We start from the raw sequence: 57671 nt of genomic DNA, 5'->3' as shown, positions 1-57671 counted from the left end.
CAGCTGTCGACCATGTCTTCGTCAACTTCGGCAAACCTGATCAAAAGGCGTTGGAAACAACGACTGTCGCTGACATGCAGCAGTACATTAGCGAAGACCAATTCGCTCCGGGCAGTATGCTGCCAAAAGTCGAAGCGGCGATCGACTTCGCTGAATCAAAAGCAGGCCGTCAAGCCATCATCGCTTCTTTAGAACAAGCGTCAGAAGCCGTGAAAGGCAACAGCGGAACGAAAGTACAGATGTAAACTCAAAATCCCGATTTCTTGGTATATTTTCCAAGGAATCGGGATTTTTTGCGTGTGTTTGCACGGTACAATAAAAGAAAAGGGAGTGAGAGGAGCCATGAAAAATCAAACAGTCGATAAATTATGGAATGTGATGATTTGTATAGGATTAGGCGGTTTGGTCGTATTTTTTTCGGCGATGTTCTCCATGTTTTTAGTGATCGCCCAAAGAAACAACGATCATAGTTTTACGACAATTGATAGTTTTGCACTCTGTCTGTTTTGCTTATTTGCCTCATTTATACTCCTACGGCTTTCTCAAAGTTTAGATTTGTTCTTTTTTGATTTGAAATTTTTGACCAAGAGAAATATTCAAATCATTTTAACAGCCACGATTTCTCTACTTATTCTCTCCGTGTTGGAATCCGTCCTTATTGATCACAAAGTCATTATTGAAAAAGCGTTAAATCCATTAGACACGCAGGTTCTATCTACAGTTCCGCTAGTGATCATTGTACTTTTTACGTTCGTCCTTAGTCCAATTATGGAAGAAGTTGTTTTCCGAGGAGGGATTATTGGGTTGGTTTTCAAGGATCACGCGTTTTTAGGTGTATGGGTATCGAGTATCTTGTACAGCATTTTATTGCAGCCAGAAACCTTCATCTGCGGACTCTTATATTTACTAGTGAATGGTATTCTAGGTCTCGCTTACGTGAAGACAGGAAGGCTGATTGTTCCGCTGCTTATCAAAATAAGTGCATGTCTGATAGTATTTTTTCTCATATAGTGAATGGGATGGCGGCTGCTTTAAAGGAGTGAATATCCGCAACTTGTCTATCTTATGTCACTAAACTAAAAAACAGCCGCCGAATCGGCGACTGTTTTTTTAGTCTTTTTCTGCTTGCTCGACTTGTTTTTTCAAATCATTGATTCGTTTGTCTAAGTCTTTACTTTGGTTCTTTGTGTCTTGAATTTGGTCTTTGACCGTATTCAGTTCAGAGTCTCGCGCAGCTTTTTCATGGGCGTACTCTGCTTCTTTGTTGCGGTAGACATTGGTATATTGGTCCGAAAGAGAACCGCCCGATGGCTCAACCTGTTGGACCAGAGCAAAGACTTGTTGTGCATACTGATCGAAGGTCTGCCAATTGTCCTGACTGTCTGTGACGATGATCTCGAATTGACTCAACGTATCGATTCGTTCAGAAATCAATTGATTGCTGAAGGTTGAAGCTTCTTCAACCATTGGCGTATTCAACTTCGCCGCCGTTAATTCGTTGGCTTTTTGTTTCGCCAAGGTATCGATGTTCGCTGTCGAAGTCTGCAACGCATTCTTACGTGTTGCTAAGACTTGCTTGGTTTGACTGGAACGAGTCACCAATTGGTTGCCGACTTTTTGCACGGAAGAAGGCATTTGGAAATCAACGTCTTCTTTGCCATTATTTAAAAGATCCATCGTTTGTTTGAAAATTTCCTTCGTTGCCTGTCCCACGCTGCTGTTGTCCTGTGGTTGCGGCGTGTCATCGCCGGCCCAAACAGCTACGGTGTAATACGGGGTGGCGCCGACTGTCCATAAATCCTTTGCTTCATCTGTCGTCCCGGTCTTGACCGCCCAATTTTGATTGTGGGCCAAGGCCAGCCCGTTTGCCGTACCATCAGGGTCTTGATGGACAGCTTTCATCGTATCGATGGTCAAATAGGCAGCATCGTCACTGTATACCTTTTGTTGCGCAAGATCGTTTTGCGCGAAGATCTCTTGTCCATTGTCTTTTCGCTTGATCGTTTGGATGTTTAATGGTGCGCGGTAATTCCCTTGATTAACTAAAGTAGCGATTCCGCTCGCCATTTCCTGTGTGGTGGCACCATAGGTCATCCCGCCGACAGCGATGATCGGGTTATCGTCTTGGACATCAAGTCCGGTAAATTGCATTTGCGCTAATGGCTGATAGACAGGCTCTTTTAATTCCGCCCGATTTTCTTCCGCTAATTTGTACGCAACGACGTTTGAAGATATCGCTAAGGCATTTCTTAAGGTCAAGTTTCCCTTAGAGCCATTGTAAATATTGTTTGGATACGTGTCGTTTGGTCGATCATCTGAAACGGCATTTGTCTCAAGCAAACCGCGCTCATACGCAGGCGCGTAAGAGACTAATGGCTTGATCGCTGATCCAGGTTGTCGGAAAGAGAGAAAGGCCCGATTGTAGTGGTTGCCCTCTTCGCCGCGCCCGCCGATACTTGCGACGACATCGCCTGTCTGATTGTCAATGACTGTCATCGCCGCCTGCTTCGTAAAGAAGTCATTTTCTCCACGGTCTTGCCAAGCGTTCATGACGTTGCTGACGATTCCTTGCAGTTGATCATGAAGCCCCGTATCAATGTTCGTGCTGATTTGATAGCCTCCGGAAAGGATTCGCTGATACACTTTGTTATACGCTGTCTTGTATTCTTCGTTGTAGCGATCTTCTTCTTCCTTTGAGTCAAATTGATACTGGAAGCGGAAGTCCTGTTGCCCCATTAGAATCTTCGTCGCTGAATCGACGGCTAAAGCCACTTCATTATTGTCTAGCTGATTGTTCAGGGCGTTACTATGAATCTTCGCGGAGATATCGTCTGATTTCGCTTTTTCATATTGTTCTTTCGTGATATAACCCTGCGCGTTCATCTGTTTTAAAATCAGCTTGGCCCGTTTTAAGGCATTTTCCTTATTGGTCGTAGGGTCAAAAATCCCCGGATTGTTCGTAATACCTACCAGTGTTGCCTTTTCTAAAAGACTGGTGTCATTGATGGACTTTCCGAAATAGACCTTCGCCGCCGCGTTGATCCCGTAGGCACCGTGACCAAAGTACACGTTGTTTAAGTAATATTCTAAGATTTGGTGTTTTGTAAATCTTTTTTCCAGGGCTTGAGCCATGACCATTTCTTCGATTTTTCGAGAAATAGACACTTCAGGAGTCAAATAAATATTTTTGACCAATTGCTGGGTAATCGTAGAAGCCCCACGGACGCCGCGACCTGTAGCAGCATTCAACGCGATCGTCAGAAGCCCTTGCGTATCGACACCATGATGTTCGTAGAAGCGCTTGTCTTCAATCGACATCAATGCTTGGGAAACAAGGGGGTCCATTTCCTTATACGTTAAATAGTCCCGCTCCTGCGTTTTTAGCTCTTTGATGACTTGCCCGTTTTTCTCGAGAATCGTGGTTGGGTGGTATTGCTTAAAATCGCTTTCCTGAATTTTCGCTGCGTGCTCTTCACCAGCGTCAATCGCTGCGGTCACTTCCTTGCCATACTTTTGGAAAAAGAAAACCGTACCTGCGAGGAGCATTAAAAGTATCACGGTAAGTATGCCTAATGAAATCTTAGTAGATTTCGCCAGCTTGATCCGTGAAGGCTTGTTTCGTGTGGGTTTCTTTTTGAGCTCTTGTTTTTTTTGATGCCGTTCTTGTCTGTTTGCCATATCCGCCTATCCTTATAAATCATTTCTTCTAGTGTAATAGAAATTGACGAGAATAACTATCATAATCCTATTTTTGCAAGGGAAATTTTAGATAATTTCATAAAAATAGGCAGTTATTCACTAGAAATACTTGACGCTTTTGCGATTAGTCGCCACAATAAGGAGGAGACGAGGTGACCTATGAACACAGCAAAAAAATGGTTGATCTTTTGGGGTGTCCTAGCAGCGTTGTTTGTCGGCATTTTTGGTATCGTATTAAGCGGAAATTTCCCACAATTCACGATTCCCTTCAGCGTGTTCGCAAGCGACGACAAAGCACAGAAAAAAGAAGAATTGCCAAAACTTAAAACTCTGGCATTAAAAGATATCAATGATCAAACGTTAGTAGAAGAACAAACAAAAAAAGTGGATGCACTGAATACAGCCTTTGAGGATGCAAGCAGCTTCTCTAGTTCACAGGCAATGGCAAGCACGATCGAAAAAATTTACGGGTCGGCGAAGGATGGCAAAAACATCTTTGATCTTTACCGCAAGATTTATCCGATGGTAAGCTCTGAAGAGAGCGGCTTTGTGAGTGTCAGTTTGATTGGCTTTGGTCAACGACTGATCGATGACCAGCCCATGATGACCCAGCGGCAGGTTTGGAGCTTTACCGATACAAACGGGACGCGCCATGATTATACGGTGAGACTGCGTTTCAATGATAAAGAACTGTCGGAGTTGACCGCAGAAGACGGCAGTGATATGAAGTCTGTCATCACAAAGGATGACACGTACCTTGATAAATCCGCAGACTTTGAGACAGCATGGACGGAAATAGTCCGTAAGGGAACAGATACGCAGTTGTATCGACAAATGCAAAAAGCAGGAATGAACAAGGACCAAATAGAATTTAAGGCATTAGAGAAAAGTATCTCTGTGAATGATCCAAGCGGCTTCTTTGAACTATTCAAGGATACCCGTGGGGACCTTACACACGCCTACCTTTCCGGTTTTTACCATACAAACACGCCAACAGACGGCCAATCGGATTATTACTTCCGAGTACCGATGTCCGAGAAAAAAGTTTCCGAGTTCGTTGTTGTCTACGATCGCTTGCAGCAAAAGATCGTTTCGATCAATCGAAAAGAATAGGAAGAATTCTTTTAGTTTTACAAGATATACTTAATTAAAAATAATAATTATATGAGAAAGGCCATCAATTTTTTTGAGGGTCTTTTTTTGTAGCGATCGACTGTTCTTAAAAGACAAATTTTTCAAAAAAGCGAGATACTCTCAGTAATTGAACGCCCTCAGCCAACCAATTAATTAAATATATTATTAAATATATGGGATGTAGGAAAAACTTTTCATCATAATTCAAAGAATATTTTTGATTTTTGAGGGATTATAGAAATATATTACAATAATTGTTATATTTATGTCAAGAGGAAAATACCCCGAAGAATCACATTCTTAGAGGCGGGGAAAGTTGAGAGAGGAATCCTCTAACCTAAACATACGTGGTGGTATGTTTACTTGATGGGGGGTGGTACATGGGATTCTACTTCTGTTTTTGGCCAAAAACAATCTCTTAAAAAATAGACTGCTGCTTTTCTAAGGTAGTAGTCACTATAGTTAGGGTAGGGTTATTTGTTGTGCACTTTTTGCACTTGGGTAAGAGCAGAAAAGGAGAGCGAAATGAAAAAGAAGAGACTAATGAAAAAGTTTAAAGGGATCATGTCGTTGGTAACGTTACTGATCATGACGGTATCTTCATTGGGGATACCAGCGGAAGTTTTTGCGGCAGATAGCGACAAGCCGGAAAATCTGACGGTCAAATACAACAATGAACAAAATTGGACTACCATTGAGTTTGATAAGGTCGTGGATGCAGAAAGCTACAACGTCTATCGTGGGGAAGAACAAGACGGTGAATTTGAAAAGATTGCTTCATTGAAAAGTGATAAGACCTTTACCGTAGACGATTATATGACGTTGAAGGTAGCAGGCACGATCAAATCGGATTATCTTTACTACTATAAAGTAGCAGCGGTCGTTGATGGGAAAGAAGCAGATGCTGCTGGACCAATCGCCAACCAGGACGTTGCTAAAAAAGAAAATGAAGAGGGAATCGATGCTGCTGCGGAAGCACCGCAAGTTGAGATCGCCGAATCTGAAGAAGCAGAAGAAGACGCTAGCAGCCGTATCTTTGGATCGTTCAAGCATAAAACAGGATGCGATACAAAGCATAGTGGAAGTGGCTGCAACAGTTATAACAAGCATGATTCACATTGTGATAGAAACCATAGTAAATACCGCAAATGCAATTCAAACAACTGGAAACATGGCGATCACTGCGACAAAAATCACGGCGGGAAAAACTGTAACGAAAACAATTGGAAACACAAACCCGATTGCGACAAAAACCACAGCGGGAAAAACTGTAACGAAAACAACTGGAAACACAAACCTGACTGCGACAAAAATCACAGTGGGAAAGAGTGCAACACGAACAATTGGAAACACAAACCTGATTGTGACGAAAAGCATAGCGGCAAAGACTGCAACCATAATTGGAAGCATGGCGAGCACTGTGACAAAAACCACAGCGGGAAACACTGTAATGAAAACAACTACAAAGAAAAATGGGATGCAGTTAAAAATGTTTGTGTGACTGAAACACAGCATCATTGGCTGAAACTTAGCTGGGAATCAAAAGGCAGCGATGCGGAATACAAGATCTATCGGGCAGTCAACAAGTGTAACGATTACAACTCTGGAAACTTCAAAGAGATCGCTACAGTAAAAGGACAAACGACCTATAATGATATCAAATTAGACCACAACACAACTTATTGCTACAAAGTCATGGTAAGACGTCCGAAGACATGTCCGTATACGATCGAAACAGTGTCTAGCTCAAACATCGGTAAATTCACCGTTTGCGGAAAGACACTGAATCCAAGTATCAAAGCTTCTGCTGTCTCTGAGAGAGCGATCAAAGTAACTTGGACAAATACGAAGAGTGACAATGGGTCTACTCGCTATGCAACAAGCTATACACTGTATCGCAGTACAACGAACAATATCAACAATGCAACAGCGATCACAGTGAATGGCAAGCAAGACGGTTCAGAAATGTCTTACCTAGACGATTGCTTGAACCAATGCACGACCTATTACTACTGGGTGAAAGCAAACTACGGTCAATGGAGCAGTTGGGTAAGTCCTCAATGGGGCCCAAGCTGTGCAACCACATTGAAGAAAAAGGAAATCGGTACTGGATTAAAAGGCTGCATCAAAAATTATTTAGTGTGCGGCTGTATTCCAACACGCTATTATGGCGCACAGATTTTCTTAGGTACGCAAAATCCTAGTACGTTAGATTATTCGAAAGTTCGCGTTTATCGAAGAACCGCTAGCGGAGGATATGGCTCTGCTTACACGACCATCGATGTTCGCTATGCCAAATATATGAATGGCGCTTTTGGAAAAGGTTATTACTTGGATTACACATTGAGCAAGGTCTGCTTATCTAGAGGGACTTACTACTTCGCAATTCAAGCCGTCGGCACAGATTGCGGAAAAGAGATCACTGGTCCGATGAAAGAAATCGGCTGTGTGACTGTAAGATGTTAAGCACCTCGCACGTGTGATCCATTAGGGTCGGGGGAAAAAAGTGTTTTAAAAAAAGGAAAGAAACCGTTTTTTGAGTGGCTTTCTCAAAAAATCGTCCAAAAAAAGTGTTAGGAGAGGGGTCTCCTAACACTTTTTTAATTGATAAAAATAGCTTCGTGACCTGTGTAAGGCAAGAATTTATCAAACACATCGGTCATTCGAAGTTTCATATAATTTGTAACAGAGCCAGAACTGCAGGCGTACCATTCCCGTTCAGAGACCGATTGATCGAACACTAATTGAATCTCATGATCGGGATCTTTAAGAAGTCCAAAGATCGTCGCCGCACCAGGAATCACACCTAAGCGTTCCTTCAACAAATCAGCAGAGGCAAAGGAAACGCGAGGAATCTCCATTTTTTTGCCAAAGTCCTTGGTGACAAATTTGAAATCAGCCGGCGTGATGTATAGGTAAAATTTCGTTTTCTTTTGATTGCATAAAAAAATCGTCTTTACCACTTCAACACCTAAACGATCATCGATGTCAATGCAGTCCTCCATCGTCAAAGCTTCTCCAGTAGCGACTTGGTAAAAAGGAATCTCCAACTTTGCTAATGTGTCATAGGTTTTTTCTTCTAATTCCGAACCAAATTCAGTCGGCGGGGTAGTATGCATCTCACTAACGTAAACCATAGCGGCCTCCTCTTTCTTTGTGATAAATACTACAATACCTGTTTTTGGTCAGCTTCACAAGCTAATTTAATTTAATTTGATTGTTTTCCAGATCCTTTTTAACGAGAGAATCAAAAATCTGCTCAATATCATGGTAATCTGCTGGTGAAACGTTTGATCGAATCACGACAGATTTTTGATTTTCCAACAAGAAATTGTTGCAGGTAGGAGAAGTCCCGATGATTAACTGGGCCTCTTGAGGCGTTTCAACAAAATCTAAATGGTATTGATTTTTAAAATGCAGATCGATCTTTTGCTGGATAAAGCTGGCAAAAAGTTCACTCAGCTCTGAAAAGACATAGACCGATATTTTCGGCAGACAATTTTCAAGCGGGTACAGGGTCATACAAGTAAGGATCGTGTACATTTGCAACTGTGGGCGGTCGTATTCTGGCATTTTTCGAGTGAAGTCTTGCCAAAACGCTTGGAAGCGACGGTAATAATAAGGAAATTGTGTTTCCACACGGGTCAGTCCCACATTGATACTAAGCTGTGTAACGAGAGGAAGGTTCAGCCTGAAAAAAGAGAAGGCTGAATAATGCTGTCTCAGCTTTCGTCCGACACTTTTTTGCTCCTTCAAGTTCAACGAACGGAAATGCGTAGAGAAGGCATCGATCCAGCAGGCTGTCGCCTCAGTGAAAAATCGTTCTTTGGAAGCGTTCTTCGGTTGCAACTCGAAATCATTCAACAGAGAACTATAAATCGCATATAAAAAGAAGCGCCACTCGTCATTGTCCCACATCTTTAAAAAATCAGGTTTTTTCGGGTATTTGAAGCGATTCAATTGCTCTACCTCAGCAGCATTGAAGACAAGCGGGCTTTTTTTAATGAGGGATTGATTTGTGATCAATAACCAAAAACTGATCATTTCCAAGTTCGTCGGATTATTTTTAATCTTTAGGTAGTCTTCGATTTGATCGGCCAATTGTAAATAGCTGTCCGTATTGATCCCTGCAACTTGCGTAAATTGATGATAAAGTCCTCGAACGAAAACATAATAAAAACGACGGATATCGACTTCCCGTCCCTTGAGACTGATTTTCGCAGAACAAGAGATATAAAGGTCCGAGTCCTTCAATTCTTGATTGATTTCTTTTATTTTTCGTCTCAGCTTGGATTCACTGATATTTTTGTCCATACAAAATTGAATAGCTGAGATTTTTCGTTTAACCAGTATCGTACGAATGATCTCACATGCAAGATCATGCTGGTAAAGATAACTCGTCAATGTTTGGAGATTCGTCGAGGAGCGATCCAGTTGGATACCGCGCCCATTGTTCATGCGAAGTTTTAACGAATAGTCTTCCTCCGTATAAAGCTGATCAATGATCATCTGCAGCTCTTTGCAGTTCATACGAATCGTACCAAGACTTGCGTATCCGATCTTCTCCTGTAGCTCTTTTAGAGAAATCGGCGCTTGGAGACCGTCTAATATCTCAATGATCTGAATCTTTAATAAAGTATTTCTATCCATCCCCAGCATGAAAAAACGCCTCCATTTCCATTTGTTAAAAATTAAGCTCACTTCTTTATATGATAAATTAAAATATCATATAGTACAAATAATAACCTAATAAAAGACAAAAAATAAAGTTTTAACCTAAAAAAATCTTTAAAAATACTTTGCAAAAAAGAACGCCAGTTATATTTTCTTCTTATTTGAAAGAGAAGAAGTATTAAAAATGAGCGGATAAAAAAGTTTGAAAAAAAATAAAAACCTGTTTAAAGAGAAGTGCAGCGAGCAAAAAAATACGAGGATTTTATAAATTATGATTCCAATGATACCGCAAATAAAAATCTTCGCAGCACTTTTTTATGAAAGCGGTCGTTTCCGCTTACATTCTAAGGTATAATATATCTAAAAGGAGTAAGCAATGAGAATCTCAGAAATGAAAAATATTGGTGTGGTAAATGAAGAAAAATTAGCACAAGTAGGGATCGTTGAACCGGAGCAGTTGCGGGATTTGGGAACAGAGGGTGCGTTTCTGAAGATCCGTCATTTGGTAGATGACGGTGCGTGTTTACATCTGTTGTACGGATTAGAAGGTGCCATCCAAGATATTCCCAAACGTGAGCTGAGTGAACGACGAAAAGCGGAATTACGAGATTTCTTCAAACAATTAAATTAGATTTCTTTGACTTCGCTTGCTGGTGTAATTGTTTCACGGTACACTACAATTAAAAAGGGAAGTGGCTTTTTGTATCTAACAGCATTAGTAATCTTCATCATTTTAGTAGGTGCGTATAATATTTTTCTTAGCCTCGCAAAGCGCAAGAAGAAAAACATCTCTTCATTGATGGTAAACATTCAAGTAACGCTGAATATCGTATTAGTAGTTGCAGGATTGCTCTACTTGATTTTCGGATAAGAAAAAGAGGAAGACTGCGGTCTCCTCTTTTTATATTATTCGATTTTAGCAACGTTCGGTCAGCGAGCTGGAACAATCTCGGCACCGAATGGCAGCAGTGCCAACCGTGCGAGCTTCACAGATTGTATAGCAAACGGGATGCCGACGATCGTGAGGCATAGAAAGAAAGCGCTGGCCAGATGGCCTAATGCCAAAGGGACCCCGGAAACAATCAGCCAAATAATATTGACGAACAAATTTAACCCTGTCGTATGGTACACAATGTCTTTGCCAAAAGGCGCAAAACTCAAAGACGCAAATTTGAAACATTGCAGTCCGATCGGAATACCGATGATCGTGAGGCACCATAAAACACCCGCGAGGCACCAAAGCAGCCCGCCAACCAAGCCGCCAAAAATAAACCAGATGATATTACCTAAGCAAGACATATTCTATCCCTCCATTTTAGTAATAGTGTATCATTTATTTAGAAAAGTACCTCCAACTTGAGATGGATTTATGACGTGAAAATTTGCGAATAAATTAAAACGATGTATAGAAGAAGGGAGTCTCTTATGTTAGAAACCGTTGAATTGCTTTCTGTTGATGAAACCACCCGGCTGCAAGGCTATCATTGGTCCTGTGATGAGCCGTGGGCGGTCTTACAGGTCACACACGGCATGGCCGAGCATTTATTGCGCTATGAAGCTTTGGCCGAATACTTGAATGAACAGGGAATCGTTGTGATCGGTCATGATCATCTAGGCCACGGATCATCCATCCAGGAAGACCCGAAAGGCTATTTTCATGACGAAACGATCAAGCACGGATTGGTCCAAGATTTGTATGAAGTGACCCGGTGGGGAAAGAAGCAATATCCGAAGCTGCCTTTTTTTATTTTAGGCCACAGCATGGGTTCCTTTGTTTTGCGCAATTATATTTACGACTATGGAGAAGAGATCCAAGGCGCGATCTTAGTCGGAACGGGGCAGCAGCCTGTTTGGTTGACGCGAATGGGTCAGAAATCGGCGAAGCTGTTGAGCAAGATTCAAGGGGAAAAGCATCCTAGTAAGCTGATCGATCGCCTGGCATTTGGTACGATGAATCGCAAAATAGAAGCTCCAAGAACGGACAAAGACTGGCTGGTCAGTCTGCCGGAGGAAGTCGACGCGTACCTTGCAGATCCTAACTGCGGGTTTTTATTCACATTAAGCGGGTACCACGAATTGTTTACATTGATTATTCGTGCGCAAAACGCGGAGTTAGTCCACAAGGTACCTAAAAATTTACCGATTCTTTTATTGTCTGGAAAAGAAGACCCTGTCGGAGAGTATGGAAAAGGTGCAATGAAAGCGGCCCGCGCGTATCGAGCTGCTGGCGTACAACAAGTGACCGTCCATCTCTACGAAAAAGCACGCCATGAACTGCTAAATGAAACCCAAAAACTTTCAGTTTTCAATGATATTTGCATATGGATGGAAAAAAATTCTGGAAAATGATATTATTGTAAAAATTTTAAGGTAATTGAGGTATCCTATGAAAGCAGAATTTTTAATTGATTATTGCCACCAGGGAGATTGGCATCCGCAAGGCGGTCAGACCCAATCACCGATCGACATCCAAACGAGCATGACTGAAACCTACGAGGCGCTTGCCCCAGTGCAAGTGAACTTTTCTGATACGACCGCCACTTTTTTTAATAATGGACAAAACCTGCAGCTTTTAGGTGCGGGGCAGGCGCTCATCAACCATCGCAGGTTTGATTTTGTCCAAGTGCATTTTCACGCGGATTCAGAACATCGCTTAAATGGCGAGATTTTTCCATTGGAAGGTCATTTTCTCTTCCAATCGCCTAACGGTCAAACAGCCGTTTTGGGTGTTTTTTACCAAGTTGGAGAGCACAACCCAGATTTTGAACATGTATTGGATCAATACGACAAGCAGCAATGCTTCGGCGAATTTTCTGTAGACGGATTGATTCCTGAAAATAAAAGCTATTATCACTATATCGGCTCATTAACCACACCACCATTGACTGAAGGCATCGAGTGGTATCTGATGCAGACCATTATGGAAGTCTCAGCAGAACAGATCCTGCGCTTCATGGCGATCCACGGAAGAAACAACCGCACGTGTCAATCATTGAATGGTCGTAAAGTGTTGAGCTACAATGAATAAAGAGGCTGCCGATTTCGGCAGCCTCTTTATTTGTGTAGTGGGAGGGTTAGTCGAGGTAATCCTTTAATGCAAACGCGACACCGGACTGATCGTTGGAGCGAGTCATCTTGTGGACTATTTTTTTTACAGCAGGGGCTGCGTTAGCCATCGCCACGCTCGTTCCGCTCATTTTCAACATCTCCAGATCATTCTCTTGATCACCGATCGCCAGAATATCCTTTGCTTCAATGTCTAGGTGGGCAGCTAAAAAGTTCAATGCGGCACCCTTATTGACACCATCTGCCATCACTTCGAGCCAGTAGGTATCAGAATAGGAGCTGTTGATCTCGTGTTTTTCTAATTGCGCACGGAGTTTGACCAGCTTGCGTGTGTCTTTATCTGTAAAGGCCAATTTGAAATAACGGATCTCATTTTCCTCGATTTCCTTCCATAAATTCTCAACTTTTGACTCTTTCAAATTGAATTGTGCATAGTAGGGGCTGTTCTTTTCATTCTTATCCTGTGCAAAGGACAGGCGGTCGTCTTGGGTCGCTCTGCTGGCTACGACCGTCACTTCCGCTTTCATCGCAAGTGTGAGGGCCGTTTTCACTGTATCAGAATCAATGGTATAGTTTTTCAGAACATCGGCGATTTCGCCATCTTCAATGCGTGCCACATAGGCACCATTCGAAGCCAAAGTATACCCCTGTATCCCCAAGTGGGCGAATACTTCTTTTGCGGAGTGTATCGAGCGTCCCGTAGCTAACGCGATGACTCCGCCTTGTTCGTCAAATTTCTTTAGTGCGGAGGCGTTCGCTTCAGTGACAAGACCGTCTCTATTTAGCAAGGTGCCGTCAAGATCTACTGCAACTAATTTCATCTATATCCGTCCTTTTTTGTACTTTATCTATCTTAAGGGTAGTCTAATAAAGAGAAAATGAACAATTAAACGCTCATGTGAATAATATTCAATTAAATTACAATAAAATAAATAAAAACTTTAGGAAAAATTAATAATTAATACAAAACAGCCAAATACGGGCACTTTTAGTCTGTTTTTTGAGTAAATGGAAGAGGTGTCAAGGCAGTAATTTTGCTTAATTGTTCGGAGGGGGCTACTCTGGATTTTGTAGAGGAATGTTATTAATAGCTACGAAAAATTCAGATAGGAGTGAAGCTTTTATGTTCTCGAAAATTGAGGAAATCCCTGTAGTCACAGCTGTTGATGAAAATTATGCTCCTTATCTTAGTGTAATGATCTCAACTTTATTGAAACAAACGTCGAGGAATACACCCATTCGCTTCGTTATTATCGACGACGATCTTTCAGTCGCAAGTAAAGAAAAATTGATCCAGACGGCGCGTAATCATTCAAATGCCGCTATTATTCAATTTGTGAAGGTTGATGAAAGTGTGTATGAAGACTTTTTAGTGAGTGATCATATTACGACGACCGCTTATTTTAGAATCTCGATGCCAAAGATTTTGGCAAAAAAACAATATAAGAAAATTTTGTATATCGATGCAGATACGCTTATTTTGGATGATATCCAAAAACTTTATCAACAGGATCTAGAAGGAAAAACGATCGGAGCGATCATTGATCCAGGCCAAACGAAGGCACTAGAACGACTCGGCGTAGATTCAGAAGACTACTATTTTAACTCCGGCGTGATGGTGATCGATGTTGATCAATGGAACCAGCAAGAAATTACAGAGAAAACGATCAGTTACTTGAAAAAGCACGGGGATAAAATCATTTATCACGATCAAGATGCCTTGAATGCGGTGTTGTATGAGCAGTGGCATCCGTTCCATCCTCGTTGGAATATGCAGGCGTCATTGGTTTCGGACAAACATCCAGCACCGACTGAACCCTACAAAAAAGCATACAAGGAAGGACGGGAGAATCCGGCGATTATCCATTTTACAGGACACGACAAGCCTTGGAATACGCTAGAAGACCATCCTTTCCAAGAGAAATATATGGAACTGCTAAACGAAAGTATCTTTATGAAGACGGTGAATGTAAAATGAAAAATGAAAAAATGACAGTGGTTTCAAGCAGTAATGACGGCTTTGCGGAGCACGTTTCGGCACTATTTGTTTCCATTTTAGAGAACACGAAACAACCACCATCAATGATCGATTTTTATGTGATCGATGATAAGATCAGTATCGGAAATAAACGATTGATGAGAGAAACGCTTAAGGAGTACGACGAAAAATTGCATTTCCTAACGATCGATAAGAATTATTTTTCGGATGCTGTAGAAAGTGATCGAATCCCTGAAACGGCGTATTATCGAATCGCGATCCCTGAACTTTTTAAAGATAAAAATGTAGAGAAAATTCTTTATTTGGATTGTGACATGATTGCGCTGGCCGATATTTCAGAGCTTTGGGAGATTGATCTTGGCGCATACACATTAGCAGCTGTTGAGGACGCAGGCTTCCATAATCGCCTCGAAAAAATGGACATCGCTTGTGGATCGACAACGTACTTCAATTCTGGCTTTATGCTGATTAATGTGGAAAAATGGCTGAGTGAGAATGTAACGAAGCGTGTGTTGCGCTTTATCCATGACAATCCTGAAAAGCTTAAATTTCATGATCAAGACGCGTTGAATGCCATTTTACATGACCAATGGCTGCAACTGCATCCTAAGTGGAATGCCCAAAGCTATATTATGAAACGTGAAGTGGAGCATCCAGACCCAGAAGGCGAAAAAGAATATTTTCAAGCACGGCGAGACCCAAAAATTATCCATTACTCGGGCCATGTAAAACCGTGGGACCCAGAGTTCACCTCTTCGTTGAAAAAATATTATGAAGAGTACGAAGATTTGACCGCTTTTGAAGACGCAATTGAGACAGAAACGACGCCAACGAAACGACCACCGACAAGAAAATTAGGGTAAAATAGGAGGAATTTAGAATATGAAAAATCTATTAAGACACGGCGGCCAGCAAAAAAATCATTTCCATCACAAACAATCAGGAAAAAATCAAAGCAAGCAACAGGACAGCGCGATAAAATCATTGATGTTCAAAATTTTATCTGTCTTTGTTATTGGTTTTTTAACAAAGAAAATAAGAAACCGAAAAAAATAAGCAGACGGACGTATTTCAATCACGAAATACGTCTTTTTTCTGCTTAAAAATAATTCTATAGTATAGAAGAAACACGTCACGGACGCCCGAAACGATTCCGGGGTTTGTGCTTGACCTGCGGTTCCAATTCGTGGATCAGCTTAGTCAAGATATGATCAAATTGTTCCTTTTCCTCAGGGGTTAGGACGTCAAGTACCACCGGTTGAAAATCGTCGCTCTGCTGTGCGGCGATTTTTCCGCGTGCAGTCAAATGAATAGTCATTACCCGTTTGTCTTCTTGCGATCTCTCTCTCGTGATGTATTCTTTCTTTTCAAGCTTGCGGATCATCTCGGAGGCTGATTGTGGGCGCATATCCAGCCGTTGTACTAGCTCTTTTTGAGAGATACTTCCGTGTTCCCGGACGATGCTCAGTATTTGCCCTTGACCACGGTTGCGATTTTCAAATTTGAAGGGGCCGCGAGAATTTTCACGGAAAAATTGCATGAATAAGCTGCTCAATTCAAAATACTTATGGGTAACGGTTATGTTTAATTCTTTTTCATCCATTGAGTGCTTCCTCCTGTTCCAATAGATTCTTACACAAAGAGTATTTTATCAGGTTACCGAAATAAATCAAAGACTTCTTATGATACCCACACGCCAACGATGCAACTACTCAGATTCACCATCTGGGTTTTGGTTTGATACTGGCCGTTAGAAGTGGCGGAGGATCACTTTTTTAGTCAATAAGCCGGCTCAGAATAATAATAATCTGAAAATTGGAAACATACTAATGGACAAATGGATAAATCATCTAATAGTGATAGAATTCGGTTTTTGTGATGAATATAAAGAATAATATCATCTATTTTTGTAATGATAAATGATACTTATTGTCAAATAATCATATTTTTACTTCGCGTGGAAATAATTGAGTCATTTCACAGCTGCTAATTTCCTTCTGTTATTGAAATTGGCGTAAATTCATTTATACAAAGGTTTTACGGTCGTTAATCTAGTTCGAAATTAGTTATAAAATGACGATTTTTAGTCTAAAATAAGCTGCGGATTTAAGGGAGCTTTTTAGAATTAGGTTAACAACAGCGAATCGGTGCTGTATCGTAATAGGTGTAGATAACAGGCGTATTTAAAAATGATTTTTTTAGAAAGGTGAGTTAAATATGATTAAATTATATGGGTCAGCCAGTTGCAATTCATGCAGAAAAGCGAAGGCATGGTTAGAAAAACAAGGATTGGATTTTGAGGAAAGAAATATCATTTCTGAACCACTTACGAAAAGAGAGCTGAAAGAAATTCTTTCATTAACGGAAACCGGAACAGATGAGATTATCGCGACACGTTCGAAGGTTTATCAAAAATTTTCTTTTGATTTTAACGAGTTATCCTTCAATGAATTGGTTGCTGTAATTGAAGAAAATCCGAGCTTGTTAAAACGCCCGATCATTATGAATGAAACCAAATTGCAGATCGGGTACAGCGAAGAGGACATTCATCAGTTTGTTCCTAGAAAAGTACGAAGAGTCTATTCAAAGAAGATGACGGAAGCTCTTTTCTATTTAGAATTGGAAAAACAAAAAGTCGTATAGCTGACTCCTTCTAATAGCGCATAATCAGTTTTTTTAAAATAGAGTAGTCACCAACTATTCACCTGAGAGGACTAACGGTTGTGAGGGTATCGTCTTTTTCGTCAAGGAACAAAGAGAAGAATGCCAGGACGAAGGTTGAAAGGGGCTTACAATGACTGAAGATTTTGAAAAGAGTGCACTGGATCGCATGCTGGGGGCAGGAATCAGTAGAGAGCACATCCAGCTTCAAAAGAAGATCATTTTTCAGGGAACACATCGAGAGTATTACTATGACAAAGTGGAAAATAGTGAAGAGTCCTGTGAGACCATTCCTGTGGAGAAAATCCTTGCGATGAAAGACGTAGAGGCTGCCGAGGGCACGTCTGTTTATGATCTTTTTGTAAAGATCGGAAATGCTGAAAAAACTGCCAAGATAATTGAGGAGCAATTAGACTCTTTAGAGAAAAACGGGCTGTTGTCCCAACAGACTTCTTATTCAGGAAAAATCAATATAGAAGGGCCGTCGCCTCTGTTGATTAATTATTATAAGGACGAGGATTGCTTCATTACTCAAACGGATACGCGTTACCAGACCGTCGCTGCTAAAATGTTTGATGCCCCTTTTTTATCAGGAATCCTGACGACCTATCAATTAAACGCGGAAAAAAAGAAACTGTATGATGAATACGAATCTTTGCGAGACCTGCTGCGATTAACAGATCTCAGAGGGCTTACCATGGATATCTTTCAAAACAAAAAAAACACGTAGCCGATCGACAACTGCGTGAGTAATAAAAGGAATACAAAGAAGGGCAGTAAGACCACTTTTTTAAAGAAGGGTCTTACTGCCTTTTGGATTATCCTAGACGGGACGTGTCCATTTTCTCAAGAACGGTTTTGATTTTTCTTCTAGAAATGGGGCAAAAATGATTTTTGTCAAAATAAATAATGCCTTCGTTTCGCTTGATCTCCGTGATGTTGCTTAGATTGACAACAAATGCACGATGGACCTTATAAAAACGATCATCCAGCTTCTTTATTTCTTCTAGGGTCGCATAGAAATTGACCAATCGAGACTTGCAAATAAGTCGGACTTTATGAGAAATTTCCGTCGTTTCAAAATAAAGAATATCGGAAAAAGGAACTTGAAAACTGGTATTTTGATTACGAAAGACAAATAACTCTTCGCCGTGCTGAGTCGTGTTCATTGATCGCAAATGGGAAAGGCCTTCAAAAATGTGTTCCTGAATGTCATCGATCGAGCTGTCTTTGTCTATAAAATCAAAGGCGGAAACCTTGTAAGCATAAGTGATCGGCGCAAATTCAGAGTGGGTCGTAATGAAAATAATGATCCCGTATTTATCGTATTTTCGAATTTCTTTGGCGACGTCCAATCCTTTTCTTTTCTCACCATGTAATTCAATATCTAAAAAATAAATATTTTGATCAACAGTTTCTCGTACCTTCTCAAGCAGAAAATCTGGCCGAGAGGTCGCGATAATAGACTTAGCGATCCAGTGATTTTTTGCTAGAATTTCACGAATCACTAATTCTAAACGCTGCTGCTGCAGAATGTCGTCTTCCAATAGAAAAATATTCAAAGTTGAATCACCTCTCTGATTACAAAAGTTTGTCGAAATACACCTGCTTGAAATTCCGTTTGCAGGGAAAGATTTTGATAGTTTTGTAAAACCGCTTGAACCGTGGCTAATCCTAATCCCCGGTTCGTTCCTTTTGTTGAGTACCCTTTTTGAAAGATTTTTACGATGTTTAAGGAGTTCTCCGAGCAGGAATTTTCTATGACCAATTGAATCTCCCTCTCAGAATCGTTCTTAAAAAAGGCGATGTTCAAAAACGGATGCGCATCTTTTTCAGCAGCCTCAATAGCATTATCCAGTAAGTTAGATACCACCCGCACATAATCTAAGATATCAATACTTTCATTTTCGATAACATCCTCGACCTCTAAGCGCACAGGAATATTTTTCTGCCACGCCTGAATGACATGCGCTGAAATCACACCCTTTATAGGTAATGTCCTCAAGTTATTCAACCTAGTCAAAGAATAGTGTTCTTTATCAATAACAAGATCTTCGTGATTCAGAATTTTATTATAGGTATCCTCAATCAGTGAAATATCTTTAGACTTGATACTCTCGCTCAAGCTGATCAGCATGTTATGGTAATCGTGTCGAAAGCTGCGCAACTCGCCATAAATCGCCTCGATTTGATGAACATACGAGCTGAGGTCAGCCAATTGCGTGTCCTTGAGTTGTTGGATACGTTCTGCATCCATTTTTTTTGTCTTTAAATTTAGATAGAGAACTAGTAAAAGAATTATTGAAATGAAAAGAAGAATCAGATATTTTCTAATGCCAGTTCCATCCTTTAAGAGGTATCGTTCTATCCAATAATAGCTGAATTGCAATACGCAGCACAGGGTCAATAAAACGTTAATAAAGAAAAGAAAATAATGATTTGCATTATCAAGATTTCTTTTTAAAAAGGTCAGGCTGGGCCGTATCAAATGTAACAACAGCAAATTACAAACAACAGAAAAAAAGGGAGAAAACACGATATTAATCAAATACATGTATTGATCAAAAAGCGTTTCTCCCAAGATAAAGAGCAGTGTTGAGTTCATTAGATAAGCAAATACAGAATAGGAAAATGTCGTGTAGACACCGTAAAACCATATCATGTTAGTGCTAGAATCCTTGCTGACTCGTTTTCCGACAAACAAAAAGTAGAGCAATATGACGATCAAGATCCAATAATGAAAGAACATATAAACAATTGTGGAAATTATCGGGAGTATCAATTTCATTCCAAAGGGTATCTTTTTATTTATCAACTTTGTGTAAATAAAAAGCTGTGAAAAATTTTCTACAACCATCGCTAAAACGATGATCAAGAATTGGAACGTGTTCATTTCCGTTTTAATTGTTTAAGTTTTGGATTCTCAGGTTCATAACCCCAAATGAAGCAAGGATAGCTTAACAAAACAGCCGAAAAAGCAAGGATAATGGTAGAGATTTTTTTCTGCATTGAGTTAGAGTTCAGTTTGATAGTTTTCATAATTTTTATAACTCCTTTTAGTTATTTTATAAAAAAATGGGTGAATCAAGAGTGATTCAATGACTAAACCTGTTATTAGCAATGTACTTGTTTTAGCAGCCACAAAAAATAGGGAGAGGCAAATCACCACGAAGGCGCTGAATAGTGCCTTCCTTTTTTTCTTTTTTCGTTCACTAATGCTGACAAGAGGGTTTTTCTCTGTATCTGAAGGTGCGTAGAGAAAAACGATCAGCAGAACGACGGAGGATAGAAGAAGCAACCAGTTAAATGAAAAGGTGAACAGACTGTATTTTAAAAATACTGGAATCCCGACAAAAACGACCAAGCCGAAAATAGAGCAGTTACGGGAAGATTTTGCATGCCAGCCGCCAGCAGGTATTCTTAGAAAAACGTATGCCAGATTCATGAGAAATGTTTCAAATAAAACACCAAAAACAAATGCGACAGCGTATACTTGAACACTTTTAAACAAATTGATAAGTAGGATCTCTAGAGCATAAGTCGTATTTTCATAATCTATTTCGGACATATAACGTTGCGCTTGTATTTTTCTTAACAAATACAGTGTGAGGCTATGAGTCAAAAATTTCCCTCCTTCCAACATCTAAACTTGAACGCTTTTAAAGTTTAATCTATTTATCCTCCAGCTACAACATAAATTCCCGAATTTTTCTTTTATTCATAGGAAAATCATGGATCAAGTCAGGAGATATTCCTTCAAAGATTCTCTCAGCGGCAAATATTTTCTTCTTGAAAAAGGACAGGTATTGTTTCCTTCATCGTTTGAAAAATAAACACACCGGTCATATTTGTTAATTTCTTTGATATTAAGCAAATTCACTACGACGGAGCGATGGCAACGAAAGAACCAGCGCCATTCTTTTCCTTCAAAATCATTGAGCGTTCCGCGGCCGTAATACTTCTTATCTCTTGTGGTGAAGCATAAAAAATGATCCCTTGTGGTATCAACAGCGATATAAAGCAGATCCTCCACCGACAAGACTTCTACACTTTTGTCTGTTTCTACATAAATTGATGTTCGCACTAGTACAATCCCCCTTGAGTGTAATTGTAAAGGAAAAGTACTAATTGTTAAGAGGGATATCGTGAACGGTATTATTTCAACCGTCAGTGGTCGACCAAGATCACCTAAATTAGCATTTTAAAGAATTTTCTTGTCTATATTCTTTTATAAATAGAAAAAAATGTATTTTAGCTAAAAATTGGAAGAGGCAGGTGAAGGCTTACATGTATCCTTCAGCTTCTTTTCGCGTCAGCCAAAAATGAATACCACCAGTAGAATCTGCCCAGCGATTGGGATTAAAATTTTCTGCAACGACCCATTTACCGACTCGATAAATAAAGTCTCCATCAACATAAGAAATCGCTTCTTCATAGGCTTCATTCGTGTACATATCTTTGATCGTCAGCACCTTCGCCTTGTCACAACGGCAGCAGGAGTTTGTTGCGGAAGTCCTGCGAGCATTCGCTGGGATCAATAATTGGACGATTCGGTGATCAAAGCACTTTTTGTAGCCGATAAATGCTCCTTCCGCGGGACAATAAAGATCAAAAAACTTCGTCTGGGCATCATGGATGATACCTGTCAAATCCGCGTGTTCCAGCATGGAGAAAAAGAGATTCGCACCGGAGATATCTGCGCCACACAAGCGGGACCACTGAAAATCCGTTCCTTGTAACGAAGCATTTACCAAACGCGCATCTGAAAAATCACAATCCACACATAAACAATTATCAAAATTCGCACCAGTTAAATCCGCATGAGAAAAATCAACCTGCTCAAAAATCCTATCATGAAAATCAGAGTGCCTCAGATTGGCATACGAGTAGTCCTTGTTTTTAAGAGGCGTATTCATTTTCCGCACATCCTTTCAATGAAGTATCGTTACTCTTATTATAGTAGGGTTTTGATGGATTTAACATAACAGATGAAAACAATCCACTCGCTAGATCTCTTTTTTTATAGGACACAGCTAGAGAAAAGAATGTTTCGTGATGAATTTGTTATTTAAATCAACACTAAAAATGATTCGAATGATTGATAAATTAATAGTAAATGATAAGTTTGCTTAAAAAACATTTTTTGTTCATTTTTTAGTCCGACGATTATTGGTAAAATTCAATTCAAATAGGGTGTTTTGGGGTGGGTAAATGAAAAGGGCGCATTCAGGAAAGAATCGTAAAAAAAGACTAATGGTTATCCTTATCGTAATGGTCATAGCGATAAGTGTGATGGCAAATCAAGCAAAGGAAAATGGGGTCGAGAGTATGCGGTCTGTCGTAAAAGACCCGATTGGCGCAGTGAATAAAGCCATCTCTGTACCAAAGAAATGGGTATCTGATCGTAAATACTCTGTGACAAATTTATTTGATACCTATGAGGAAAACAGAAAACTGGAAGAAGAAGTTGCTCACTATGATGAAATGAAGCGGAAGGTAACGAGCCAATCACAAGAAATCGAGCGTCTGGAAGAAGAAGTCCAATTAAAAAAACGGTTGACGAGCTATCGAACGCTGGCAGCAACAGTGATTGCCCGATCTCCGAATGCGTGGCAAAATACATTGATGGTAGACAAGGGCAGCCAGGATGGCGTTACAAAAAACATGGCGGTGATGTCTCAAAAGGGCTTGATTGGCCGAGTAAGAAAAGTAAAAGAACAGTCCTGCGAAATTGAGCTGGTCACTTCTGATAATAGAAGCAGCAATCATTTTCCGATAAAAATAAGTGCCGAAGATGGAGAATCTTTTGGTATTTTAACCATGTACGATGAAAAAAAGAAGCAACTGATCGCCACGCAAATTACTAAAGAAAAAAATATCAAAAAAGGAGATGTCGTCCGTACTTCCGGTCTAGGCAGAAATTCGCCCGCAGGTATTCCGATCGGAACGATCGTTCAAGTCAAGCCTAGCAGAAACGGGATCGATCTAGAAGTGTACATCGCGCCTTATGCGCAGATGGCGGATGTCTCCTTTGTGACGATAATTCAAGATATGCCAGATAAAGACTAAAAAATTGCAGACAAAAGTGCCGTGCTCAAAATGAGAGAGCGGCACTTTTTTAATGTGTTCAAGCGTATTTAAAAAAGCTTCTTAGTTGTATAAAATAAAGTAAACGAATCTATTTTTGAAATGGAAGCAGGGATACCATGGTAGCATTCGCATTACTATTTAGAAGTTTGTGGCATATTTTACGAATTCTTTTTCGACAAGAAGAACAAAAAGCACTTATGCTAGCCGTTCTATTCATTCTATCGATCGGAACGATTTTCTATCACAATATTGAAGGGATGACTTATTTAGATGCGCTGTATTTTTCCGTGATGACACTCGCAACAGTGGGCTACGGGGATCTGTCTCCCCAGACAGCATTTGGCAAACTTTTTTCAATCCTTTATGTGTTTGTGGGAGTTGGTATCTTGACTGCATTGATCGCAAATTTCAATCGAGCATTGGCAGAGTATCATAAAAAGAAACGGCATAATGAGAGAGACAGGGAGACTTCCAATAACGGATGATTTTCAAGATGATCGAGAAATAAAAACCTGCGCAATCCTAGGGATCACACAGGTTTTTAAGCTTATGCGATTAATAAACGCGCGGATTCACGCTTGCTGGTTTAAAACGATTGGTTCCCCAAGCAATCAACTTCATTAAATAACCAAAAACGACGAAGAAAATCAATAAAACAATAACGTTTAGGAACACCCGCGGCCACCCTAAATCGATCGCATCAATAAAAAAGTAAGGATAATAGCTGTCGAAACCGGCGATGGGCTCGCCAATTTGCGCACGAATAATCGTAAAAACCCAATAAAGCAATGGCAGGACCGCCCAAGTCCACGGCTTGATTTTTTTCAGAGGTCTTGTATCTGCAAAGAGCAGCCAGTCAACGAACACCATGACCGGGGTATAGGTATGGACAAGAAAATCGGACAGGCTATTGACTGCATATTCCGAAGTACTTGGAATAGAAGGAACTAAAATAAAATTGTAAATCAATCCAGTGATAACAATGATCAGCGTCAACGCTCCCATGACGTTCGGCGAAAAATCAAACGCTACGTTCCTTTTGGTTGATACAGATGCTACAAGACTTTTCGCAATCAAATATAAATAGCAAAAAAAGATGAGTAGGTTGCTTTGGATCGTGTAGAAAATCAATTGATTTGCTTCAAAACGCCCCTCAAAAATGCCTAACAATAAAGCCAACCCGATCCCGCAGCCAATCACTAATAGAAAACGAAACCCGTTTTTTAAAATCGTATACATAAATGCCCTCTTTCTTATAAGACTCGTGTCTCTTTTATTTGATTTTACCCTATTATGAGGGCGCTTGAAAAGCATCATCGAATGAATAATAAAACACGTCCTCCAAGTTAAAGAAACTTAGAAGACGTGGGGTTACATCTGTGTCTCATAAAGAACGACTGCGATATAGGGGCCGTTATTGTTGGGTGGAGTAAAGGCAAGAACAACATTTTTGTTATTGTTCAAGTAGGCAAAAACCTTCGTATCGTTGTTGTTAAAGTTAAGAAAGAATGCTAGGTCAGGTTTACTGCTGTCACTTTCAGAAAGCTTCAATTCTGTCGAGACAGTAACGTTTTTTGTGACGCCATTTTCATTGACAGGGATCGTTGTCATTGGAATGTCCGTCGGGTAAAAGCCAGCCACGCTGCTCATGTGAGCACCTGGAGTATAATTTCCTTTGGGACTATAAGAGACGGCGAGTTTGTCACTCTGCGGATAGGTTGTTACAGAAAATCCGAAGATAGTTGTCTCTCCCATTAAAACGGCACCTTTAGGAAAAGTGACGCCATAAGAGCCCTGTTCAACAGTTTCAGCGGGAGTACTCTCCGTCGTGGACGTACTCGCAGCCGATGTACTTTCGGTAGATCTGCTGCTTGATGAAGATGTGCTCTCCGAAGACTGTATAGTACTGCTCGATGCAGCCGATGCAGGTGCTTTTGATTCGGGTGTCGGCGCTTTTGATTCTGCCAACTTCTCGCCAGTGATAAACGCAAGAAAGAGAGCGATGAGGATTACTAAAAAAAGAATCAGTGTCGTTACGGTGGTGTTTTTTCCTTTTATACTGTTGTTATTGTCTTTCATAAATGATACCTCTGTGATTTTTTAATAGCTTCAGTATAACGAACAATAATTGCAGCAAAAGGAAATTTCCATAAAAATAAAGTGGATGAAAGATTGGGTTTCTGTGATTTTTATATATTCATTTAGTTATTTTAAATAGCTGGAAACGTGGGGGAAGAACGGAGTAAATCGTTAAAATTTAATTCTCAAAAAAGCCTAAAAATAAATAAACGCCCGACACAGCATTAAAGCCCATTGCTGCTAGCACACTGAAGCGTTCGGGAATACCGAAGTATCGGGCAGGCACAACGTTGACACCGATGGCTCCGGTAAGCATCAGCAGCAGCGCCAGGGTGGCCCAAACTGCCAATGATCGGTACTGCTTCGAATGAAATCCGCCGATCAGTATAAGCAGAAGCGAAGCGATAGACAGGCTAACAACTAAGACAGTCATTCCAATGTGCATGAAATCTTGAAAGGATCTTCCGCCAAAGCCGCTCTCACTAAGAAAGAATAGCGTGTATCCCACCGCTGATGCCCAGAGCATCGCAGCAAAAAGATAGATGCCTAAGCGTATAGATTTCGTTAATTTGCCTTGGATAAAAACACAGACCATCATGATGCACACCACACTGCCGACACCAGACAAGGCGGAAAGCTGATTCCACAAGACTCTGGCAGGAGAGGTATCTGCGCTCAGATCACTCACTGCTTGTGTCATCCAGTTATATCCAGGATAGGCCAATGGGCTGAAAAGAACAGCAGAAATATAAGAAAGAAAGCTGACGATACCGAATAAACCACACCACTGGATCAGATCTCTTTTTCTACTCATGGGCATCCGTTCCTTTCTGATAAAGAGTATAAAACTGACGAATATGCTGCTCTAGTGTCCGCAAGGCTTCGGGTTCTCTTTCTGGCTGGCGGTCGCAAAGGGTCAATAGTAATTGAATCGGGGCATAAAAATGCAAGGCCATGATCTTTGGATCACATTCACGCAGCACATCAGCTTCTATCAACAGGGTAAACAACTTTTCCTGATACGCCAGTGGTTTGTCTGTGTATTGTTGCGTAAATAATGCTGCCAATCTCGGATTCTGAAACTGCTCGATCGTCAGCAGTTTCCGAAAATTCGATGCGTAGTCATCATGTAAAAAGAACATAAAAAACTGTATACCAATAACAAAAAGCTGCTCTTCCGTCTTCTCCGCAAACAGCGGAGCATCAGCTTCGCCCTCATAGCCGTCCATCTGAAAGGCTGACATAGTTGCTTCATAACGGCTGTTCATTTCCGCCACAACAGCATCGAATAATTCCTGCTTGTTCCGATAATGCTTATACAAAGAGGGAGCCTTGATGCCTACAGCTTGAGCGATTGCCTCGACATTCATAGCTTCATAGCCTTTTTTGGCGAAAAGACGGGAGGCTTCTTCCACGATCCGTTCCTTTGTAGTGCCTTTCTTCATAGGGCGCATCCTTTCTGGCTAATAACCATTCGCTTTTATATGGTCATTTTAGCTAATGGTTATTAGCTTGTCAAACAAAGAAACGACCAAAAGATGTTATTCTTTTGGTCGCTAACATGTTCTCTTTAGTTGAAATCTAGTAATTGCTGCAGCTTTTCAGGACCCACGACTTTGATCAGTAATGGGATGCGTGGTCCGTGATCTTGGTTCAAGGTCAGTTGATAAACGGCAGAAAAGAGTTCTTTTTGTTCTGCGCGTTTTTCTTTTTTATCCGTGGCATCTGTCAGGTCGTAGATGGCCTGCATCAAGTCTCCCTCGTTCAAATCACCGCTCGTCGCTAATAGGTCTTTAAATTTAGCGACTTGAGCTTTGACTGGAGTGGTCAATTGGTCGTAAACGTCACGATTCGGCGTTTGGTTGATCGTGACCAGCCGTGAGGTCGCGTCATTTTCGATCCAGTAGCTGGCCCGCGGCAAAATATGATCGATCGCGTCTTCTCTATAGGCCTGCTCATTGATAAGCAGTTCTTTGGCGATTTCTGTGTTGTTCGCGGTCAGGGACAAGATGCTGACGACATGGTTGAAGCTTGGGTACACCTGATCCAAGTCGACACCGGTCAATTGCAGCAATTGCTGATTCGTTTCATCCAGTTCTGTGTTTTTGGCCTTTTGAACCAATCGTTCGAATTCAGAATAGTTCCTTAGTACATCATCGTCGAGTCCTAAATCAAATTGCGCTTTTGGCTGGTATTTGGCATACAAATACAGTACCAATTCAGGGGTGTAGATCGAAAGCAAGTCTGGCAATGTCAAAATATTTCCAGTTGAGCTGGACATTTTCATAGTTTGTCCTTTGATGTTGACGAAATCATAAGGCTGATACAGTGGTGCCTTCCAGTCAAAGATTTCCTTAGCGATCGCTTTTGCAACATCGAAGCTCCCGTTTTTCGATGAGTGGTCCTTGCCGCCAGGTTCAAAGGCGACTTTTTCATAGCGCCAGCGCATCGGCCAATCGATCTTCCAATGAAGCTTGATGTGCTGGTGTTTTCCAATAGTCTGAGTTCCTTCGTGCCCGCAATTTTTGCACGTATAGCTCAGTGTCTGAGTGGCTTCGTCGTAATTGGTCACCGTCGTGCTGTCATGCCCGCACTGATCACAGTACAAGGAGATAGGATAGTAAGCTTCCCGTTCCTCCTCGTTAGCGGCTTCTGTCCGAAAGCGGCTTAAAATATCATAAATCTCTTTCCGCTTGGCTAAAACCAATGCCAGTTCCTCGTTATAAGCCCCGCCCTCATAACGTTTCGTTTCAAAAATGAACTCTGGCCGAATGTTCAATTTTGCCAGATCGCCGATAAACATCTCTTCAAAATAATCGCCATATGACGCTGCGCCTGTATCCGCATCCGCCGGGGGTGCTACCTTGGTATACGGCAATCCGATGTTTTCTTCGGAGACGCCGCTGACGTTTTTCGGAATTTTCCGCAATCGATCGTAATCATCCCAAGATAAAATATAGCGCGGTGCTGCGCCTAGATGTTTAAGTGCCTGTGTCACAAAATATGTGGTAGCGATCTCGCGAAAATTCCCCACATGGACATATCCCGAAGGACTGACCCCTGACGCGCAGGTGATGGGTGTCTGGTCCTCCGTGTGTTTCTCAATCAATTCACTCGCAAGTTGAAAAGCCCAATGCATAAAAGTGCCTCCTCCTATAAAGCCTGTTCAGCCCTAGTTATTTATAGTGTTATTGTATCATTCTTAGGAAGAATGATAGGCGTGTGAACCCTTGAAGAAGGAGAGAATAATCGGATGGAAGTGATTTATTGCCTCAGTTATTGCCGTCTTTTATACGAAAAAAATAAATTTTCAGCAATATGCACAGACTAAAAAGGTCGTAAGCACACGCTTGTAGAGCAGTTAATTTCTTTTGGATGCAATGAACATATGATATAGTAAGCCTGTAATTTCGTATCAGGATCTCAGTTCTACTTCCTGCTTCAGCAGGGGTTAGTAGAATGACACACGTGGTGAGAATCAGATTCATTTTTTCGGTTTTTGAAAAAAGATTTCTTTAGTACGAACTAGGATCTCAGTTCTACTTCCTGCTTTAGCAGGACTTAGTAGAATGACATACGTGGTGAGAATCAGATTCATTTTTTCGTTTTTTGAAAAAAGATTTCTTTAGTACGAACTAGGAGTGGAACTATGCAAACTTTAAAAGAACGGATCATTGCTGAAAGCAAGCAGCTAGGTATAGATAAAATTGGCTTTACAACCGCCGAGCCTTTTGATTATTTGGAAGAATCGTTGCTGGAGCAACGCTCACTGGGCCATACTTCTGGTTTTGAACATCAAAACATCAAGGAACGGCTATATCCAGAGGAAACCTTTGAAGATCCCAAAAGCATTATCGCGATTGCCTTGGCATACCCAACCAAAATCCATGAAAAAGTTCCCCGAGATGAAAAACGTGGACAATTTGCGCGAGCGTCGTGGGGAACAGATTATCATTTCATTTTAGAAGAGCGGCTGACGAAGCTGATCGCCTTTATCAAAGAGCAGGCTGAAACCGAACAGCTCCAAGCCGAGTGGCGGTTTGCTCCGCAAGTCGATACAGGTGAGCTGGTGGATGTGGCGGTTGCACAACGGGCGGGACTGGGCTTTATCGGGCGCAATGGATTACTGATCACTGAAGAGTATGGTTCTTTCGTGTACCTTGGCGAAATCATCACGAATATTCAGTTTGAGCCAGATCAGCCCGTTCCAAATGGCTGCGGTGATTGCACGCGATGCATTACTGGCTGTCCTACGGGTGCCTTATTGGGCGATGGCAGGATGAACGCAAAAAAATGTCTTTCCTATCAGACTCAAACCAAGGGCATGATGCCGGAGCAATATCGCAAAAAAATGCGCAATGTCATTTACGGCTGTGATATTTGTCAACTCGTCTGTCCCTATAACCGCGGGAAAGACTTTCATTTTCATGAAGAGATGGAGCCAAAAGTCGATGAGGTCTATCCGAAATTGACCACGCTCCTTACCATTTCAAATCGCGAATTCAAGGAACAATTTGGACACTTGGCCGGATCGTGGCGCGGGAAAAAACCGCTGCAGCGCAATGCATTGATCGCCTTAGCCAACCTTGGCGGCAGAGAAGCTTTGCCAGAAATTCGTGACTGTCTGCAAGACCAGCGTCCAGTCATTCGCGGCACCGCCGTCTGGGCATTAGGTCAACTGACAAAAAAAGCGCCCGATGAAACGATTCGTCTATTGCAGGAATTAAAAGAAACCGAAACCGATTCAGAAGTTTTGACTGAGATAGCAGAAGTTTTGGAGAGGCTGGGTTGAATATCAGAGTGACTTGAGACCATATACCGACTGGAAAATTTAGTCGGTATTTTTTATGCTGTTTTTTATTCTCTTTGATGAGCAGGACCACGACTAAACCGCGATCTTCAAGACGTTACGGTGTTTTCCTTATTCGAAGGTTTTCGCTAACTATTCCAATAAGCTGAACCATTTTAAGTGTCCAATAACCAGCAGAGCTATATTGCCGTTTCAGAGCAATTATATCTTATTAAATAGTACTTATTTGTTTTATCTCAATAATGGCAATCAGATCGCCTCTGATACTTTAATCTAATGGTCAAATCTGGTATTTTTGATGCAGAGGCATCTGTTTTTGTTCGCTGGAAATTTGTTTCGTGCTGTTATTCGAGCACTTATTGAAAGTCGACGAACGCGTTATCTAATAAATAGATTTCAAACAAGCAAGATCAGGATCGTTTGTATCCGTTTATTTGATACCCATTGATTTTGGGTGTCTTTTAATTTAAATAGCTAAAGGGGATAGAAAAATGAAGAAAATAACAGTATTTTTTGCACTTATTTTTAGTTTAACACTTATTAGCGGGTGTACTTCTAAGCCGTCGGAGTCGTCAGAAAGCAGTTCGGCTAAAGAAACGGTCGCAAGCAGCGAAAAAATAGGAGAAAAAGCAAGCATCACGCTAGTAGACGGAGATAAAGAGCTGTCAAAAAAACAGGTTTCCTTTGAAAAGGGACAATCACTATTTGATCTCTTAAAAGAAACCTATGCCGTTGAAGACGACAATGGCATGATCACCTCGATCGATGGTCACGCACAGGATGAAAAGAACAATAAATATTGGGTATTCACCATCAATGATGAACAAGTCAATTCGGGCGCCAAGGACGTTACTCTGAAAAAGGATGATCGTGTGGTGTTCAAGCTTGAACAATTCTAAGCGATCCATCGCTTCCGTCTTTTCACTAGGAGTGAAGGAATTAAGTTTATTATCTATGCTGGTCGCCCTATGTGTCGTCAGTCGAACGGCCTTCCAATTTATCGTAAACGTGCAGCCAGTCACCGCCATACTGTTGATTATCACCATTTATTGGGGAACTTATCAAGGACTGCTGGTCAGCCTGCTGTCGATCCTCATTACCAATTTTTATATGGGGATGGGCGTCTGGACTATTGCCCAAGTGGTAACCTACTTTCTAATTATTTTATTGACAGGAGTGCTCAAAAAAATCCCGAAATTCAGGCAAAGTATTTTATTGCAGACGATTTACGCCGGGATCACAGGTTTACTTTTCGGCTTCTTCATCTCGGCAGTTCAAGCACCTTTTCTCGGAATCTCAGCGTTTTTGCCCTACTATTTAGCCGGGATTCCTGTAGATACGATGCATGCGTTTGGGAACGTCATCTTTTATCTACTTTTAACACCCGCATTAAAAAAATTACTAACCCAGACCATCCAGCGATGGCGGAATAGGCATACCGACTCAATCGAATAATCTCTTGAAACGGCTGTTCGTTTAGGAGAAAGAGAGATACTTGCGATTTTACTGATCGCGGGTATCTTTTTGTTTAAAAGACTTTTGACTTTTTGTTTGAATGGAAGGCTGCGAGCTGACTTTGTCAAAGGTAGGATAGATCTACGGGATGGCTGGTGAATATGAGGGTCTCTTTTTTTAGGGAAGCAAGGAAGTGTCGATTGCCGCGAATATCTGCATAGATAGTGACTCCTACGACCAAACCAAATGTGGAAGAGATGGAAAGAACGGCTATTTGTACGACATCGACCAACCAGCGAAACCAGAAACAAGAGAAATCATACCTGAGGGCCCTGGAATCGTGGAACCCAGCGAACCCATTGAGTGGGGTGGAAATTAGTTTTTTTTAATTCGCTTTAGTTTTCAAAGCGATTCAGTTACTTTGGATGAAGTTGATGGCCTACCTTTATTCAAAGATTGGATACAGGAATGATGATATAGGGAACTTAGGTTTTTAAGCTCTTTTTTTACTTATCTGCATAGGTGGTGAGAAAAAATTAGTTATAATGGATACTGGATAGTAGGTGATGGTATGAGAAAATACACAATAGCAAAAGTAATTAGTATTGATAACAGAGTACCTATGGGAGCCTCTAAGGCCTATTATGGTCATAGTATGATTTTTCAAGATATTTCTAGCGGCACCCTTTTACAATGGGATACGAAAACGAAATTGAAATACGAAAAAGATGAAATCATCAATTTTACCTATGATGAATTAGATCAAGTAACACCTATGGACTTGTTCAATGAGGATGAAAAAAGAGTGGCGATCTCAAATCCAAGAAAAGTCCAGTCCTTGGACTTGCTTTTAGGCAGGAATCCTGTGCAAACACGGACGGACTATTTCTTTGTTACGAGTGTTAGAACCATAGGAGACAAGTCTTATGTGGTATTGGTTGACAGCTATTTAGATCAAGCATTATTTGAAACAGAGGAACCAGAAAGCTTTAAAAAAGGGAACGTTGTAAAGCTTAGATATAAACAAACAACAAGTGCCACTGAGGCAGACGTGACAGAAGAGGACTTACAGCATGTCGTCTATTATTTAGTGGATGTTGAAGTGAAGTACAATGTAAGTAATGAGAGAAATGTGAAGTTGAAAGATCGTAGATAAGGTGGCATTGGATTTGTAAGGATAGGTATTGCTGACTAAATGCAATAGGTAAAAATGTATATAGAGAAGATGTTGACCTTATTGATAAATAGCCGAATCAATGTGAAGATCAATGTCTAAGGCAAACGTAATAGCCAGCAACAGGCGTTCATGATAACTTATAGATTTTGTCAATAATGTTGCCATTCCACTCGCTCTAACAAAAGGGCATAGAATTAGGAGAAGGAGCCCCTAATCCTGAAGAATTGAGTTCATATTTAGCGAATTGCAGGGAATTTGTGAAGAGAAATAGACCGAAGTAATAGAATATAAATGTTCGCAAGGATTTTATTGAGATGAGGTGTAAAATGTTTAAATATATTTGTCCTTTTGAAGGATTCAAGGACATACAAAGTTTAAAAGATGAGAATTATTCTATAGTAATAGACTCAAATATTTGTGTTTATTTAGACTCATATTTTGATCAACCATCGTTAATGATGAATCAATATTTGAGTAGTGAGAAAGGCAAAGAGGTTGCATATTCATTGATTGAATTTTTAACAGAAATTAAGACTAATGAAAATTTGACAGTTGATTTCAGTTCAGCAATGGAAGAGACATGTAGAGATTCAGTAACTAGAAGTTTGGATTCAAAAAAAATGTTCAGTAGGATAGACAAAATGTTGATTTTACTTGAAGAACTATCTTTATCAGAAGTCATTAACCCCAAAGGCTCATTTGAAAAGTACCTAACTAAAAATTCAGAAGCTGCTGTAAATTATATTGTAAACGATGAGGAGTTCAAATCCAGACAAGAAAAAGAAGATTCTCTTGCATTCAATACTTCGTATTTGTATTGTCTAAAATTATTTGAACTTGAAAAGTCTAATATATCAAGAGAAGAAAAGTTGAAAACTTTTTATGACTATATGAGAAATAAGGTAGAGATTTTTTATCAGACACATCTAATTTATTCCATACTTCTGTGGGGTAATTTCAAAACAAGCGATGGGAAATCCTTTAAAAGAATTTATCATGGTGTTAATAAAAAAGGAAAGAAAAGTATGCTTAATGCTGCAATGGATTTATTTTTGGTAAATATCTATCAACAAGATTTAATTAAAAAAGGGAACAAGGTAATCTTTGCTACCAATGATCAGATTTTATCGGAAATAGTATACAGATATAAATTAATTAAGGTAGTTAGTTTCAAAGATAGCGAGGGTAGTAATGAAACAGTTTTTTCCTCATTTAGAATTAAGGATAGTGATCAATTTTCTAATTCTTTTGAAGATGCTATGAAGAGTATTGAAGATGATACCCAAAGGAGAAAACAAGAACTTATTTTGAAACAAATTGATTTCTTTTCATCACAAAAAGATCGTGAAGAAATTAGACGAAAAGTAATTACTGAAATCGAAAAATTAGAGTGTTTATTAGGTTTCTCGTAGATAGTTTTATATTACCAATCAGACGAAGTAATCAAAACGAACTTCGTCTTTTTGTTGTTTTTATCTGAGGAATTCATTCTACTCTTTTCAAGATATTTCATGAGTTTATTATCTTAAAATGGTAAAATACTAAGGTACGCAATTAATCGAATTTTATTTAAAAGGGAGTATACAAATGGGCGCAGAATTAAATCAACGTTTATTTAGTGCAGCGGATAATCTTCGCAGCAAAATGGATGCATCAGAATATAAAAACTATCTATTAGGATTGATTTTCTATAAATATTTATCGGATAAGTTGTTACAACAAGTCGTGCTATTAGCCGACGAGTCACTAGAGGAAAATGATACACCCGAAAAGCAAACAGAGCTATATAAAGAGCTATTATCTGATGAAGACTCAAGAGAAGATTTAATTGCAACGATCGTTGATACATTGGGCTATGATATTGATCCAAAATATTTATTCAATGTACTAGCAGATCAAGCAAAACAAAATATTTTTCAATTGAATGATTTAAACAAAGCCTTTGTGGACTTGTCTTCAAAATATGACCAGTTCAATGGCTTATTTGACGATGTAGATTTGCAGTCGAAAAAACTAGGTTCAGATGATCAACAACGTAATGTAACGATTACTGAAGTTTTGAAAAAATTAAATGATGTCGATGTGATCGGACATGATGGAGATGTCATCGGTGATGCCTATGAATTTCTAATCAGTCAGTTCGCTTCAGAAGCTGGAAAAAAGGCAGGAGAATTCTACACACCTAGTATGGTTTCGGATATGATGGCTCAAATCGTTACGATAGATCAAAAAGATAAGAAGTTGTTTAGCGTATTCGACCCAACGATGAGATCTGGATCACTAATGCTAAATGTTCGTAAGTATTTAAACTATCCAGAAAATGTAAAATTTCATGGTCAAGAATTGAATACAACGACTTTTAACTTGGCAAAAATGAACTTAATTCTTCATGGTGTCGATTCAGAAGATATGAACTTACGTAATGGTGATACGCTGAATAAAGATTGGCCGACAGACGAACCGTATACTTTTGATTCAGTTGTTATGAATCCTCCGTATTCTGCAAAATGGTCAGCAGATGCTTCTTTCTTAGATGATTCACGTTTTAATCGCTATGGTAAATTAGCACCGAAGTCAAAAGCCGATTTTGCTTTCTTATTACATGGCTATTATCACTTAAAAGAAACCGGAACAATGGCAATCGTTTTGCCTCATGGGGTATTGTTCCGTGGTGCAGCAGAAGGTACCATCCGTCAGAAATTGTTGGAAGATGGTAGTATTTACGCAGTCATTGGTATGCCAGCAAATCTATTTTTTGGTACTTCAATTCAAACGACTGTGATTATATTGAAGAAAAACCGGACAACACGTGATGTCTTATTTATTGATGCCAGCAATGATTTTATTAAAGGCAAAAATCAAAATAAATTGTCGAAAGAAAACATTGAGAAAATTGTTTCAGCTTTTGTTGAACGAAAAGATATTGAAAAATATGCTCATTTAGCTAGTTTCGATGAAATCAAAGAAAATGACTATAATTTAAATATCCCTCGTTATGTCGATACATTTGAAGATGAAGAACCCATTGACATGGTTAGTGTTGGAAAAGAGATCAAGAAAATTCGTGAGGAAAAACAAGCGTTAGAAAAAAGTCTATTTGAGACGATTTCAACACTAGAAGCCAGCCCAGAAAACAAGGAATGGTTAAAAGGCGCATTAGAGGTATTTGCACATGGAAAATAAAATGCAACCTGAAGTACGATTTTTAGGTTTTGAAGGAGATTGGAAACAACAAAAGTTGGAAAACTTAGCAGAGTCCTTTGAATATGGATTAAATGTTAGTGCGAAAGCTTATGATGGTGAAAATAAGTATTTAAGAATTACGGATATTGATGATGAAACGCATGAATTTTTACAAAACAACTTAACTTCTCCAGATACAGATTTATCTAAATTAGATAATTATCTCTTAAATGAAAGAGACCTTCTTTTTGCAAGAACAGGTGCAAGCGTAGGAAAAAGCTATCATTATAATAAAAAAGATGGAAAAGTATATTTTGCAGGTTTTTTAATTCGAGCGAAGATAAAACCTTCTTTTAACTCGGAATTTGTCTTTCAAAATACTCTTACACAAAAATATATTAATTTTATAAAAATATCTTCACAAAGATCTGGACAACCGGGAGTTAATGCAAAGGAATATGCTTCTCTTAGAATTGCTGTTCCAGATGTCATGGAGCAGAAGAAAATCGGAACCTTCTTTAAACAATTTGATGATACTATCCATCTTCATAAGCAAGAACTCACTACGCTAAAACAAACCAAACAAGGCTTTTTGCAAAAGATGTTTCCAAAAGAAGGAGAGAAAGTACCAGAAGTTCGCTTTCCAGGATTCACTGATGATTGGGAACAGCGTAAGTTGGGAGTAGTTGTTCAGATTGTCATGGGACAATCCCCAAATTCAGAAAATTATACAGATAATCCAAACGATTATATTTTAGTTCAAGGAAACGCAGATATGAAAAACAATAGAGTTGTTCCAAGAGTTTGGACTACTCAAGTTACAAAACAAGCAGAAAAAGGTGATCTGATTTTAAGTGTTCGCGCTCCAGTGGGAGACATTGGAAAAACTGATTATGATGTAGTTTTGGGACGTGGAGTTGCAGCCATTAAAGGAAATAATTTTATTTTCCAACAACTCGGAAAAATGAAAGAGAATGGCTATTGGAATAGATATAGCACAGGGTCAACATTTGAAAGTATTAATTCAAAAGATATTAGAGAAGCTCTGATTATTATTCCCGACGTAAAAGAACAACAAAAAATTGGTGTCTTCTTCAAGCAGCTAGATGATACGATCACTCTTCATCAGCGTGAATTGGAACTTCTTCAATTAACTAAAAAAGCATTCTTACAGAAACTATTTGTCTAGGAGGTGTCATAATGAAAATTCCTCATCGAGAAGAAGCAGAAGTGGAACGTCATTTAATTGATGTCTTAGGTGAAGGTCATAATCAGTGGACGTATCGTTCTGAGTTGAAATCCGAAGATGATCTTTGGCGAAATTTACGTCAGAAAATTGTTCAGAATAATTTATCTGAAATTGGCGAACATCCGCTTACGGATAAAGAGTTTGAAACGATTAAGACGGAAATTTTGTTGCGGACTCAGACACCTTTTGATGCGGCGAAATGGTTAAAGGGTGAGAATGGCATCGCTCGGATTACGATTGAGCGTGAAGATGCTAGTTTAGGTTCAATTTCACCAATAATTTATTCCAATCAAGATATTGGTGGCGGACTTTCCACGTATGAAGTGGTGAATCAGATTGCGAAACAAGGAAGTAGCGCGGGTGCGCGAGATCGTCGCTTCGATGTAACATTGTTAATTAATGGGTTACCGATTGTTCAGATTGAGTTGAAACAAACGACGGCTAAAGATGGTGTGTATCAAGCTTTCAATCAAATCAAAAAGTATGCGGAAGAAGGGATGTTTCGGAATAACATCTTTTCAACGCTGCAATTATTTGTCATTTCGAATGAACAAACGACGCGCTATTTTGCTAACGCGATGCCGAAAGATATGCATAAGAAGTTCCTATTCAGTTGGCGGACAACAGATAATAAAAAAGTTGAAAACTTATATGAGTTTTGTAAGCAAGTACTAAATATTCCCAAAGCCCATCGGTTAATCGCAGACTATACAATTGTCAGCGAGGATCAAGACAATAAAGTGTTGATGGTACTGCATCCCTATCAGATACATGCAATTGAGGCATTGTTTACTGCCGCGAACAAGCATCAATCGGGGTATGTTTGGCATGCGACAGGTTCAGGAAAAACACTGACGAGTTTTGTTTCAACGAAACTTTTGGCACGAAAAACTGGGATCGATCGCACAATTATGTTGGTCGACCGAAAAGATTTAGATAGTCAGACTACTAGCGAATTTACCAAATTTGCATCTGAATACAATACAGGCATCTCTTCTGGAAATGCTAAATCGAATAGTTTGATTGTTGGAACAGGGAGTGCAAAAGAACTAGGCGATACGCTTTTAGCTGATGCGAATGCGAATGTCGTGATTGTGACAACGCGTCAGAAATTGGATGCTGCGTTGAAATATGCTAAGAAGCAAGAAGAAAAGAACGGAACAAATCGTTATCAAAAATTGATGGGACAACATATTGTTTTTGTAGTTGATGAATGTCATCGTGCTTTAAGTGCTGAAAATATGGAAGAAATCAAAGGATTCTTTCCAAAATCAACTTGGTTTGGTTTCACCGGTACACCGATTTTTGATGTGAATAAAAAGCAAGCAAAAGGACAATTGGCACGGACGACGACTGATCAATATGGCGAGGTGTTACACACTTATACCATCAAAAATGCTCTAGAAGATGGTTCTGTATTAGGTTTTCAGGTAGAACATGAGAATACGATAGAAACGACTTCTCTGGATAATAAGATTCACAATGAATTAAGTAAAGTCGAAAAATATGCGACTTATTCTCCTGAACAGATTAATCTAATCGTTGATAATATGAATCCGATAAAGAAGGAAAGCTATATTGAACCAGCGATTTATGAAAATGATGAGCACATTCAAAAAGTAATTCATAAAATTTTCCGCCCCAATAATGCTTACACGAAATTTGATTTTAGAAATGGTCGTCCTACAAAATCAGCCATTCTGACAACCAGCTCCATTTGGATGGCGAAAAAGTATTATCAAGCAATTAAGGAAATGACGAAAGATTCAGATTGGATGATGCAGGAATATCCAAACCAACCGATTCGCGAAGGTCGGACGATGGATGATCCAGATTTTCCACGGATTGCTATTACGTATTCCTTAGATGAAAATACGGATAATGCCAAAGAGCAACAAGCTGAAATGCAAGGAATTATCAGTGAATACAATGCTTACTACGGTACCGCTTGGAATTTAGCGGAGATTGAACGTTATAACGGCGATATTAATAATCGTTTAGCACGAAAAAAAGCGGAGTTTAAACAGTTTGGCAGGCACATTGATTTAGTCATTGTTGTTGATCGGTTGTTAACCGGCTTTGATGCACCGACGATTCAAACGTTATTCGTTGACCGGAATTTGGAATATGCTGGCTTGATTCAAGCATTTTCTCGTACCAATCGAACCTATCCAGAAAAGACGAAAGGGTTGATTGTGACCTTTAGAAAACCCAATACGATGGAGTACAACGTTGCAGAAGCGACTAAATTGTATTCCGAGGTGAAAGAAGACTCAGGTCTGATTTATCCGACGTACAATGAATCGAAAAAACGGTTCAAAAAAGCGTATCGAAAACTACAAGAATTTACCTTTGTGCCAGGAGTTAGTGAAGATACACCATTGGAAACACGTGTGGATTACGTCAAAGCTTTTCAAGAGTTGAATAATTCCTACGAAGCGTTGGTGACTTATGATGAATACAATGAAGATATCGTCAGTTCAGACGCTCTGAAAAGTCAAGTTTCAATTTTGGAAGAACAAGTAGGAGTCTATCAGACTGTAAAAGGATCGTTAGTTGATGAGGGTGCAGATGGTGGAGAAAAAACAGATCTTTCATCAATTGAATTTTACAGTGATAATTCAATCAAGTTGTACGACATTGATTCTTCCTATATCGATCAGCTTTTAGGTACTTATGCAGCGAATAGCCCAGATGTTCGTGAAGAAATTGAAAAGGCTCTGAAAAAATTAAACAAGACAGAATGTGTCAAAGACGTGTATCGGCAGATTTTGAATGCATTTGATGAAGAACAAATTGAGCCGAATGAAGATATCTTTGTGGTGAAACGTCATTACTTTACTGAAGTGATAGATCAAATTGTTGGTCAATTTGCTGAGGATTGGTTTGTCTCAGGCGATGAACTTCAATCATCCAGAGTGCAATATATCATCGGTGAAGATCCGATTCCGAACATTAAAGGAGTCATCGAAAGTAAGAATTTTGAAGGGTATAAATCGCTAAATCCAGAAGCTAAACCATTCAAATATCCGCAAGATATGAAACGCGCATGGCGTGGAGTTCTTGATGAAGAATTGATACCATTGGAAGATGAGTTGAGGTAGGGAGTTGTAGTCTATGAATAGAGATTGGCAAAAGTTGAAGAAATCAGCGAATGGTGTGCCTACAAATGATTCCTTGCTACCTTATGTCTTGGAAGCCATAGAAGATGGCGGTGAATTCCATAAAAAAACAATTATCAAACGTGTAGTAGAGTTTCTTCAAATTCCTGAAGATTTATTAGAAGAAAAATATCCAGATACTCCACATAAAGACAGTATTTTGATTGATCGATTTGGATGGGCTTTAAGTAGTCTGTACATTTCTGGCTTAGTTCAAAGACCAAGACGTGGTGTTTATAAGATTACTGAATCTGGACTCGCTATGTTAGATAAGCATGGTGATAAGCTAACTAAGAAAATGTTAGAAGAATTGCCTGCTTTTAAAGAGTATAAAAAAGAGTTGGACATTCGAAATGAGCGTACTGGAAACAAGATTTCTATTCCAGAAGCAGAAGAAAAAGAGATTCAGGTGGAGAGTATCATAAATAATCAAAATAATGAGGTAGCCATTGAACTTTTGAATAAAGTTCGTCAGGTTGAGCCTTCATTTTTTGAAAAGTTAGTTGTTGATCTACTTGTAGCAATGGGATATAGCGGTAAAAATGGAGATGCCAAAGTAACCACTCAGAGTAATGATGGTGGGATCGACGGGATTATTAATCAAGATCCTTTGGGAACAAGTACTGTTTATATTCAAGCAAAACGCTACAAAGATGGAAATACAGTGGGACGACCTGCGATTCAATCTTTTTATGGTGCGTTGGCTGGTGTAAATGCAGATCGAGGCGTTTTTATTACCACATCCAATTTTGCTAAAGGTGCGCAAGAGTTTGCTAAAAGCCAAGGAATTGTTTTGATTGATGGTATTAAGCTAACTGATCTAATGATGCAATATGGTGTCGGCATTGAAGAAGCGAAGGTCTACAAGCAATTTCGAATAGATAGTGATTATTTTGAAGAGGATATGATTTAAATTGTAATACAAGAGTTGTTAAACTTAGAAACTATTATCTCTATCCGGATGAGATAGTAGTTTCTAGTTTTTCTGACAGATAATCTAATTTAATTAGAAATAATCTTGTTAATATAAAATGGATCAGTTATAAACTAGGTTTATGCACTGATTTTTTTGCTTCAATAGGTCTTTTAAATCGTTGAAATAAAGTTTGAAATAAAACCTTTGGAGGTTGTGATGTGGATGACAAATCGCTGTTTTATTCGTCCGATGAACTATTTACAATTAATGAAGATACACAAGAAATAGAATCTCTCTTATATTCTGAGGACTATTTATATTATTCTCGCAGTGAAAGAGCTCCTTTTGTCATATTTGAAGAAGAATTAAGACGATTAAATAATTATTTAGTTTTTCTATTAGAAAGTAGTAATCAGCAAAAACAAGAAGAAATAGATTCATATAGTGAAATCGAATGGGGAAATGATTTTTTAGGTGAAGGGGAAGTAGAGTTAGGCAAGAGCGAGATAGAATTATCATGGTTGTTTAATATTAATCATACCCTTTTTCCTTTAGGGCTCACACTTATATTATCATTTTTAGAAAGTTGCCTTTTTGATCTATCAAACTGGATTGATCCAGAAAGTAGTAGAAAGGTTAAGAGAAATAAGAATGAATCTTACCTGAAAATACTAAGTCAGTCTCTTGATACAGAGTTAGTATTTTCTGAACGACTTGCAAAATGTCGTAAACTTCGAAATAAATTTGTGCATAATCAATTAGAATATAATGAAATCCATGAACAGGATTTGCGTTTTGCGATTGATGAAGTAGTAAAAATATTATTTGAACTTGAAGAAGCAATGATTGATTGTGGGAGATTAGAAATTGGGTAAGTTAAATTCTATTGATTAAAGAAAGAATTTAGCAGTGACAAAATTTGAAAAATTGAACTTTTATTTCCCTCCTTGACTTTCACCAAAGAACCCGTATCATAGCTTATGAAAGTTTGCTGAGGCGGAGGATGGGGAGAGAGCTTGCTGAGAATAAAGAAGATTTTTAACAACAATGTTGTCTTAGTGATTGATACAAAGGGTTTGGAGCGGATCTTGATTGGCAGAGGAATCGCCTTTAAGAAGAGAGTGGGCGAGACGGTTGAGAAGGCTAAAATCGAGAAGACGTTCGTGGTGGATTCTCCGAATGTGGCGGATCGGTTTGTGCAATTGATCGAGGAAGTGCCGATCAATCGGTTAGAGATGGTGACACTAATAATTAAGAGTGCTGAAGCGGAGCTGGAGCGGACGTTTGATGGGAATACTTATATTGGATTGGCGGATCATATTAACTATGCAGTGAATCGGTTTAGAAATGGGGAAACGATTCAAAATGCGTTGTTATTGGAGATCAAGAAGTTTTATCCGAGAGAATTTGCATCGGGATTGAAGGTGCTTGAGCAGATCAGCTATTATGAAGGGATTGAGCTGAATGAGGATGAAGCGGGGTTCATTGCGCTTCACTTTATTAATGGCGGCTTGAACAATGATACGGCTCAGACGTTATTAACGACAGAGATGCTGCAGAAGGTGGTCTTGATCGTTGAAGATTGTCTGGGGATTGAGCTGGACACGGAATCGTTGAATTATGTTCGGTTCGTTACCCACTTGAAATTCTTTATTCAACGTGTCATAATAAACGAGCCGAGACAGGAATCGGTGCCGGAGATGTATGAACAGGTGGTTCAGTTTTACCCGAAGGCGACTGAAAGTGTCGGGATTATTAAACATTATCTACAAGAGAAGCTGGCTTGTCGGATTTATCCGGAGGAGGAGATGTATTTGATTCTCCATGTCCAGCGGCTATTTAAATAAACGGGATTGTAACTGATTATGCAGGCAACACCCAAACAAGGGATGAAGAGTCTCTTGTTTGAGTGTTGCCTTTTTTATATGCCAAAAAAGGGGGAAGCAACATGGATAAGTATCAAGCACTGGTGTCATTTATTTTGGAAAAGGTTGGTGGAAAGGAGAATGTGCTGAGTGTTACGCATTGTATGACGCGGCTGCGTTTTACTTTGAAGGATGATTCATTGGTCCAGCGTGAGGAAGTGGTGAAATCGCCGGATGTGATGAGCGCGCAATTCGCCAGTGGAAGGTTTCAAGTTGTTGTTGGAACAAACGTAGCGGATATTTTTCAAGTGGTTCAGGAGCAGCTAAATGGGAAGACGGTCACAGCCGAAGAGGAGAAAAAGGGGGCGGTCAGCACCTTAGTAGACACCATTACAAAGGTGATTACGCCAGTCTTGGGAATTTTGACGGCCTCTGGTTTATTGCAGGGAATTCTGGCTTTATTGACGGCGACGAATGTTTTGTCAGTCAATGATGGCGCGTATATTATTTTGCATGCGATGGGGCAAGCGGTCTTTTATTTTCTGCCAGTGACGTTGGGTTATACAAGTGCGAAAGCCTTTAAGATGAACCCGTTCGTTGGGATGATGCTAGGCGCAACCTTGTTGATTCCAGAATTGATGACAGGATTGGCGAGCGGTGATGCTTTGTACACCTTGTTCCAAGGGACGCTGTTCCAGACACCTGTGTTTAATACTTTCTTTGGGATTCCGATTCTGTTTCCTGCAACGGGGTATCAATACACGGTCATCCCAATTATCTTTATTGTTTACGTAGGGTCAAAGGTAGAAAATTGGCTGAAAAAAGTCGTGCCGGCAGTGATTGCCCACAATGTGAATTCGTTCTTAACGATCTTAATTACGGTTCCTTTAGCGATTTTGGTGGTTGGGCCGGTAACAAATGTGCTTAGCTCATTGATTAGTGCAGGAGTGTCAGGGTTGTATAGTATTTCACCTGTCGTGACTTCGCTCGTGGTAGCGTTGCTTTATCAACCATTGGTTATTTTTGGGCTGCATTGGCCGATTTCAGCAATCGGGATCACGAACTTGGCACAATCGGGGGTGGATTACATTTTCCCAATGTCCTTTACCGCCAACTTTGCACAAACGGCTGTGGTGTTAGCTGTTTTTCTACGGACACGCTCAAAGGATCAAAAGGCGTTGGCGATTCCAGCGATGGTGTCTGGGTTATTCTGTATCATCGAACCAGCGATCTACGGATTCAGCTTGCCAGTCAAAAAGCGTTTTGCGTATTCCATGCTTGGTGGTGCGGTCGGCTCATTGATTTTAGCGCTCACATCTACGAAAATGTACGCTATGTCCTTCGGGATCTTAGGATTTGCGGCATTTATCAATCCAGACAGCGGGAGTATGAATGGCGTCATCATGGCCATCATCGCGTCTATCGCAACGGCTGCTGTCGCGTTCGTATTTACCTATATGACCTTCAAAAAAGAAGAAGATGTCGTTGAGCCTGAAGAAAAAAGCTTAGTAAAATCGGAAGTTCTGGTCTCACCATTAACAGGAGAAATCAAACCTCTCGAAAGCGCGGCTGATCCGAGCTTTGCGTCAAAGGCGCTTGGCAAAGGCTTCGTGATCGTGCCAGAAACAGGCGACGTTGTTTCTCCAGTTGCCGGCACAGTTGAGACAATTTTCCCAAGCGGGCATGCGATCGGAATTGTCAGCAACACAGGAATTGAACTGTTGATCCATATCGGAATTGATACGGTTGAATTGGAAGGACAGGGGTTCAAGCCACTTGTGAAGAAGGGGCAAGTAGTTGCTCAAGGAGATAAAATCCTGACGGTCGATTTGAAAAAAGTGACAGAGGCAGGATATTCAACCGAGTCCTTTGTGACGATAACAAATTCTGATCAATTCCTAGATGTTCTTTGCCAGCAAGAGGGCCACATCAAGGCTAATGACAAAGTGATGACTGTTATTCCATTTAACAATCAAGCAGAAACAATCAACATAGCGGAGGTAAATTAAGTGAGAGAAAAGATTTGGGGCGTATTGGTCGCCGGTGCATTAGGAGACGCGATGGGGATGCCGACAGAATGCTGGTCGCAGGAAAAAATCCGTCAGAATTTTCCCAATGGGGTGACTGAATTAATCGCATCAAACGAAAATGATGTGTTTGGACGCAAATTAGCAGCAGGAGCAATCACCGATGACACATTGAATGTGTTGATGATTTTATCCATGATCAAGAAAAACCAAGGACAAATTCGGGTAGCGGACTATATCGCAGAGCTGCGGGAATGGAATGACAATTCACCGGTTTCTGCATTTGTTTCGGGTCCATCGACGTTAAAGGCTTTGGACAAAATTGCTCAAGGCGTGCCGATTGAAGAGACCGGTGTAACAGGAACCACGAATGGCGCATCCATGAAAATCGCACCGATTGGAATAATCAGCGATTATCAGGATTTGCCTACATTAGTGAAAAATGTGGCGGAAATCTGTTTGCCGACCCACAATACAACGATTGCGATTGCTGGAGCAAGCGCCGTAGCGGCAGCGATCAGCTATACGGTTCGCGGAGGACAGTCTACCGATGAAATCTGGTCGTTGGCGTTTGAAGCGATCAATGCAGCGAAAACCTATGGGCATGATTTTCCTTCTGCTTCTCTGACTTTTCGCATGAATCAAGCGCGAAAAATTCTAAGACAGGAAACCGATGATCAAATCATTCTGCAGCGTCTTTACCATGAAATCGGGACGGGGATGGAGACAATCGAAACGATTCCTAGTGCATTTGTTATCGTGGAAATGGCTAAGGGTGATCCTTTGAGAGCGGCACAATTAAGTGCGTCATTAGGATGGGATACGGATACAATCGGAGCGATCAGCGCAGCCATCTGCGGTGGTATGAATCCAAAGATGCCAAGAGAGATGATCCGTCAGATCGAGGAAGTAAATCAGTTGGACTTTGACCAACTCGCGGAAGAACTCCTTCCATTTGTGAAAGAAGCGAAATAGGCATTAAAGAGAAACAACAATCTGTTCTATTTTCAGGAGCGGATTGTTGTTTTTTATTTTTGAATAAAGAAAAATAATCAATAGTATTGGTTGCGCTTCCATTTGTGAACGATCCATGGTTTAATAATAATAACAATTATTATTTTTATAAGGAGGTAATACATGGAGAAGAAGCGTTTCAAGATGTATAAACGGAAGAAAACATGGGTTGTGGCGCCGATTATTTTTCTAGGGTTGTTGGGTACGTCTGCTTTTGCGACGGAGGATCATGCTGTTTTTGCTGATGAGGTAGGTAAGGAGCAAGTGGTTCAGGTTCTTGAACCTGAGGCGGAGATAGAAGCTGCGCCTTCTGCTGACTCTCAATCCGAGATCGTAGAAGAGGGAGGGGCAGTGACACCTCCTGCCATCGAATCGACTACGCCCGTGGATACGACGGCTGAAGAAGAAGTAACTGAAACAGAAATCACAGAGAAACCCGCGACTTCTACTGAAGAGACAGAGAAAGAGGCAGAAATCCCACCAGTAGAAAAGGATGAATCCTTGGAGACTTCCGAAGGTGAAGAGGATACGCACCTTGAAGAAGCTGTGCCTGATCCTTCAGAAATAGCTGAGACACCCAACAAGGATATCGTTGAGCAAGTTGAAACGAAAGAGCCTAACGCAAACAACGAGAAAGTGGTCACTACAACTGTGACGCCAAAAGCCGCAACGACTGCGAAGGCTGTACCGAAAGTCGCTGCTCCGAAGGCACAAGCGAAGGCCGCACCGGCGCCAACGATTGCGATTTATCGGGTGTATAATCCGAATTCTGGCGAGCATCTCCATACCATGAATTCGTATGAGAAGGATCATTTGGTCAAAGTCGGTTGGCGGTATGAAGGTATCAGTATGCGAGTGCCCTTGACGGGACGGCAATTATTTAGAGTTTACAACCCGAATTCTGGGGAACATTTTTACACATTAGATGGAAAAGAGCGGGATCATCTGAAGCGTGTCGGCTGGCGTTATGAAGGGATCGCGTGGCACACACCGTGGGCGGGTATGCCGATGTATCGGGTATTTAATCCGAATTCCAGAGGTGCAGGTTCCCACCATTATACGATGCTGCTGAGTGAACGAAATACATTGCTGAAGGCTGGTTGGCGAAATGAAGGCATTTCTTGGTACACATTAGGCGGCGCACAGCCGATCGCGCCCGTACAGCGCACATTGAATGTGCCTTATGTGAGTCAATACGCTCCGGTCTTCAGTCCTTGGGGCTGCGCAGGGGCATCGATGACGATGCTTTTGAGATACAAAGGGAAAAATGTCGATTTGAAATATGTCCAGGACAATTTGCCGATGTATCCGAAAGACAAAGGCGGGCAAAAAGGCAATGTATACACAGGAGAAGGGTTTGGCTGGGTGATCACGCCAGGCTCGTTGGCAAACTATGCGAAGAGATGGTACAAAAACGTCTCAAACATCAGCAATGTCAGCACACAAAACCTGGTTGATCGCATCATCAATGGCAACCCTGTGTTATATTATGGGTACTCTTCTTATCAAGCGAACACGATCCGCAACCACTGTAAGGTCATCGCTGGGTACCGAGACAATCAATTTTTAGTGTACGATCCGTTGTATTATAGCTCAAGTGCGAAGGCTGGTTCTGGCGGACCAAACAAAACTTATGATCGCGGCGCGATGGCTTGGGTGTCCATCACCGATTTTTCAAAGGAATGGGACGGTCGCGCGATTGGGATTAGTTAAGAAAGTGTTAATAAAATAGAAGAGGGCCTCAAACGATGAACGTCGTTTGAGGCCCTTTTTTTTGCTATTCGGCTATCTCATACTTAATAACACCATTATTCTCATAACCTTCCAGCTTCACATCCGACAGTCGGCGTTCAAAAAAGGAACGTTTTTTGCCGTTCTCATCGAATTTGTCTGGTAGCGTCAGCGTAGGTTCGCTGTTTGGAATCGGCTGTGACAATTGTTTTTTTAAGGCATCAATGTGCCGGTCGTAGACATGCGCGTCATCGATACACCAGTGCATCGTACCGAGTTCAAAACCTAAATGGTCCGCGATCAAGCGATGCAGAACAGCGTATTGATAGGTATTGAAGGGTTGACCTAGTGCCATGTCGGCGGAGCGTTGTTTGACGTGCAGGTCAAGGACGCCGTTATTGACTTTCCAATTGGTCGCCCATACACAAGGCTCCAACGTCATTTCGTCCAAATCATCGACATCCCAAAGGCTAGTCATGATGCGGCGAGAACCAGGATTATTTTCCAATTGATGCAGAACATAGTCCACCTGATTGAGTTTTTCCTCATGGTCCGGCAGCTTGCGGCACTTTTTTGCTAATTGAAAGCCGTATGCTTTGCCGATGGTGTTGTTGTCATCGACCCATTCATTCCAGACTTTACAGTTGTGTTCCTGCAGCCACGTTACATCATTGGATAATTCCTGCCAAATCCATTCCAATTCGATCAAGGGTGTCTTTTGGAAGACGCGCTTTGATTTTAAGATCGGGATGCCGTCTGTAGGTTTGATCTTAAAGTTGACGCCTTGGATGAAGCGGGTAGGCGCAGGGCTGCCATCGGCGTATTTTGCTCGAACGAGCGCAGGATCTTGGTCCGTGCCGTTTTCAATGATCTCCATGACGATGTCGCGATAAATTTTGTCGAAGCCAGTATATTCAGTCACAAGAATTCTCCTCTTTTATCTTTTGTCTGAGTTTAACACATTTGGGTGAATCCGTGGATTAAAAATTCTTTAGATAATCGGAGGAGTTTTTGTAGTAGGATTGGTCATTCTGAAAAAATAAGTCTTGAAAAACTTCGTCGTGGCAATGTTGGCTGTGAATAACCAAGTCGTAAATTTATAACCTTCCAATTATGATACAATGAATAACAGATGTAATGAAGATAAAGGAGCGGGGAAAATGGAAAATAAGTTATTTTTCTTTGATATCGATGGGACGTTGACGGATCGAAAAACAGGGAAAATTGTTCCTAGTGCGAAGCGTGCACTGGAGCTTTTAGAAGAAAATGGGCATTTTGTTTCCATTGCGACCGGGCGGGCACATTATAAGAGTCGAGAGTTATTAACTGAGCTTGGTTTGGAGAATATGGTGTGCTCCGGCGGTATGGGTGTGGTCATCAAGAATCAATTGGTGAAGAATACACCGTTAGATAAAGAGGAGGCTCTGGCCGTCATTCATGATGCGGAGGAAAAAGGTATTGGTGTATTGATTGCGACGGATGACTCGGAGAAGGTTTATGCGAAAAATGATTTGTTTCGAGAACAGGTTGGGCCAAGACAGGAGCCGACAGAGTATTTCATTGATCCGACTTTTAGCGTGGATGAGGTGGAGGATATCTTCAAGTTTTACTTGGCGTTACCTAAGGAGCAAGATCATCGAATCCCTGAGCCGAAGAAGTTCTCAAAGCTGCGTTTTGTCCAAGAGTATACGATGTGCCAGCATGACAATAAGAAGCAGGGGATCTTGGATGTTTTGGATTATTTTGACAGACCGCGTGAGGATGTGGTGGTCTTTGGCGATGACGTGAACGATTTGGTGATGTTTGACAAGCGCTGGACCAGTATCGCGATGGGCAATGCGGTGGACGAATTAAAGGAGCTGGCAGATTATGTGACTGATCAAAATGTTGATGACGGAATTTATAATGCATGTATGAAGTTTGGCTGGATTTAAGATTGATTCAAGGAAAAAAAGTGTGTGATGGATAGCAAAGAGTTCTACCAACTAATCGAAATCTGAACACGAGTGAATGGCTCGAAAATTTTGGTGTGCTGAATACAGCAGTTCCGGTCCCAAACGGCGGTGGTGGATTGGAGTGGCTCTCGCTATTTAAAGGCAGATCTATCAGGTGGATTTTGTGATTTATTCGTTCGCGATGTTCCAGCAGCATGTGGCGCAGTGGGCTCCGCTGGATTGATTTCGTCTAGGTGCGAGAGTATTTATGAATAAGATCGGCGATGCGCAACGGCAGACCCCTTAGCTGTTCGAACAATCCAAAACGATACCGATCAGCGAAGAAAGCTCTGCGTATACCGCGAATACCTTCGGTTTTTTGGCGATTTATTTAGCCAAGCAGATTTTTCGCAATGAGCTATGGACGGCTAATCTGCGGGATGCCGAGTGCAAACAGTTGCTCCTGCAAACCCTCGAATGGTACAAAAAAATGAGTCACGGTGAGGATTACGAGACTTGGCATGCCGGTCGTTTCATTTAAAAATGGGTGGACGCGGATATTTTGAAGTCGTTAAAGCGTGACTTTGGGAAATTTGACGCAGTGGATAGCGGGCAGTCATTCCAGGAGAAGATCGTACTGTGTGAAAAAATGTCTCGTGAGCTGCCAGTCTATTATCACCATTCGTATCCGGAGGCGTTAGTTTCTGAGGTGAAGCATTGTCCAGTAGAATTACTAGGGCTTTAAGGATCCGCTTTTCATCTATCCTGCATCGGCTTATCTGCGAAGTTTTCCGATGCGAACTGCTTGTCCTTCACTTCCGCGCGATCTCTTGGAAGGGTTGCGCAAGTTGTTGGATAAAGGCTTGCGATTCAACTGGAATGGCTATACAAAGTTGTCCTTTCTCAATCCGCTTATTTTTTCTGTTCACTTTAGTATAACCATTCCATAACCGTCTCTACTAAAATACGTTCATGATGTTGACTCAAATCCAATTAATAATTTGGTATCATTTTAATAGTTATGCTTTGGCATTAGAAAAACCACATCCAAATTTATTTTTAAACCGACCCCCGAAAGTTAGACCAAAAATCTAACTTTTGAGGGTCACTTCATATACTAAATTGTTTTTTTATTGTATCACTTCCATATAACGAAAAAGATGGTTTCAGATGTTCCTTTCGGAATTTGAGGCCACCTTTTTTTGCTGTCTCTTATACACATCTAGATGTGTATAAGAGAACTGTATATAGTAAATTATTCATTTTTTTAGTGTCTCAGTTTCTTTGTAATATCAATTAATAATAAATTTTTTCCGATAGGTCGAAGGAGAAATGTTGAGCTTAGAATGGAAAAACTTTGAAAAATAGGAAGAGGAAGAAAAGCCAGTCTCGTAGGCGATCTCCGTAATCGTCAGTGAACTTTTCCGCAGTAGGGAGCAGGCCTTTTGAAGCTTCAAATCCTGAATATATTCACTGGGTCCAATGCCTTTATGGGTTTGAAATAGCTTATAGAGATAGGTTCGATCAATATTTTTCGCCTCTGCAATCTGATTGACGCTGAGATTCTCCGACATATTATCATTGATATAGGTCAGAATACTTTTAAAAAGCTGTTCACTTTGTGAAGGATTGTCCGTTTTTAGATTCATTCGATCGATGGTATCGAATAGAATGAAGGAAGAAGCCATCGTGCGAAAATGATCGTTCTCTTTGAAGAAATCATAGATATCCTGAAAGAGGGCATCGATCCGATGATCAAAGGAACGGGTAATGACACAATGATACTTGTCTAATTTTACCTTAGAAAAATAGTGATCCATCAATTTTCCAGAGAACCCGACCCAACGGTACTGCCAAGGGTCTTCGCGATTGGGATAATATACATTTTTACAATTCGAAGGAATGATAAAAAAATCTCCGGCCGTGATTTTTCTTTCGGGGAAAAATGGTGTTGAGAAGAAACCTTCTCCTTCGATACAGTAGTGGATTACCCAATAATCGATTGGAGCATATTCCGTAGGCTTGGTTGAGCGACATTTTTCATATCCAACTTCACAAACATGGAAATCAGAGCTTAGTGTATCATTATTGATCAAAATACTGATGTCGTTTGATAATGAGCTGTACATTCGATTCCTCCTTGAGTACAAATTTAAAAATGTCAACATTATTACAATTTTTTGGAAACATTTCTTATTTTTTATATCATGAAAGCGCTATAAAATCAATGTGTAAGTAACTATTGAAAGGATGTTTGAGATGGAAAACTCTAATTCAAGACAGCGCTTAGGATCGGTCGCATTGATGCTCATGACCTTCTCAGCGGTATTCGCGTTTCCCAGCATTGTTAATAACAGTATTCAAATTGGGTTAGCGACAATTCCGGGGTATTTGTTTGGCAGTATTTTTTATTTTTTACCGTTTATTCTGATGATTGCAGAATTCGCTTCTGCTAACTCTGGGAAAGAGTCAGGTGTTCATAGCTGGCTGCAATCGGTTTTGGGTGATAAATGGGCCTTTTTAGGCGCCTGGTCGTATTTTTTCGTTAATCTATTTTACTTTTGTTCCTTGTTGCCCAATACATTAATTTACGGTTCGTATGCTTTTGTAGGAAGAAATATCTTTCAAGGCGGCAACAGCACAATCATTATTGCAATCATATCTATTTTTCTTTTTTGGCTGATGACGTGGGTCTGCATCAAAGGTGTGTCATGGATCTCAAAAGTCACTAGTTTTGCCGGGAGTGCCCGATTGTTTATGGGTGTGGCGTTTGTCGTTCTGGCCTTTGTGGTTGTTTTTGGACTAGGTAACGAGCCGGCACAGGATTTTACGATGCAGTCGGTTACGCCAAGCTTTAACTGGACCTTTTTCATGACGATGGCGTGGATCTTGCAAGCGGTCGGCGGCGGAGAAAGTATCGGTGTCTACATCAAGGACGTTAAGGGCGGCAATAAGACCTTCGTTCGGACGATGATCGGAGCCACGATTATCGTTGGTATCATGTATGTTTTAGGGGCTGTAGCGGTTGGGTTTGTCGTGCCGATGGATGTTTTGAAGGGGAATTTCTCAAACGGGATCTTCGATATCTTCAAAATCTTGGGTGCGTATTTCCATATTCCAAGTGGTGTGATGGTTCGGCTAGTCGGCTTGATCTTATTTATCGGCAGTCTCGGTTCATTAGCGTTATGGACTGCGGCACCTGTAAAAGTCTTTTTCTCGGAAATTCCAGAAGGGGTCTTCGGCAAATGGCTGGTGAAAACAAATGAAGAGGGGAATCCGACAAATGCGTTGGTTGTACAAGGTGTGATCGTTACGATGCTGCTGATCATTCCAGCATTGGGAATCGGCAATATGGACAGCTTCCTTTCTACTTTGATCAATATGACAGCGTCTACATCGTTGCTGCCGGTATTGTTTTTATTGATCGCTTATATCGGTCTGCGCCTGAAGAAGGATTCAATGTCCCGTAGCTTTAAATTCGGCAGTCGCCAATTTGGGATTTTTTCCGGCATCGCGTTATTAGTGCTGTTCATTTTCGTCTTCTTTATGTCAACAGTGCCTGATCCGCAGCTGATCATGGCTGAGATAAACGGGGCGCTGCCGGCGGGTGAGGCGAGTCCGATTGGGATGCTGGTCTACAATGTCGTCGGACTAGTGATATTTATGGGCTTTGCGTGGATCTGCTGGATTCGCTATGAAAGAAAATCAAAAGTATTGAACAATGAAGAGACAAACGTAGAGGTGACTGGTAAATGAAAATTTGGGAAAACTATCAATTAGATCAGATCAATCGATTAGAACCACGGGCACATTTTTCGACCTTTCCAACTAAAGAAAAGGCGCTGCTAAATGAAAACAAATATACACATGCCTTTAAAAATTTAAATGGTGTTTGGAAATTTTTACTGGTGGATGCACCAGAATATAGTCCAAGCAAGTTTTATGAGCCGGACTTTGATACGGGAGAAATGGCGGATATTAAGGTTCCTGGTAATTGGCAGGTTCAAGGCTATGGCAAGATGCACTATTCCGATCTATGGTACAACTTTCCGATTAACCCGCCGTATGTTCCAACGGAAAACCCGACAGGAATCTATAAGCGGCAGTTTAGCATCAATGAAAGCTTTAGGGGCAAAAAAATCATTCTGCGTTTTTGCGGGGTCGATTCGGCTTACCATGTGTGGGTCAATGGAACGGAAGTCGGCTACAGCAAGGGTGCTAGAAATGAAGCGGAGTTTGATATTACTGAACTCGTTCAGGAGGATGCTGTCAATGATTTGACGGTTCGAGTCTATCAATGGTCTGACGGAACTTATCTGGAAGATCAGGATATGTGGTGGCTCAGCGGAATCTTTAGAGATGTGGAATTACTCGGCGTCCCTACTAAGGGAATCAACGATCTTAAAGTCGTCGCTGATTTGGACGATGATTATAAGAATGGTTTGATAGATCTTTCATTCACTCTGCGAGAAAGAAAGGGTCAACGGATTGAAGTAGAACTGATTGATTCCTCTGGTCAAGAGGTATTGCGTCAAGAAATCACTAGCGAACAGGAAAGTCTTCAGGCGGAAATTCCCAACGTCGCTCAATGGACGGCGGAAACACCTGAGTTGTATCAGCTACTGATTTCGGTTTACGAAGGGGAGAAGCTGGTTGAAGTGATTCCGCAAAAGGTCGGATTCAGAAATATTCGTTTAGCTGGCGAGGTCTTCTTGGTCAACGGTGTGGCGATCAAGTTTAAAGGAGTCAATCGTCATGATTACAATCCTAGAAATGGCCGTGTCGTCTCGAAGGAAGAAATTGAAGAAGATATTCGCTTAATGAAGCAGTTCAATATTAACGCCGTTCGAACGAGTCATTATCCGGCTTCGTATTACTTGTACGATCTTTGCGACGAATATGGGATGTACGTGATCGATGAAACCGATCTGGAATGCCACGGTTTTGAGCTGACTGGAAAATATGATTGGATCAGTAACGATTCTGACTGGGAACTGGCCTATGTTTCCAGAATGGTTCGAATGATCGAGCGGGATAAAAATCATCCGTCCATTATCCTTTGGTCACTGGGAAATGAGTCGGCTTTCGGTTGTAATTTTGTGAAGATGACCGAAGTAGCGAAAAAAATGGATCCAACTCGCTTGGTTCACTATGAGGGAGATTTCGATGTAGAAGCTGCGGATATTTACTCAACCATGTATAGCTGGTTGGAGCATCCGACGAAGCAACCATTAATGAGTACGATCATTGAGAAATCAAAAAAGCCGCATATCCTGTGTGAATATGGGCATGCGATGGGGAATGGACCTGGAAACCTGAAGGAATATCAAGATTTGTTTTATGCCCATGATAAACTGCAAGGCGGTCTCATTTGGGAATGGTTTGATCATGGCATTGAATCTTATACTGAGGATGGGAAAAAATATTATCGCTATGGCGGAGACTTTGGCGATGATCCTTCAAATAAAGATTTTTGTATTGACGGGATGCTGATGCCGGATCGCACGCCTTCGCCAAGCTTGTATGAATACAAAAAGGTGATCGAACCGATCCAGACGACAGCGATCGATCTGAACAAAGGAGAAATCGAGCTGTTGAGCCGCTTTGATTTCCAAGACCTGAAAATTTTTGAGCTGCATTTTTCAATTCTTGAGGATGAAACACTGATTGAAGATGGAACGATTTCGCTGCCTTCGATTCCAGCGCGAGAGAAAGCCAAATTAAGCTTGCCATATAACTTGGATCTCGCACCAAAACCTGGCGCAAGCTATTTCTTAAACATTTCCTATCAATTAAAAGCAACAACAGCCTATGCAGGAAAAGGCTACGAATTAGCTTCAGCCAGCTTCGAGCTTCCAATCAAAGCAGCAGGCGTTGAGATTCTGCCAAACGGAAAGTTGCAGGTTAATGAGACACAAACGACATTGAGTATTGAAGGAACAGACTTTATTGTCACGTTTGATACAGTCAGAGGCACGCTGCTAAAATTGGTACGAGACGGTCAAACGATCGTTGAACGAGGACCGAAATTCACCATGTGGCGCGCACCAATCAGTAACGATATGGAAATCATCAATGAGATGAAAAAACAGTATTTCTTGCATTTAGAGCATGAAATTGTCGAATCCTTTGACTGGAAGGAAATCGATCAAGCCGTTCAGATCACCGTTAATACGATCAATTCAACAACAAACAGTGCATGGCATTACAAATGCACCTATAGCTATACGATCTGCGGAAGCGGCGATGTTTTATTCAACCTGGAGGGGACTCCTAGCGGGAAGATCGACTCCGCGCCAAATATGCTGCCGCGCTTAGGTGTATCGATGCATGTGAATAAGGACATGAATCAAGTAAACTATTTAGGGCGGGGACCAAGAGAAAACTACACGGATTCAAAAGAAGCAGGGTATCTGGGTGTCTATCGCTCAACTGTCGAAGAGATGTTTACGAATTATGTTGTTCCTCAAGCTAACGGAAACAGAATGGATACAAGATGGGTAGCGCTGACAGATGATCGCGGGCAGGGATTATTCGCCGCAGATGAAGCAGGCTTCAATTTCAGTACTTCTTATTTTGAAGAGGCCGATCTGGATAACGCTAAACATACCTGTGATCTAAAAGAGCGAGAGTATGTCGTAGTGAATATCGATTACAAGCAAAATGCGCTGGGAAGCTATTCCTGTGGTCAATGGCAGCTGGAAAAATATCGAACAACCTTCGAAAAATTCAACCTGTCCTTCCGCTTAACCGGATTCAATGCGAAGGAAGCCGATGCTCCAGCATTGTCCCATGAGGTTATTAATGTTCCGCTTTAACAAATAAATGAAATACTCCTTTCAAGTTTAGTGACGGTTACTTACCATTGCTAAGCTGAAGGAGTATTTTTTTGGAGCATTTTTAATCAATCATTTCAAGTCTATGATCATTAGTTAGATTCGATAGAAGACTTGACCGATTTGCACTCATATGAAATAATAAACATATGAATATATTTTCATATTTTATTGAGGAGGAATGAAAATGTTGGTACGGATTCTCGCATTCACAGGAGTTACACTGTTTTATCTGATTTACTTATTGAAAGGGTTGCTGCTGAGAAAACAAGGAATCACCGTTAATTTATTAGGAAAAGATGTAAAAAATGAGCAGTATTTTGAAATCGTTTTAAAAATAATGACAGGCGTCGGTGGAGTGCTGCAGTTCCTTGCGCCGATCCTGTTTGAGATCAATCGAACCGTTTGGGTGTATTTGGGTTTAGGTCTGATTTTTGCGGGAGTAGTTCTTTTTTATATCGCGGTCAGGGCGATGGGACTGAATTGGCGTGCCGGGTACAATGAAAAGCAGAGGACTGAATTGGTAACTACTGGAATTTACCGTTTCAGCCGCAATCCGGCCTTTGTGGCATTTGATTTTTTGTATCTTGGTTTGGCAGTGACCTTTCCAAATATACTTGTGATTGCAGTAGCAATGACTGCATTTATTTTGTTTGATAGGCAAATTCGTGGGGAGGAAACTTATCTGGTATCGACTTTTGGCGAGAGCTATCGTCAGTATCAAGCGAAGGTTAGACGGTATTTATAAATGAATCATGAACTCCAAGGGGCAGAATTATAAATCTGCTTTTTGGAGTTTTCTTTATATGCAGAATACTGAGTAATTGAGAAGCATTCAAAAATCAGAGATTTTTTTGAGCTGAATAGATCACATAGAGTGAGCGGAAATATCTTAAAAAGAACTTTGAACC

54 protein-coding genes (1 of these 54 running past the window's edge) are annotated in these 57671 nt (G+C 40.6%); 36 read left to right on the top strand and 18 right to left on the bottom strand.

The features are described 5' to 3' along the window. Both arcC and A5868_RS13380 read left to right on the top strand, forming a co-directional pair. Positions 1-245, top strand: the 3' end of a protein-coding gene (arcC, locus tag A5868_RS13385; RefSeq protein ID WP_010778990.1) for a carbamate kinase. 685 nt of this gene lie to the left of the window's left edge; the window shows 245 of its 930 coding nt (coding positions 686-930); its start codon lies off the left edge, out of view; it ends in the stop codon at positions 243-245. Between the two features lie 97 nt (positions 246-342). After that, positions 343-1011 (top strand): CPBP family intramembrane glutamic endopeptidase, encoded by a 669-nt coding sequence (locus A5868_RS13380; RefSeq protein WP_086305179.1) that lies wholly within the window; start codon positions 343-345, stop codon positions 1009-1011. A 99-nt stretch (positions 1012-1110) separates the two neighbouring features. Here the strand turns inward: A5868_RS13380 and A5868_RS13375 are convergent, their stop codons facing one another. Further along, a complete protein-coding gene (locus tag A5868_RS13375) occupies positions 1111-3678 on the bottom strand; it encodes a transglycosylase domain-containing protein (protein ID WP_086305177.1) in 2568 nt (855 codons plus the stop codon). Between the two features lie 180 nt (positions 3679-3858). Between A5868_RS13375 and A5868_RS13370 the strand changes: the two genes are divergently transcribed. Together A5868_RS13370 and A5868_RS13365 are read left to right on the top strand one after the other, a co-directional pair. Continuing rightward, positions 3859-4812 carry a hypothetical protein gene (locus A5868_RS13370; protein WP_086305175.1) on the top strand — a complete coding sequence of 318 codons (954 nt, stop codon included), beginning with the start codon at positions 3859-3861 and terminating at the stop codon, positions 4810-4812. Between the two features lie 546 nt (positions 4813-5358). Beyond that, entirely contained in the window at positions 5359-7299 is a 1941-nt protein-coding gene (locus A5868_RS13365) for a hypothetical protein (RefSeq protein ID WP_087654173.1), read from the top strand. A 134-nt stretch (positions 7300-7433) separates the two neighbouring features. Here A5868_RS13365 and A5868_RS13360 read toward each other — a convergent pair whose 3' ends face one another. After that, the gene (locus A5868_RS13360) at positions 7434-7970 is read right to left on the bottom strand and encodes a YbaK/EbsC family protein (protein WP_010778995.1); all 537 of its coding nucleotides are present in this window, start codon (positions 7968-7970) and stop codon (positions 7434-7436) included. 61 nt (positions 7971-8031) lie between these two features. Further along, complete coding sequence (locus A5868_RS13355) at positions 8032-9492, bottom strand: helix-turn-helix domain-containing protein (protein WP_086306455.1); 1461 nt, start codon at positions 9490-9492, stop codon at positions 8032-8034. A 391-nt stretch (positions 9493-9883) separates the two neighbouring features. Here A5868_RS13355 and A5868_RS13350 point away from each other — a divergent pair, with 391 nt between their 5' ends. Both A5868_RS13350 and A5868_RS19060 read left to right on the top strand, forming a co-directional pair. Next, positions 9884-10138: a TfoX/Sxy family DNA transformation protein gene (locus tag A5868_RS13350; RefSeq protein WP_010778997.1), complete on the top strand. Its 255-nt coding sequence runs from the start codon at positions 9884-9886 to the stop codon at positions 10136-10138. A 69-nt stretch (positions 10139-10207) separates the two neighbouring features. Beyond that, positions 10208-10378, top strand: a complete 171-nt coding sequence (locus A5868_RS19060) for a hypothetical protein (RefSeq protein WP_167540793.1) — start codon at positions 10208-10210, stop codon at positions 10376-10378. A gap of 59 nt (positions 10379-10437) precedes the next feature. Here A5868_RS19060 and A5868_RS13345 read toward each other — a convergent pair whose 3' ends face one another. Then, complete coding sequence (locus A5868_RS13345) at positions 10438-10806, bottom strand: YccF domain-containing protein (RefSeq protein WP_086305172.1); 369 nt, start codon at positions 10804-10806, stop codon at positions 10438-10440. A gap of 126 nt (positions 10807-10932) precedes the next feature. On the opposite strand from A5868_RS13345, the gene A5868_RS13340 reads away from it, so the two are divergent. Both A5868_RS13340 and A5868_RS13335 read left to right on the top strand, forming a co-directional pair. Continuing rightward, on the top strand, positions 10933-11856 hold the full coding sequence (locus A5868_RS13340; RefSeq protein WP_086305170.1) for an alpha/beta hydrolase: 924 nt from the start codon (positions 10933-10935) through the stop codon (positions 11854-11856). Positions 11857-11893: 37 nt separating this feature from the next. Continuing rightward, positions 11894-12535, top strand: a complete 642-nt coding sequence (locus tag A5868_RS13335; protein WP_086305168.1) for a carbonic anhydrase family protein — start codon at positions 11894-11896, stop codon at positions 12533-12535. 46 nt (positions 12536-12581) lie between these two features. Here A5868_RS13335 and A5868_RS13330 read toward each other — a convergent pair whose 3' ends face one another. Beyond that, entirely contained in the window at positions 12582-13394 is an 813-nt protein-coding gene (locus tag A5868_RS13330; RefSeq protein ID WP_086305166.1) for a Cof-type HAD-IIB family hydrolase, read from the bottom strand. A 302-nt stretch (positions 13395-13696) separates the two neighbouring features. On the opposite strand from A5868_RS13330, the gene A5868_RS13325 reads away from it, so the two are divergent. The 3 genes from A5868_RS13325 to A5868_RS19055 are packed head-to-tail and all read left to right on the top strand — an operon-like array spanning position 13697 to position 15628. Further along, a complete protein-coding gene (locus A5868_RS13325; RefSeq protein WP_086305163.1) occupies positions 13697-14551 on the top strand; it encodes a glycosyltransferase family 8 protein in 855 nt (284 codons plus the stop codon). Beyond that, positions 14548-15435 carry a glycosyltransferase family 8 protein gene (locus A5868_RS13320; protein WP_086305161.1) on the top strand — a complete coding sequence of 296 codons (888 nt, stop codon included), beginning with the start codon at positions 14548-14550 and terminating at the stop codon, positions 15433-15435. The genes A5868_RS13325 and A5868_RS13320 overlap by 4 nt, the downstream gene beginning before the upstream one ends. 19 nt (positions 15436-15454) lie before the next feature. Continuing rightward, a complete protein-coding gene (locus A5868_RS19055; protein WP_176281345.1) occupies positions 15455-15628 on the top strand; it encodes a hypothetical protein in 174 nt (57 codons plus the stop codon). 76 nt (positions 15629-15704) lie between these two features. Here the strand turns inward: A5868_RS19055 and A5868_RS13315 are convergent, their stop codons facing one another. Next, positions 15705-16175 (bottom strand): MarR family winged helix-turn-helix transcriptional regulator, encoded by a 471-nt coding sequence (locus A5868_RS13315; RefSeq protein WP_010779005.1) that lies wholly within the window; start codon positions 16173-16175, stop codon positions 15705-15707. Between the two features lie 614 nt (positions 16176-16789). Between A5868_RS13315 and spx the strand changes: the two genes are divergently transcribed. Both spx and A5868_RS13305 read left to right on the top strand, forming a co-directional pair. Next, complete coding sequence (gene spx, locus A5868_RS13310; protein WP_086305159.1) at positions 16790-17215, top strand: transcriptional regulator Spx; 426 nt, start codon at positions 16790-16792, stop codon at positions 17213-17215. Between the two features lie 151 nt (positions 17216-17366). Next, positions 17367-17963: a hypothetical protein gene (locus A5868_RS13305; protein WP_086305157.1), complete on the top strand. Its 597-nt coding sequence runs from the start codon at positions 17367-17369 to the stop codon at positions 17961-17963. An 88-nt stretch (positions 17964-18051) separates the two neighbouring features. On the opposite strand, the gene A5868_RS13300 is transcribed toward A5868_RS13305, so the two are convergent. The 5 genes from A5868_RS13300 to A5868_RS13275 all read right to left on the bottom strand — a co-directional run bounded on the left by A5868_RS13300 (position 18052) and on the right by A5868_RS13275 (position 22149). After that, complete coding sequence (locus tag A5868_RS13300; protein WP_010779008.1) at positions 18052-18795, bottom strand: LytR/AlgR family response regulator transcription factor; 744 nt, start codon at positions 18793-18795, stop codon at positions 18052-18054. Further along, positions 18792-19490 (bottom strand): sensor histidine kinase, encoded by a 699-nt coding sequence (locus A5868_RS19370; RefSeq protein WP_254908343.1) that lies wholly within the window; start codon positions 19488-19490, stop codon positions 18792-18794. The genes A5868_RS13300 and A5868_RS19370 overlap by 4 nt, the downstream gene beginning before the upstream one ends. A 756-nt stretch (positions 19491-20246) precedes the next feature. Beyond that, positions 20247-20855, bottom strand: coding sequence for an accessory gene regulator AgrB (locus tag A5868_RS13285; protein ID WP_086305153.1), 609 nt, complete (start codon positions 20853-20855; stop codon positions 20247-20249). 114 nt (positions 20856-20969) lie between these two features. Then, positions 20970-21317, bottom strand: coding sequence for a LytR/AlgR family response regulator transcription factor (locus tag A5868_RS13280; protein WP_010779012.1), 348 nt, complete (start codon positions 21315-21317; stop codon positions 20970-20972). 199 nt (positions 21318-21516) lie between these two features. Then, positions 21517-22149: a pentapeptide repeat-containing protein gene (locus A5868_RS13275; RefSeq protein ID WP_086305151.1), complete on the bottom strand. Its 633-nt coding sequence runs from the start codon at positions 22147-22149 to the stop codon at positions 21517-21519. Positions 22150-22444: 295 nt separating this feature from the next. Here A5868_RS13275 and mreC point away from each other — a divergent pair, with 295 nt between their 5' ends. Next, complete coding sequence (gene mreC / locus A5868_RS13270) at positions 22445-23302, top strand: rod shape-determining protein MreC (RefSeq protein ID WP_086305149.1); 858 nt, start codon at positions 22445-22447, stop codon at positions 23300-23302. Between the two features lie 137 nt (positions 23303-23439). Then, positions 23440-23808 carry a potassium channel family protein gene (locus A5868_RS13265; protein WP_086305147.1) on the top strand — a complete coding sequence of 123 codons (369 nt, stop codon included), beginning with the start codon at positions 23440-23442 and terminating at the stop codon, positions 23806-23808. A gap of 70 nt (positions 23809-23878) precedes the next feature. Here the strand turns inward: A5868_RS13265 and A5868_RS13260 are convergent, their stop codons facing one another. The 5 genes from A5868_RS13260 to lysS form a co-directional block, all read right to left on the bottom strand. Beyond that, positions 23879-24562: a Pr6Pr family membrane protein gene (locus A5868_RS13260; RefSeq protein ID WP_086305145.1), complete on the bottom strand. Its 684-nt coding sequence runs from the start codon at positions 24560-24562 to the stop codon at positions 23879-23881. A gap of 132 nt (positions 24563-24694) precedes the next feature. Further along, a complete protein-coding gene (locus A5868_RS18810; protein WP_139843621.1) occupies positions 24695-25402 on the bottom strand; it encodes a hypothetical protein in 708 nt (235 codons plus the stop codon). A gap of 178 nt (positions 25403-25580) precedes the next feature. Beyond that, a complete protein-coding gene (locus tag A5868_RS13245; RefSeq protein ID WP_086305139.1) occupies positions 25581-26216 on the bottom strand; it encodes a DUF998 domain-containing protein in 636 nt (211 codons plus the stop codon). Continuing rightward, on the bottom strand, positions 26209-26847 hold the full coding sequence (locus A5868_RS13240; RefSeq protein ID WP_086305137.1) for a TetR/AcrR family transcriptional regulator: 639 nt from the start codon (positions 26845-26847) through the stop codon (positions 26209-26211). Before A5868_RS13240 ends, A5868_RS13245 begins: the two co-directional genes overlap by 8 nt. A 125-nt stretch (positions 26848-26972) precedes the next feature. Beyond that, complete coding sequence (gene lysS / locus A5868_RS13235) at positions 26973-28541, bottom strand: lysine--tRNA ligase (protein ID WP_086305135.1); 1569 nt, start codon at positions 28539-28541, stop codon at positions 26973-26975. A gap of 510 nt (positions 28542-29051) precedes the next feature. Here lysS and queG point away from each other — a divergent pair. The 15 genes from queG to A5868_RS13160 all read left to right on the top strand — a co-directional run bounded on the left by queG (position 29052) and on the right by A5868_RS13160 (position 47972). Beyond that, positions 29052-30194 (top strand): tRNA epoxyqueuosine(34) reductase QueG, encoded by a 1143-nt coding sequence (gene queG / locus A5868_RS13230; RefSeq protein WP_086305133.1) that lies wholly within the window; start codon positions 29052-29054, stop codon positions 30192-30194. Between the two features lie 509 nt (positions 30195-30703). Then, positions 30704-31111, top strand: a complete 408-nt coding sequence (locus A5868_RS13225) for a DUF4430 domain-containing protein (RefSeq protein ID WP_086305131.1) — start codon at positions 30704-30706, stop codon at positions 31109-31111. After that, positions 31077-31667, top strand: coding sequence for an ECF transporter S component (locus A5868_RS13220; protein ID WP_176281344.1), 591 nt, complete (start codon positions 31077-31079; stop codon positions 31665-31667). Before A5868_RS13225 ends, A5868_RS13220 begins: the two co-directional genes overlap by 35 nt. A 193-nt stretch (positions 31668-31860) precedes the next feature. Next, positions 31861-32046: a hypothetical protein gene (locus tag A5868_RS13215; RefSeq protein ID WP_086305127.1), complete on the top strand. Its 186-nt coding sequence runs from the start codon at positions 31861-31863 to the stop codon at positions 32044-32046. A 192-nt stretch (positions 32047-32238) separates the two neighbouring features. Further along, positions 32239-32823: a hypothetical protein gene (locus tag A5868_RS13210; RefSeq protein WP_010779024.1), complete on the top strand. Its 585-nt coding sequence runs from the start codon at positions 32239-32241 to the stop codon at positions 32821-32823. A gap of 347 nt (positions 32824-33170) precedes the next feature. Continuing rightward, the gene (locus tag A5868_RS13205) at positions 33171-34256 is read left to right on the top strand and encodes a hypothetical protein (protein ID WP_010779025.1); all 1086 of its coding nucleotides are present in this window, start codon (positions 33171-33173) and stop codon (positions 34254-34256) included. A 175-nt stretch (positions 34257-34431) separates the two neighbouring features. Next, positions 34432-36027 carry a type I restriction-modification system subunit M gene (locus A5868_RS13200; RefSeq protein ID WP_086305125.1) on the top strand — a complete coding sequence of 532 codons (1596 nt, stop codon included), beginning with the start codon at positions 34432-34434 and terminating at the stop codon, positions 36025-36027. Next, positions 36017-37216, top strand: coding sequence for a restriction endonuclease subunit S (locus A5868_RS13195; protein WP_010779027.1), 1200 nt, complete (start codon positions 36017-36019; stop codon positions 37214-37216). Before A5868_RS13200 ends, A5868_RS13195 begins: the two co-directional genes overlap by 11 nt. 11 nt (positions 37217-37227) lie before the next feature. Continuing rightward, the gene (locus A5868_RS13190; RefSeq protein ID WP_086305123.1) at positions 37228-40380 is read left to right on the top strand and encodes a type I restriction endonuclease subunit R; all 3153 of its coding nucleotides are present in this window, start codon (positions 37228-37230) and stop codon (positions 40378-40380) included. 13 nt (positions 40381-40393) lie between these two features. Further along, complete coding sequence (locus A5868_RS13185; protein ID WP_010779029.1) at positions 40394-41350, top strand: restriction endonuclease; 957 nt, start codon at positions 40394-40396, stop codon at positions 41348-41350. Between the two features lie 221 nt (positions 41351-41571). After that, the gene (locus A5868_RS13180; RefSeq protein ID WP_010779030.1) at positions 41572-42228 is read left to right on the top strand and encodes a hypothetical protein; all 657 of its coding nucleotides are present in this window, start codon (positions 41572-41574) and stop codon (positions 42226-42228) included. A 141-nt stretch (positions 42229-42369) separates the two neighbouring features. Continuing rightward, a complete protein-coding gene (locus tag A5868_RS13175) occupies positions 42370-43200 on the top strand; it encodes a PRD domain-containing protein (RefSeq protein WP_086305121.1) in 831 nt (276 codons plus the stop codon). A 101-nt stretch (positions 43201-43301) separates the two neighbouring features. After that, on the top strand, positions 43302-45227 hold the full coding sequence (locus tag A5868_RS13170; RefSeq protein ID WP_086305119.1) for a beta-glucoside-specific PTS transporter subunit IIABC: 1926 nt from the start codon (positions 43302-43304) through the stop codon (positions 45225-45227). Continuing rightward, a complete protein-coding gene (locus tag A5868_RS13165) occupies positions 45228-46220 on the top strand; it encodes an ADP-ribosylglycohydrolase family protein (RefSeq protein ID WP_010779033.1) in 993 nt (330 codons plus the stop codon). A gap of 162 nt (positions 46221-46382) precedes the next feature. Beyond that, positions 46383-47972, top strand: coding sequence for a C39 family peptidase (locus tag A5868_RS13160; RefSeq protein ID WP_010779034.1), 1590 nt, complete (start codon positions 46383-46385; stop codon positions 47970-47972). A 64-nt stretch (positions 47973-48036) separates the two neighbouring features. Here A5868_RS13160 and thyA read toward each other — a convergent pair whose 3' ends face one another. Beyond that, entirely contained in the window at positions 48037-48912 is an 876-nt protein-coding gene (gene thyA / locus A5868_RS13155; protein ID WP_010779035.1) for a thymidylate synthase, read from the bottom strand. Positions 48913-49150: 238 nt separating this feature from the next. Here thyA and A5868_RS13150 point away from each other — a divergent pair, with 238 nt between their 5' ends. The 3 genes from A5868_RS13150 (at position 49151) to A5868_RS18805 (ending at position 50669) form a co-directional block, all read left to right on the top strand. Then, positions 49151-49924: a Cof-type HAD-IIB family hydrolase gene (locus tag A5868_RS13150; RefSeq protein WP_010779036.1), complete on the top strand. Its 774-nt coding sequence runs from the start codon at positions 49151-49153 to the stop codon at positions 49922-49924. Positions 49925-50303: 379 nt separating this feature from the next. Continuing rightward, the gene (locus tag A5868_RS19540; protein WP_176281343.1) at positions 50304-50465 is read left to right on the top strand and encodes an aminoglycoside 6-adenylyltransferase; all 162 of its coding nucleotides are present in this window, start codon (positions 50304-50306) and stop codon (positions 50463-50465) included. Positions 50466-50486: 21 nt separating this feature from the next. After that, positions 50487-50669, top strand: coding sequence for a hypothetical protein (locus A5868_RS18805; RefSeq protein WP_139243530.1), 183 nt, complete (start codon positions 50487-50489; stop codon positions 50667-50669). A gap of 547 nt (positions 50670-51216) precedes the next feature. On the opposite strand, the gene A5868_RS13140 is transcribed toward A5868_RS18805, so the two are convergent. Further along, on the bottom strand, positions 51217-52053 hold the full coding sequence (locus A5868_RS13140; RefSeq protein WP_086305111.1) for an AraC family transcriptional regulator: 837 nt from the start codon (positions 52051-52053) through the stop codon (positions 51217-51219). Between the two features lie 130 nt (positions 52054-52183). On the opposite strand from A5868_RS13140, the gene A5868_RS13135 reads away from it, so the two are divergent. From A5868_RS13135 to A5868_RS13125, 3 genes are all read left to right on the top strand, one after another. Beyond that, positions 52184-53680, top strand: coding sequence for an amino acid permease (locus A5868_RS13135; RefSeq protein ID WP_086305109.1), 1497 nt, complete (start codon positions 52184-52186; stop codon positions 53678-53680). Beyond that, positions 53677-56742: a beta-galactosidase subunit alpha gene (ebgA, locus tag A5868_RS13130; protein WP_010779044.1), complete on the top strand. Its 3066-nt coding sequence runs from the start codon at positions 53677-53679 to the stop codon at positions 56740-56742. The genes A5868_RS13135 and ebgA overlap by 4 nt, the downstream gene beginning before the upstream one ends. Before the next feature lie 205 nt (positions 56743-56947). Further along, on the top strand, positions 56948-57508 hold the full coding sequence (locus A5868_RS13125) for a methyltransferase family protein (protein WP_010779045.1): 561 nt from the start codon (positions 56948-56950) through the stop codon (positions 57506-57508). The last annotated feature ends 163 nt before the right edge of the window (positions 57509-57671 follow it).

It is taken from the genome of Enterococcus sp. 12F9_DIV0723 (genome assembly GCF_002174375.1).
Taxonomy (GTDB): Bacteria; Bacillota; Bacilli; order Lactobacillales; family Enterococcaceae; genus Enterococcus_A; species Enterococcus_A gilvus.
This window is presented reverse-complemented; position numbering and strand designations above follow the sequence as displayed.

What these genes read in the sequence shown, in the direction of transcription:
- A5868_RS13315 (WP_010779005.1), bottom strand. Translation starts at nt 16,175, where the DNA reads ATGGATGAAAAAGAATTAAACATAACCGTTACCCATAAGTATTTTGAA.
- A5868_RS13210 (WP_010779024.1), top strand. Translation starts at nt 32,239, where the DNA reads ATGAGAAAATACACAATAGCAAAAGTAATTAGTATTGATAACAGAGTA.
- A5868_RS13225 (WP_086305131.1), top strand. Translation starts at nt 30,704, where the DNA reads ATGAAGAAAATAACAGTATTTTTTGCACTTATTTTTAGTTTAACACTT.
- A5868_RS13335 (WP_086305168.1), top strand. Translation starts at nt 11,894, where the DNA reads ATGAAAGCAGAATTTTTAATTGATTATTGCCACCAGGGAGATTGGCAT.
- A5868_RS13150 (WP_010779036.1), top strand. Translation starts at nt 49,151, where the DNA reads ATGGAAAATAAGTTATTTTTCTTTGATATCGATGGGACGTTGACGGAT.
- mreC (WP_086305149.1), top strand. Translation starts at nt 22,445, where the DNA reads ATGAAAAGGGCGCATTCAGGAAAGAATCGTAAAAAAAGACTAATGGTT.
- A5868_RS13275 (WP_086305151.1), bottom strand. Translation starts at nt 22,149, where the DNA reads ATGAATACGCCTCTTAAAAACAAGGACTACTCGTATGCCAATCTGAGG.
- A5868_RS13240 (WP_086305137.1), bottom strand. Translation starts at nt 26,847, where the DNA reads ATGAAGAAAGGCACTACAAAGGAACGGATCGTGGAAGAAGCCTCCCGT.
- A5868_RS13370 (WP_086305175.1), top strand. Translation starts at nt 3,859, where the DNA reads ATGAACACAGCAAAAAAATGGTTGATCTTTTGGGGTGTCCTAGCAGCG.
- A5868_RS13305 (WP_086305157.1), top strand. Translation starts at nt 17,367, where the DNA reads ATGACTGAAGATTTTGAAAAGAGTGCACTGGATCGCATGCTGGGGGCA.
- A5868_RS13355 (WP_086306455.1), bottom strand. Translation starts at nt 9,492, where the DNA reads ATGCTGGGGATGGATAGAAATACTTTATTAAAGATTCAGATCATTGAG.
- A5868_RS13200 (WP_086305125.1), top strand. Translation starts at nt 34,432, where the DNA reads ATGGGCGCAGAATTAAATCAACGTTTATTTAGTGCAGCGGATAATCTT.
- A5868_RS13260 (WP_086305145.1), bottom strand. Translation starts at nt 24,562, where the DNA reads ATGTATACGATTTTAAAAAACGGGTTTCGTTTTCTATTAGTGATTGGC.
- A5868_RS13265 (WP_086305147.1), top strand. Translation starts at nt 23,440, where the DNA reads ATGGTAGCATTCGCATTACTATTTAGAAGTTTGTGGCATATTTTACGA.
- A5868_RS13170 (WP_086305119.1), top strand. Translation starts at nt 43,302, where the DNA reads ATGGATAAGTATCAAGCACTGGTGTCATTTATTTTGGAAAAGGTTGGT.
- A5868_RS13365 (WP_087654173.1), top strand. Translation starts at nt 5,359, where the DNA reads ATGAAAAAGAAGAGACTAATGAAAAAGTTTAAAGGGATCATGTCGTTG.
- A5868_RS13340 (WP_086305170.1), top strand. Translation starts at nt 10,933, where the DNA reads ATGTTAGAAACCGTTGAATTGCTTTCTGTTGATGAAACCACCCGGCTG.
- queG (WP_086305133.1), top strand. Translation starts at nt 29,052, where the DNA reads ATGCAAACTTTAAAAGAACGGATCATTGCTGAAAGCAAGCAGCTAGGT.
- A5868_RS13320 (WP_086305161.1), top strand. Translation starts at nt 14,548, where the DNA reads ATGAAAAATGAAAAAATGACAGTGGTTTCAAGCAGTAATGACGGCTTT.
- A5868_RS13160 (WP_010779034.1), top strand. Translation starts at nt 46,383, where the DNA reads ATGGAGAAGAAGCGTTTCAAGATGTATAAACGGAAGAAAACATGGGTT.
- A5868_RS13245 (WP_086305139.1), bottom strand. Translation starts at nt 26,216, where the DNA reads ATGAGTAGAAAAAGAGATCTGATCCAGTGGTGTGGTTTATTCGGTATC.
- ebgA (WP_010779044.1), top strand. Translation starts at nt 53,677, where the DNA reads ATGAAAATTTGGGAAAACTATCAATTAGATCAGATCAATCGATTAGAA.
- A5868_RS13380 (WP_086305179.1), top strand. Translation starts at nt 343, where the DNA reads ATGAAAAATCAAACAGTCGATAAATTATGGAATGTGATGATTTGTATA.
- lysS (WP_086305135.1), bottom strand. Translation starts at nt 28,541, where the DNA reads ATGCATTGGGCTTTTCAACTTGCGAGTGAATTGATTGAGAAACACACG.
- A5868_RS19055 (WP_176281345.1), top strand. Translation starts at nt 15,455, where the DNA reads ATGAAAAATCTATTAAGACACGGCGGCCAGCAAAAAAATCATTTCCAT.
- A5868_RS13220 (WP_176281344.1), top strand. Translation starts at nt 31,077, where the DNA reads ATGATCGTGTGGTGTTCAAGCTTGAACAATTCTAAGCGATCCATCGCT.
- A5868_RS19370 (WP_254908343.1), bottom strand. Translation starts at nt 19,490, where the DNA reads ATGGATGCAGAACGTATCCAACAACTCAAGGACACGCAATTGGCTGAC.
- spx (WP_086305159.1), top strand. Translation starts at nt 16,790, where the DNA reads ATGATTAAATTATATGGGTCAGCCAGTTGCAATTCATGCAGAAAAGCG.
- A5868_RS18810 (WP_139843621.1), bottom strand. Translation starts at nt 25,402, where the DNA reads ATGAAAGACAATAACAACAGTATAAAAGGAAAAAACACCACCGTAACG.
- A5868_RS13185 (WP_010779029.1), top strand. Translation starts at nt 40,394, where the DNA reads ATGAATAGAGATTGGCAAAAGTTGAAGAAATCAGCGAATGGTGTGCCT.
- A5868_RS13125 (WP_010779045.1), top strand. Translation starts at nt 56,948, where the DNA reads ATGTTGGTACGGATTCTCGCATTCACAGGAGTTACACTGTTTTATCTG.
- A5868_RS13195 (WP_010779027.1), top strand. Translation starts at nt 36,017, where the DNA reads ATGGAAAATAAAATGCAACCTGAAGTACGATTTTTAGGTTTTGAAGGA.
- A5868_RS13375 (WP_086305177.1), bottom strand. Translation starts at nt 3,678, where the DNA reads ATGGCAAACAGACAAGAACGGCATCAAAAAAAACAAGAGCTCAAAAAG.
- A5868_RS13205 (WP_010779025.1), top strand. Translation starts at nt 33,171, where the DNA reads ATGTTTAAATATATTTGTCCTTTTGAAGGATTCAAGGACATACAAAGT.
- A5868_RS13190 (WP_086305123.1), top strand. Translation starts at nt 37,228, where the DNA reads ATGAAAATTCCTCATCGAGAAGAAGCAGAAGTGGAACGTCATTTAATT.
- A5868_RS13345 (WP_086305172.1), bottom strand. Translation starts at nt 10,806, where the DNA reads ATGTCTTGCTTAGGTAATATCATCTGGTTTATTTTTGGCGGCTTGGTT.
- A5868_RS13140 (WP_086305111.1), bottom strand. Translation starts at nt 52,053, where the DNA reads ATGTACAGCTCATTATCAAACGACATCAGTATTTTGATCAATAATGAT.
- A5868_RS13135 (WP_086305109.1), top strand. Translation starts at nt 52,184, where the DNA reads ATGGAAAACTCTAATTCAAGACAGCGCTTAGGATCGGTCGCATTGATG.
- A5868_RS13360 (WP_010778995.1), bottom strand. Translation starts at nt 7,970, where the DNA reads ATGGTTTACGTTAGTGAGATGCATACTACCCCGCCGACTGAATTTGGT.
- A5868_RS13350 (WP_010778997.1), top strand. Translation starts at nt 9,884, where the DNA reads ATGAGAATCTCAGAAATGAAAAATATTGGTGTGGTAAATGAAGAAAAA.
- A5868_RS13325 (WP_086305163.1), top strand. Translation starts at nt 13,697, where the DNA reads ATGTTCTCGAAAATTGAGGAAATCCCTGTAGTCACAGCTGTTGATGAA.
- A5868_RS13330 (WP_086305166.1), bottom strand. Translation starts at nt 13,394, where the DNA reads ATGAAATTAGTTGCAGTAGATCTTGACGGCACCTTGCTAAATAGAGAC.